General features: G+C 63.1%; 48 protein-coding genes, 6 tRNA genes and 1 pseudogene. 16 read left to right on the top strand and 39 right to left on the bottom strand.

Annotation, left to right across the window (positions count from 1 at the left end; translation table 11 throughout):
• Positions 1–370: 370 nt before the first annotated feature.
• The 4 genes and pseudogenes from QP305_RS08735 to QP305_RS07170 form a co-directional block, all read right to left on the bottom strand.
• A pseudogene (locus tag QP305_RS08735) lies at positions 371–901 on the bottom strand (dynamin family protein); the annotation flags it as partial.
• Positions 880–2,811 (bottom strand): dynamin family protein, encoded by a 1,932-nt coding sequence (locus QP305_RS07180; RefSeq protein WP_284904716.1) that lies wholly within the window; start codon positions 2,809–2,811, stop codon positions 880–882. The pseudogene QP305_RS08735 and the gene QP305_RS07180, both read right to left, overlap by 22 nt.
• On the bottom strand, positions 2,808–4,124 hold the full coding sequence (gene hisS, locus QP305_RS07175) for a histidine--tRNA ligase (RefSeq protein ID WP_284904715.1): 1,317 nt from the start codon (positions 4,122–4,124) through the stop codon (positions 2,808–2,810). The genes QP305_RS07180 and hisS overlap by 4 nt, the downstream gene beginning before the upstream one ends.
• Before the next feature lie 13 nt (positions 4,125–4,137).
• Positions 4,138–4,866: an MBL fold metallo-hydrolase gene (locus QP305_RS07170; protein ID WP_284904714.1), complete on the bottom strand. Its 729-nt coding sequence runs from the start codon at positions 4,864–4,866 to the stop codon at positions 4,138–4,140.
• Between the two features lie 141 nt (positions 4,867–5,007).
• On the opposite strand from QP305_RS07170, the gene QP305_RS07165 reads away from it, so the two are divergent.
• Together QP305_RS07165 and QP305_RS07160 are read left to right on the top strand one after the other, a co-directional pair.
• A complete protein-coding gene (locus QP305_RS07165; RefSeq protein WP_087070712.1) occupies positions 5,008–6,300 on the top strand; it encodes a DUF349 domain-containing protein in 1,293 nt (430 codons plus the stop codon).
• Positions 6,301–6,389: 89 nt separating this feature from the next.
• On the top strand, positions 6,390–6,869 hold the full coding sequence (locus QP305_RS07160) for a hypothetical protein (RefSeq protein WP_284904713.1): 480 nt from the start codon (positions 6,390–6,392) through the stop codon (positions 6,867–6,869).
• Here the strand turns inward: QP305_RS07160 and QP305_RS07155 are convergent.
• From QP305_RS07155 to QP305_RS07055, 21 genes are all read right to left on the bottom strand, one after another.
• On the bottom strand, positions 6,866–9,169 hold the full coding sequence (locus QP305_RS07155) for a RelA/SpoT family protein (RefSeq protein WP_284904712.1): 2,304 nt from the start codon (positions 9,167–9,169) through the stop codon (positions 6,866–6,868). The genes QP305_RS07160 and QP305_RS07155 overlap by 4 nt on opposite strands.
• 19 nt (positions 9,170–9,188) lie before the next feature.
• On the bottom strand, positions 9,189–9,731 hold the full coding sequence (locus QP305_RS07150; RefSeq protein WP_026428855.1) for an adenine phosphoribosyltransferase: 543 nt from the start codon (positions 9,729–9,731) through the stop codon (positions 9,189–9,191).
• Entirely contained in the window at positions 9,728–10,825 is a 1,098-nt protein-coding gene (gene secF / locus QP305_RS07145) for a protein translocase subunit SecF (protein WP_284904711.1), read from the bottom strand. Before secF ends, QP305_RS07150 begins: the two co-directional genes overlap by 4 nt.
• Complete coding sequence (secD, locus tag QP305_RS07140) at positions 10,825–12,564, bottom strand: protein translocase subunit SecD (protein ID WP_087070708.1); 1,740 nt, start codon at positions 12,562–12,564, stop codon at positions 10,825–10,827. The genes secF and secD overlap by 1 nt, the downstream gene beginning before the upstream one ends.
• Before the next feature lie 5 nt (positions 12,565–12,569).
• Positions 12,570–13,046: a preprotein translocase subunit YajC gene (locus QP305_RS07135; protein ID WP_284904710.1), complete on the bottom strand. Its 477-nt coding sequence runs from the start codon at positions 13,044–13,046 to the stop codon at positions 12,570–12,572.
• Between the two features lie 80 nt (positions 13,047–13,126).
• On the bottom strand, positions 13,127–14,146 hold the full coding sequence (ruvB, locus tag QP305_RS07130; protein WP_087070706.1) for a Holliday junction branch migration DNA helicase RuvB: 1,020 nt from the start codon (positions 14,144–14,146) through the stop codon (positions 13,127–13,129).
• A complete protein-coding gene (gene ruvA / locus QP305_RS07125; RefSeq protein ID WP_087070705.1) occupies positions 14,143–14,736 on the bottom strand; it encodes a Holliday junction branch migration protein RuvA in 594 nt (197 codons plus the stop codon). Before ruvA ends, ruvB begins: the two co-directional genes overlap by 4 nt.
• A 23-nt stretch (positions 14,737–14,759) precedes the next feature.
• Entirely contained in the window at positions 14,760–15,398 is a 639-nt protein-coding gene (gene ruvC / locus QP305_RS07120) for a crossover junction endodeoxyribonuclease RuvC (protein ID WP_026428850.1), read from the bottom strand.
• The gene (locus tag QP305_RS07115; protein WP_274733608.1) at positions 15,398–16,153 is read right to left on the bottom strand and encodes a YebC/PmpR family DNA-binding transcriptional regulator; all 756 of its coding nucleotides are present in this window, start codon (positions 16,151–16,153) and stop codon (positions 15,398–15,400) included. Before QP305_RS07115 ends, ruvC begins: the two co-directional genes overlap by 1 nt.
• Positions 16,154–16,259: 106 nt before the next feature.
• The gene (locus QP305_RS07110; RefSeq protein WP_274733610.1) at positions 16,260–16,766 is read right to left on the bottom strand and encodes an NUDIX hydrolase; all 507 of its coding nucleotides are present in this window, start codon (positions 16,764–16,766) and stop codon (positions 16,260–16,262) included.
• A gap of 9 nt (positions 16,767–16,775) precedes the next feature.
• A complete protein-coding gene (locus QP305_RS07105) occupies positions 16,776–17,369 on the bottom strand; it encodes a hypothetical protein (protein ID WP_274733612.1) in 594 nt (197 codons plus the stop codon).
• Positions 17,366–18,490 (bottom strand): glycosyltransferase family 4 protein, encoded by a 1,125-nt coding sequence (locus QP305_RS07100; protein ID WP_126134821.1) that lies wholly within the window; start codon positions 18,488–18,490, stop codon positions 17,366–17,368. Before QP305_RS07100 ends, QP305_RS07105 begins: the two co-directional genes overlap by 4 nt.
• On the bottom strand, positions 18,487–19,494 hold the full coding sequence (locus tag QP305_RS07095) for a phosphatidylinositol mannoside acyltransferase (RefSeq protein ID WP_274778336.1): 1,008 nt from the start codon (positions 19,492–19,494) through the stop codon (positions 18,487–18,489). Before QP305_RS07095 ends, QP305_RS07100 begins: the two co-directional genes overlap by 4 nt.
• Positions 19,491–20,171 (bottom strand): phosphatidylinositol phosphate synthase, encoded by a 681-nt coding sequence (pgsA, locus tag QP305_RS07090; RefSeq protein ID WP_274778337.1) that lies wholly within the window; start codon positions 20,169–20,171, stop codon positions 19,491–19,493. The genes QP305_RS07095 and pgsA overlap by 4 nt, the downstream gene beginning before the upstream one ends.
• The gene (gene thrS / locus QP305_RS07085; protein WP_206435366.1) at positions 20,171–22,150 is read right to left on the bottom strand and encodes a threonine--tRNA ligase; all 1,980 of its coding nucleotides are present in this window, start codon (positions 22,148–22,150) and stop codon (positions 20,171–20,173) included. Before thrS ends, pgsA begins: the two co-directional genes overlap by 1 nt.
• A gap of 336 nt (positions 22,151–22,486) precedes the next feature.
• Positions 22,487–22,933, bottom strand: coding sequence for a Dps family protein (locus QP305_RS07080; RefSeq protein WP_087070697.1), 447 nt, complete (start codon positions 22,931–22,933; stop codon positions 22,487–22,489).
• A gap of 426 nt (positions 22,934–23,359) precedes the next feature.
• Positions 23,360–23,434, bottom strand: a tRNA-Val gene (locus QP305_RS07075).
• A 1-nt stretch (position 23,435) separates the two neighbouring features.
• Positions 23,436–23,508 (bottom strand) — tRNA-Gly (locus QP305_RS07070).
• Positions 23,509–23,579: 71 nt separating this feature from the next.
• A tRNA-Val gene (locus QP305_RS07065) sits at positions 23,580–23,654 on the bottom strand.
• A gap of 4 nt (positions 23,655–23,658) precedes the next feature.
• Positions 23,659–23,729, bottom strand: a tRNA-Cys gene (locus QP305_RS07060).
• A gap of 58 nt (positions 23,730–23,787) precedes the next feature.
• A tRNA-Gly gene (locus QP305_RS07055) sits at positions 23,788–23,860 on the bottom strand.
• Positions 23,861–24,073: 213 nt separating this feature from the next.
• Between QP305_RS07055 and QP305_RS07050 the strand changes: the two genes are divergently transcribed.
• The 4 genes from QP305_RS07050 (at position 24,074) to treZ (ending at position 30,836) form a co-directional block, all read left to right on the top strand.
• Positions 24,074–24,145: transfer RNA gene (locus QP305_RS07050), tRNA-Val, on the top strand.
• Between the two features lie 52 nt (positions 24,146–24,197).
• A complete protein-coding gene (gene glgX, locus QP305_RS07045) occupies positions 24,198–26,360 on the top strand; it encodes a glycogen debranching protein GlgX (RefSeq protein WP_284904709.1) in 2,163 nt (720 codons plus the stop codon).
• A gap of 10 nt (positions 26,361–26,370) precedes the next feature.
• A complete protein-coding gene (gene treY / locus QP305_RS07040; RefSeq protein ID WP_284904708.1) occupies positions 26,371–28,941 on the top strand; it encodes a malto-oligosyltrehalose synthase in 2,571 nt (856 codons plus the stop codon).
• Complete coding sequence (treZ, locus tag QP305_RS07035; protein ID WP_284904707.1) at positions 28,941–30,836, top strand: malto-oligosyltrehalose trehalohydrolase; 1,896 nt, start codon at positions 28,941–28,943, stop codon at positions 30,834–30,836. Before treY ends, treZ begins: the two co-directional genes overlap by 1 nt.
• Positions 30,837–30,880: 44 nt before the next feature.
• Here the strand turns inward: treZ and QP305_RS07030 are convergent, their stop codons facing one another.
• Positions 30,881–31,957, bottom strand: coding sequence for a lipid II:glycine glycyltransferase FemX (locus QP305_RS07030; protein WP_284904706.1), 1,077 nt, complete (start codon positions 31,955–31,957; stop codon positions 30,881–30,883).
• Between the two features lie 60 nt (positions 31,958–32,017).
• Between QP305_RS07030 and QP305_RS07025 the strand changes: the two genes are divergently transcribed.
• Together QP305_RS07025 and QP305_RS07020 are read left to right on the top strand one after the other, a co-directional pair.
• Complete coding sequence (locus QP305_RS07025) at positions 32,018–32,590, top strand: DUF3000 domain-containing protein (RefSeq protein WP_284904705.1); 573 nt, start codon at positions 32,018–32,020, stop codon at positions 32,588–32,590.
• Positions 32,591–32,693: 103 nt separating this feature from the next.
• Positions 32,694–33,908, top strand: coding sequence for an HRDC domain-containing protein (locus QP305_RS07020; RefSeq protein ID WP_284904704.1), 1,215 nt, complete (start codon positions 32,694–32,696; stop codon positions 33,906–33,908).
• A gap of 6 nt (positions 33,909–33,914) precedes the next feature.
• Here QP305_RS07020 and QP305_RS07015 read toward each other — a convergent pair whose 3' ends face one another.
• Both QP305_RS07015 and QP305_RS07010 read right to left on the bottom strand, forming a co-directional pair.
• Positions 33,915–35,183 (bottom strand): class I SAM-dependent RNA methyltransferase, encoded by a 1,269-nt coding sequence (locus tag QP305_RS07015; RefSeq protein WP_284904703.1) that lies wholly within the window; start codon positions 35,181–35,183, stop codon positions 33,915–33,917.
• A complete protein-coding gene (locus QP305_RS07010; protein ID WP_284904702.1) occupies positions 35,180–36,967 on the bottom strand; it encodes a hypothetical protein in 1,788 nt (595 codons plus the stop codon). Before QP305_RS07010 ends, QP305_RS07015 begins: the two co-directional genes overlap by 4 nt.
• 51 nt (positions 36,968–37,018) lie before the next feature.
• On the opposite strand from QP305_RS07010, the gene QP305_RS07005 reads away from it, so the two are divergent.
• Entirely contained in the window at positions 37,019–37,666 is a 648-nt protein-coding gene (locus QP305_RS07005) for a potassium channel family protein (protein WP_035276902.1), read from the top strand.
• On the top strand, positions 37,663–38,385 hold the full coding sequence (locus tag QP305_RS07000) for a potassium channel family protein (protein WP_284904701.1): 723 nt from the start codon (positions 37,663–37,665) through the stop codon (positions 38,383–38,385). Before QP305_RS07005 ends, QP305_RS07000 begins: the two co-directional genes overlap by 4 nt.
• On the opposite strand, the gene QP305_RS06995 is transcribed toward QP305_RS07000, so the two are convergent.
• The 4 genes from QP305_RS06995 to QP305_RS06980 form a co-directional block, all read right to left on the bottom strand.
• A complete protein-coding gene (locus QP305_RS06995; protein ID WP_284904700.1) occupies positions 38,337–39,035 on the bottom strand; it encodes a DUF3159 domain-containing protein in 699 nt (232 codons plus the stop codon). The two genes, QP305_RS07000 and QP305_RS06995, sit on opposite strands and share 49 nt — an antisense overlap.
• Before the next feature lie 54 nt (positions 39,036–39,089).
• Complete coding sequence (locus QP305_RS06990; RefSeq protein WP_026428833.1) at positions 39,090–39,341, bottom strand: hypothetical protein; 252 nt, start codon at positions 39,339–39,341, stop codon at positions 39,090–39,092.
• Between the two features lie 22 nt (positions 39,342–39,363).
• Positions 39,364–40,131, bottom strand: coding sequence for a DUF3710 domain-containing protein (locus QP305_RS06985; protein WP_284904699.1), 768 nt, complete (start codon positions 40,129–40,131; stop codon positions 39,364–39,366).
• 185 nt (positions 40,132–40,316) lie between these two features.
• Positions 40,317–40,616, bottom strand: coding sequence for a DUF4193 domain-containing protein (locus tag QP305_RS06980; protein WP_016442648.1), 300 nt, complete (start codon positions 40,614–40,616; stop codon positions 40,317–40,319).
• Positions 40,617–40,841: 225 nt separating this feature from the next.
• Here QP305_RS06980 and sepH point away from each other — a divergent pair, with 225 nt between their 5' ends.
• On the top strand, positions 40,842–42,080 hold the full coding sequence (sepH, locus tag QP305_RS06975) for a septation protein SepH (RefSeq protein ID WP_284904698.1): 1,239 nt from the start codon (positions 40,842–40,844) through the stop codon (positions 42,078–42,080).
• Positions 42,081–42,090: 10 nt separating this feature from the next.
• Here sepH and QP305_RS06970 read toward each other — a convergent pair whose 3' ends face one another.
• Positions 42,091–43,239, bottom strand: a complete 1,149-nt coding sequence (locus tag QP305_RS06970; RefSeq protein WP_284904697.1) for an alkaline phosphatase family protein — start codon at positions 43,237–43,239, stop codon at positions 42,091–42,093.
• Positions 43,240–43,316: 77 nt separating this feature from the next.
• Here QP305_RS06970 and QP305_RS06965 point away from each other — a divergent pair, with 77 nt between their 5' ends.
• Positions 43,317–45,749, top strand: a complete 2,433-nt coding sequence (locus QP305_RS06965) for a DNA gyrase/topoisomerase IV subunit A (protein ID WP_284904696.1) — start codon at positions 43,317–43,319, stop codon at positions 45,747–45,749.
• Here QP305_RS06965 and QP305_RS06960 read toward each other — a convergent pair.
• The 3 genes from QP305_RS06960 to QP305_RS06950 all read right to left on the bottom strand — a co-directional run bounded on the left by QP305_RS06960 (position 45,746) and on the right by QP305_RS06950 (position 49,339).
• A complete protein-coding gene (locus QP305_RS06960; protein WP_284904695.1) occupies positions 45,746–46,780 on the bottom strand; it encodes a hypothetical protein in 1,035 nt (344 codons plus the stop codon). The two genes, QP305_RS06965 and QP305_RS06960, sit on opposite strands and share 4 nt — an antisense overlap.
• Before the next feature lie 55 nt (positions 46,781–46,835).
• The gene (locus tag QP305_RS06955) at positions 46,836–48,959 is read right to left on the bottom strand and encodes a DNA gyrase/topoisomerase IV subunit B (protein WP_087070684.1); all 2,124 of its coding nucleotides are present in this window, start codon (positions 48,957–48,959) and stop codon (positions 46,836–46,838) included.
• Between the two features lie 185 nt (positions 48,960–49,144).
• On the bottom strand, positions 49,145–49,339 hold the full coding sequence (locus QP305_RS06950; RefSeq protein ID WP_026428827.1) for a DUF7455 domain-containing protein: 195 nt from the start codon (positions 49,337–49,339) through the stop codon (positions 49,145–49,147).
• A gap of 81 nt (positions 49,340–49,420) precedes the next feature.
• On the opposite strand from QP305_RS06950, the gene QP305_RS06945 reads away from it, so the two are divergent.
• The gene (locus tag QP305_RS06945; protein WP_284904694.1) at positions 49,421–50,176 is read left to right on the top strand and encodes a 3'-5' exonuclease; all 756 of its coding nucleotides are present in this window, start codon (positions 49,421–49,423) and stop codon (positions 50,174–50,176) included.
• On the opposite strand, the gene QP305_RS06940 is transcribed toward QP305_RS06945, so the two are convergent.
• Together QP305_RS06940 and QP305_RS06935 are read right to left on the bottom strand one after the other, a co-directional pair.
• Positions 50,124–51,944, bottom strand: coding sequence for an RNA polymerase sigma factor (locus QP305_RS06940; RefSeq protein ID WP_284904693.1), 1,821 nt, complete (start codon positions 51,942–51,944; stop codon positions 50,124–50,126). The two genes, QP305_RS06945 and QP305_RS06940, sit on opposite strands and share 53 nt — an antisense overlap.
• Before the next feature lie 275 nt (positions 51,945–52,219).
• On the bottom strand, positions 52,220–53,599 hold the full coding sequence (locus QP305_RS06935; protein ID WP_284904692.1) for a DUF4192 family protein: 1,380 nt from the start codon (positions 53,597–53,599) through the stop codon (positions 52,220–52,222).
• Positions 53,600–53,706: 107 nt separating this feature from the next.
• Here QP305_RS06935 and QP305_RS06930 point away from each other — a divergent pair, with 107 nt between their 5' ends.
• On the top strand, positions 53,707–54,747 hold the full coding sequence (locus QP305_RS06930; protein WP_284904691.1) for a polyprenyl synthetase family protein: 1,041 nt from the start codon (positions 53,707–53,709) through the stop codon (positions 54,745–54,747).
• Here QP305_RS06930 and QP305_RS06925 read toward each other — a convergent pair.
• Complete coding sequence (locus tag QP305_RS06925) at positions 54,744–55,115, bottom strand: Rv2175c family DNA-binding protein (protein ID WP_284904724.1); 372 nt, start codon at positions 55,113–55,115, stop codon at positions 54,744–54,746. The two genes, QP305_RS06930 and QP305_RS06925, sit on opposite strands and share 4 nt — an antisense overlap.
• A 172-nt stretch (positions 55,116–55,287) precedes the next feature.
• Here QP305_RS06925 and QP305_RS06920 point away from each other — a divergent pair, with 172 nt between their 5' ends.
• Positions 55,288–55,782: a lytic transglycosylase domain-containing protein gene (locus QP305_RS06920; RefSeq protein ID WP_284904690.1), complete on the top strand. Its 495-nt coding sequence runs from the start codon at positions 55,288–55,290 to the stop codon at positions 55,780–55,782.
• Positions 55,783–55,818: 36 nt separating this feature from the next.
• Entirely contained in the window at positions 55,819–57,492 is a 1,674-nt protein-coding gene (locus QP305_RS06915) for a protein kinase domain-containing protein (protein WP_284904689.1), read from the top strand.
• The last annotated feature ends 179 nt before the right edge of the window (positions 57,493–57,671 follow it).

Here is a 57,671-nt window from a genome sequence, read left to right as displayed (position 1 = left end):
CACTCCGGTAGCGGCCTGCAGCTTCGCGTGCTGCGGAACTGAGCCCGCCGGCCCGCGCCAGGCCGGTCACGAGCTCATCCACCCCGGCAATATCGGTGAGGTCACGCGGATAGCCACCCTGGTCAATGAGATCCTCCGTGAGCGCGGATCCTGCGGTCCGCACATCCGCGGCGAGCTTTTCCGCCGCGGCACTCTTCCCCGCCGCGATTTCTACCAGCGCCCCGCGAATCTCTTCGATACCACGCCCGGTGAGCGCGGAAGCCGCCACAATATCCGCGTTTACCCCTTCCGCGGCGAGGATACGCCCCAGATCCGCCACAATCGCTTGTTCATCGGCCGTGCCCAGGCGATCCACCTGGTTGATAACGATGAGAAGAGAGGAATGATATTCCCCCATCGCGGCCAGGAAATCTTCGTGCACCACGGCATCGGCGTATTTTTGCGGGTCGAGCACCCAGATCACCACATCGGCCCGGGCGATAATACGCTCGGCCTGAGCTCGGTGGGTATCCGCCGTGGAGTCAATATCGGGCAGGTCCACGAGCACTAGGTTCGCGGTGGTATCGGGAGCTAGCTGGAGCAGAACTTTGCGTTCGCGTACCCCGAGCCAATCGAGCACGTCGGAAGCGTGGCGTCCCGAGACCCCCAGGGGTGCGCGGGTAGCTGGCCGGGTGGCGGCCACCCCGGCCACGTCCTGCCCCACGATGGCGTTGAGCAGGGAAGATTTCCCCGAGCCGGTGGCGCCGGCCAGGGCCACCACGGTGCGGTCGGTTCCTAGCAGCCCGCGCTGGCGCGCCCGGTCCAGCACATCGCGTGCCTGGCTGCGCACCGATTCGTCGAGGTAGTCACCGCCCAGGTCCAGGGCCTGCTCCAGGTTCTTTAATCCAGTGGGGAGATCCATCCGCGCCTCCCTTCCGCGCTGCGCATCGCCTCATCTAGCTCGTTTAGAGCTTCCGTGCTGATTCCCAAGCGTGCGATTTCCTCTCGGTAGGGTGCGGCGGTGGCCGCGAAGAACTCGTCGGCGCGCCCGAGGAGATCCTCGGTGGCGGTGGTGGCCATGCGGCGAACGGCGTCGTCGCCGAAAATAGCTTCCAAAACGCGTTGCGCTACCACGGCCGTTCCCCCGGCGATCGCGACTTCCCCGCCGGTGAGGCCGGCGGTGTGGGCGAAGACGACGAGCATAAGCGCCACGCCCACCGCATTGATGCCGAGGGAGACGATGCGTGCGGTGAGCTGTTTGCCGCGTCCGCGCTCGGCGAGCATATCCATGAGGGAGCGGCGCCAATCACGCACCAGAGCCCCGGCGGCCTCCCGGCGCGTCGCGGCATGAAGATGAGCCGCGTTATCCGTACTCCGGACCGCGGTATCATGCCCGGCATCTGCCGCCGACGCATTATTCCCGGCCGCGGTATCATGCCCGGCATCTGCCGCGCGGGCTTCGACCGCGAGGACGATTCCGGCTCCGGCCGCGCTGCGTTCTAATTCGGTGGCAAGGCGGGTGGTGAGACTGGCATCCGCGGTGAGGAGCATCTCCGTGAGGGAATCTTCGATGGCCTCCCCCACGGCCTCGTCGCTCGCGTTCTGGCCAGCGGTGCGCCGCAGACTCAGCCGGTCGCGCCAGCGCGTCACACCCGATTGTAGGGCGCGGGCCCACTGCCCGCTGCCGAGCAGCTCATGCCAGCGGCGCAGCACCTCGCCGCGCAGCACGGTCCCATCCGCGATAGCGGATTCAATACTGGCGCGGGCTTCTTTCAGCGCGGTGGTGACATCCGCGTCTAAATGCTCGGCTTCCTCGACCTGTTCGCGGTACGAGGCGCGCGCCTGCGCGCAGGTATCAGCCAAGCTGCCGAGCGCTCCGGCCAGAGTTTGGCGTGCCACCGAGGCGCGCGAACGTTCGTCGCGGGCGAGCCCGGCGAGCCATTCGCGCAGCGGAGCCACATCGGCTTCCGGAATGCCCGCCGCCCCTGGGTACTCAGTGATCACAAAAAGCGGGGCGCTGCCCAGCCCGCGTTCCTCGAGCCGGCGGATGAGATCGGGGCGAATCGCGGCGGCATCCCCCACCGGCACCCGATTGAGCACCACGGCGATAACGATATTGCGCGCGGCTGCCTCATCCAGGAGGGCCCAGGGAATCGCATCCGAGTAGCGCGCGGCGGTGGTAACAAAAATCCACAGATCGGCGGCCTGAAGCAGCTGCCCGGCCAGCCTGCGATTATCCCCCTCGACCGAGTCAATATCGGGAGAGTCCACCAGCGCCAGCCCGCGCGGGACCTGAGGCGATTCCACCAGGCGGATGTTGCCGCTCGCCTGCGCTGCCTGAGCGCTGCTAGCCGCAGCTGCGCCGTCGTTCACAATCTCACGCGAAAGTGCCGTGCCGTTCGTAGCCTCCGCGGCGCCGTCGTTCACAACAGTAGCTGCGCCGGTCCCGGAACGTCCGTGCGCAAGCGCGGCGCCGTCGCCGCTCAAACGCGCGAGCCCGGGGAAAATACGGTCGTCGGAAAACCACGCTTCCTCCCCGGGAGCGTGGGCGAGAACCGGGATCCGGGTGGTGGGCCGCAGCGCCGAGGACGGCGTGACCGGGGTACCCACCAGGGCGTTCACCAGGGCGGATTTACCCGAACCGGTCGAGCCGCCCACCACCGCCACCAGCGGCGCATCCAGGCAGCGCAGGCGCGGGAGCACGTAATCATCGAGTTGGTGGAGTGCGTCGGTGCGGGCATCGCGCCCGTCCGCCGCTTCCGGGGTGGGCAGCGGGAAGCTCAGGTTTTCCAGCGCCTGGCGGACCCGCTCGAGGGAAGGCAGGCGACTCACGGCATAATCACCCGCGGGAAGCGATCTTCTTCCGGCGGAGTCCAGGTATCCGGGTCAGCGGGGACCTGGGTGCCCGAGCGCACGTCACGGACCTGTTCACCTTCCGACGTCGTAAACCACACAAAAGGAATGCCGCGCTTATCGGCCGCCTTAATCTGCTTCCCGAATTTCGTGGCGTTATGCGAAACGTCCGCGGGAATACCGCGAGCACGCAGACGCGCCGCGATGGTGGAAGCATGGTGCCGTTCGGATTCATCATTGACCGCCACGTACACGGCCGTGGGAACCTTGCGGCTCGCTTGCAGCAGATCCTGGTGTAGGAAGCGCGCGAGCAGGCGCGAGACCCCGATGGACAGGCCCACACCCGGGTAGCTGCGGTTCCCGGCCGTCGCCAGGTTATCGTAGCGCCCACCCGAACACACCGAGCCGAGATCTTCGTGCCCTTCCACCGTCGATTCGAAAACGGAACCGGTGTAATAGTCCAGGCCGCGCGCGATGGACAGATCCGCGCTCACCGACCCGGGGATAAGAGAATTCGCTTCGGTCACGAGCGTTGCGAGTTCTTCCAAACCTTCTTCCAAAAGCGACGACGACGCACCGAGCGCGCGGACTTTGTCAACGAACGAGGCATCTTCGGTGGTGATGCCCGCCAAACTCAACGCGAGTTTCGCCTGCTCCTCGCTTGCTCCCACGTGTTCGGAAAGCAGCTCGGTCACCACCTGCGGGCCGACCTTATCCAGCTTATCGAGGATGCGCAGGGTTTCCTCGGTGTTGTCCAGGCCGATGGCTTCGTAGAAGCCCTGGGCGAGTTTGCGGTTCGAGGCGCGCACCCGCACCCGCGGGATGGGGAGCTTGCTCAGCGCATCCACCATGACGAGGGGCAGCTCAATATCGTGGTGGAAGGCGAGGGTATCCTGGCCGACCACATCAACATCGGCCTGGTAAAACTCCCGGAAACGCCCGTCCTGGGGGCGTTCACCGCGCCAGACCTTTTGGATCTGGTAGCGCTTGAAGGGGAAATCGAGTTTCCCGGCGTTCTCCAGCACGTAGCGGGCCAGCGGCACGGTGAGATCGAAGTGGAGGCCAAGGCCGGAATCCTGGCCCTCCTCCCCCTGGAGGCGGCGCAGCACATACACTTCTTTGGAGGTTTCGCCCTTGCGCAGCAGCTGATCCATAGGTTCGACGGCGCGAGTTTCCACCCCCGAAAAACCGTGCAGTTCAAAGGTGGAGCGCAGGGTATCAAGAACTTTCTGTTCCACAATGCGGGCTTGCGGGAGCCATTCGGGGAAACCGGAGATCGGCGCAATTTTCATAGGTACTATTCTTTCACTTCATCGCGATATAGGCGCGCAGGTACGGCGAGGCTTTGAGTTCACGCGCCAGGGTGGAGGGTTTGCCGTGGCCGGGGAAGAAAATCGTGGAGCCGTCCACCTCGGCAACAATGGTGCGCAAGGAGGCGCGCATTTGCGCATCGTTCCCGCCCGCGAGGTCGGTGCGGCCCACTCCGTCGCGGAAAAGCACATCTCCGGTAATCATGAAATTCTCCCCGAAGCCCCAGTCGGGAAGCTGCGGAGTTTCCGGATCCGCTTCGAAACGCCCCGAGAAGAGGAAAACGGTTGAGCCTTCGGTATGCCCGGGGGTGGCGATGGCGCGCAGGTGCACGCCGGGAACCAGCTCCGTTCCTTCCCCGTAGATCTCCTCGGGAAGGGGCACGATCTTCTCCGGTTTCACCCAGGCGCGCCCCCCGGTAGCCGCCAGGACGAGCGGCGCGTAAAAAGCGTTGGCGATGGGATTATCCAGCCGGTAGGCATCACCTTCGGCGATGTAGCACGGTACGCTCGAGCCGGCCACTACCCCGGCATCCCATACGTGGTCCCCGTGCCCGTGGGTTGCCAGCACCGCGCCCAGGCGCAGGTTACGGCCGGCCAGGGCGCGCTCCACCCACGGCGCGCTTCCCGCTCCCGCATCAATAACCAGGGCGACCCGGTGAGTAGGGTCGGCCATAATATAGCAATTCGCCTCCAGGGCAGTATCGGAATACCGCAAGAAAATCATGCATTAACCGTATCCTTTCTCCAGATTTTTTCCTACTGACACCCGGAATCCCTTTTACCGTGGCACAATTGTGGTATACCGTAAGAATTAAAATTGTCCCGCGGCGTGTACCGCACGCCTCTTTCTCCACAAGGAGTAACAATGTCCACAGCTCATCCCGCTCAGCCCGCTCCCGCGCCGCTGGATCCGGCCGCCGTCGCCAAAGCCCGTCCGTTCGGGCGTGTGGACGACGAAGGGAAGGTGTGGCTCAAGGATGGGGATACCGAACGGGTCGTTGGCCATTACGCGGCTTCCGGCACCGAAGATGATGCCCTGGAATTCTATATCCGCCGCTATATTGACCTGGATACCCAGGTGAGCCTGGCAGAAACGCGTGCCCACCACGTATCTCCCGAAGAAAGCCGCAAGTCAATCGCATCCTTGCGTAAGGAACTGGCTGAACCAGCCGCCGTGGGTGATATCGCGGCGCTGCGCACCCGCCTCGATAAGCTCGAAGAAGTCGTGGCGGTGCGGGCCAAGGAATACGCTGCCCAGCGCGCCGCCGCCAAGGAAGCTGCCCTCCAGGAGCGTACCCAGATTGTTGAACGCGCTGAGGAAATCGCCAACGCGAATCCGCATACAATCCACTGGCAGAATACCCGCGCTGAGCTCAATGATCTTTTTGAGAACTGGAAGCGGGCCCAGCGCCAGGGTGCCCGTATTGATCGCCCCACCGAAGAAGCATTGTGGCGGCGTTTCGCTACTGCCCGCTCCACCTTTGATCGGGCCCGGCGCAACCACTACAAGGAATTGGATGTACGCCGCAGCCAGGTGAAGGCCACTAAGGAAAAACTCATCGCGGAAGCTGCCGCGCTTTCCTCCTCCACCGATTGGCGGGAAACCGGGGATCGCTACCGCGAACTCATGGATGAGTGGAAGCGGGCCGGGCGGGCCGGGCGCCGCGATGACGATAAGCTCTGGGAGCGTTTCATGGCTGCCCGCCAGCCCTTCTACGATGCCCGGGACGCGCATTTCAGCCAGGTGGATAGCCAGTACGCGGAAAACCTGGCCGCCAAGCTCGAATTGGTGGCGGAAGCTGAGGCTCTCCTTCCCATTACCAATGTGGATGAAGCCCGCGAAAAGCTCCGTGAGATCGGGGAACGCTGGGATGAGATCGGCTTCGTGGCCCGCGGTGATATTGCCCGGACCGAGGGCCGCATGCGGGAAATTGAGGAGAAGGTCCGCGCGGCGGAAAACGACCGCTGGAACCGTACCGATCCGGAAAAGCAGCAGCGTTCTTCCGGAATGGCCGCCCAGCTCGAAGCGCTTATTGCCGAACTCGATGAGGAAATCGCCCAGGCCCAGCAGGCCGGCGATGAAAAGAAGCTCACCGAGCTGAACGAAGCACGGGCCGCCCGCGTGGCCTGGCTTGAGCAGGTCAATAAGGATCTGTAACTTTTCCTACCTGTGGATAAACGCAAGCCGCTCTCCCCGCCTGGGGAAAGCGGCTTGCGCTATTTTCTTCGCTATCGCACACTCTCGGTATGTATGTGGATGCGGTGCAGCGCCTGGATATCAATGCTGGTTTGCTGGTGGAATATGCGCCCGGGCTGCTGTGCGCGGCTGATTGCGCCGCCTATCGGGCGCTGCGAGCCTCTCTTCTTGCCCCGCTGGTGGGGAGCGGCGCGATTGCCATCACTCTGAGCGCATTATGGGTTCATACCGGGTATTGGCCGGCGGACCGGCTGGTGCGGCTCTGTAGCGTGCGGGTGAAGTCCCGGGCTCGCCGCAAGCCGCCACCCGAGGAACGCCAATCGATAGCCGGCTTGTGCTTGACTACCCTGCCGCGCACAATCGCGGATATTTTCCACCAGGAAGAACTTCACCTCGCGATTACCTGCGCGCTGGACGTGGCGCGGCGTCGCCTTCTCAAAGCTGATGAGTGGGAGGCGGTAGCACGGAGCCTCGCCGGGCGGCAGCATGCCGCAGCCCGCAGTGCCCTGCGTGCCATTGCCCAGCGCTAGGTGCGCGGGGGCTCCACCCGGCGCTGGTTGGCGGGCTTCGAGTTGGTCACCCGGTAGGCGTCGTACACGCCTTCAATTTTGCGTAGATCCGCGAGTACCCGGGCCAGGTGGTGGGGATCGGCCATCTCGAAAGTGAAGGTATTACGCACCATGCGTTCCTTCGTGGTCATCATATTGCCGGCTAGGAGATTCACCCCGTTATCCAGCAGGGCCCGGGAAATATCGGAAAGCAGGCCTTGGCGATCCAGGGCATCCACCTGGACCTGGATCACGTAGACGGCTTCGGAATCATCGGCCCAATGTACCTCAAGGAACCGTTCGGGTTGCTTTTGCAGCTGTTCCACATTGGGGCAATCCGCCCGGTGAATGGATACCCCCGAGCCGCGGGTCACGAAACCGACGATGGCATCGGGAGGAACCGGAGTGCAGCAGCGGGCCAGCTTGACCATAACATCGCCGGCTTCCATGCCCTGGACCACCACGGCGTTATCGGTACTCGCGGTGCTCCGCCGCCGCGAAATACGGTTCGGAGTCACCGCCTCCGCCAGGGTTTCCTCTACCCCGGCCTGCCCGCCCTGGGAGGTAATGAGGTTACGCACCACGGTTTCGGGAGAAATATCCCCTTCCCCGATACCGGCGTACAGATCATCCACGGAACTGCGCCCAGCTTCCCGTGCTACTTCCGCGAGGGTGTCATGGCTCATGAGGCGCTGGACGGGCTGGTTGCGCTTGCGGATCGCACGGGCCAGCTTATCCTTGCCTTCTTCCACCGCTTCATCCCGGCGGCTCTTCTTGAACCACACCCGAATCTTGGCGCGGGCGCGCGGGCTGGCCACGAAATCAAGCCAGCCGAGGGAAGGCCCGGCATCCGGGCTTTTCGCGGTAATGATCTCAACCGTATCGCCCGATTCCAGCTTGTGATCTAGGGTGACAAGGCGATCATTCACCCGCGCACCTACGGTACGGTGCCCCACTTCGGTGTGGACGGCATAAGCGAAATCAACCGGGGTGGCACCCGTGGGAAGTTCCATGACTTCCCCTGCCGGGGTGAATACATAGACCTTATTGCCGGAGATCTCATAGGAGAGGGATTCGAGGAATTCCGCCGGGTCCGCGGTTTCCCGCTGCCAATCGACCAGCTGGCGCAACCAGTTAAGCTGCGTGGTTTCTTCATCGACTTTCGCGGCCCCGCCCCCGCGCTTGGTGGCATTCGGGTTTTCCTTGTAGCGCCAGTGCGCCGCCACGCCGTATTCGGCACGCCGATGCATATCGTAGGTGCGGATCTGGATTTCCAGAGAGCGGTTATCCGGGCCGATGACCGTGGTGTGAATTGACTGGTAGAGGTTGAATTTCGGGGTGGTGATATAGTCCTTGATCCGCCCCTGAATCGGCGTGAAAATCGTATTGGCAACGCCCAGAACCGCGTAGCAATCCGGGATGGTTTCTACCAGCACCCGCACTCCCACGAGGTCGTAAATATCCTCGAAGTCCTTACCCCGCAAAATCATTTTCTGATAGATGGAGTAATAGTGCTTGGGGCGGCCGGTGATCGTGCATTTAATATGGGAAGTTTTGAGCTCCCGCTCCAAGATCGCCTTGATTTTCGCGATATACGCCTCGCGTTCCGGGGTGCGTTCCTGCACCAGGGATTCAATTTCGGCGTAGACCTCCGGGTACATGGTTTTGAAGGAAAGATCCTCAAGCTCCCATTTAATGGAATTCATGCCGAGGCGATGCGCGAGAGGCGCGTAAATTTCCAGAGTTTCATGCGCCTTGGAACGCGCCTTTTCCTGCGGCATGAAACGCCAGGTGCGGGCATTATGGAGCCGGTCGGCAAGTTTAATGAGGAGCACGCGGATGTCTTTAGACATCGCGATCACCATTTTGCGCACGGTTTCGGCCTGCGCTGCTTCCCCGTATTCGACCTTATCGAGCTTCGTGACCCCGTCCACGAGGAGTTCCACGGTGGAACCGAAATTCTCCCGGACCTGCTCGAGGGTGTACCCGGTATCTTCCACCGTGTCATGGAGGAGGGCTCCCACGAGGGTATCCTCATCCATACCGAGTTCGGCGAGGATGGTTGCCACCGCGACCGGATGCGTAATATACGGCTCTCCCGAGCGCCGCTTCTGGCCGCGGTGGCATTCCTCCGCCACGTTATACGCCCGGATAATGCGTTCCTTATCCACATTGCCCAGGGCGCGCATGAGGGGTTCCAGGGCATCAGGAACCTGGCTGGCCGTGCGTCCGGTCAACCACGATAGCCGCGATAGTACCCGCGGACCTTGCGATTCCGACATGCCCTACTCCCCTCTTGACTTAATCGAAGGTTAGCACCGCTTCGACCTGTCTACCGGCCAGACGCTCCCGGCCGCCCATGCCTGCCAGCTCAATGAGCATGCACAGGCCGGCCACAATCCCGCCTGAGCTTTCTACCAGCTCACAAGCGGCATGTGCGGTTCCACCGGTGGCGAGAACGTCATCGATGATGAGAACGCGCTGTCCATCTTCAATATTAAAGGGCTGAACTTCCATCCGGGCCGAACCGTATTCCAGTTCATAATCAACCCCGATCACCGGCCCCGGCAGGCGCCCGGCTTTGCGGATGGTGACCATCCCCAAACCCATGGCGTAGGCCAGCGGAGCGGACAAAATAAATCCGCGTGATTCCAGTCCGGCGACGGCGTCGATCTTACCTTCGTAGTGGCGGGCCAGCTCATCAATAAAGAGGTGGAAAGCTTCACCGTCAGCTATGAGCGGGGTGATATCGCGAAAGATCACCCCGGGTGCCGGGAAGTTTTCACGTTCTCGCACCCGGCTGGCCGCGAGTTCCACGAGTTGCGAAGAAAAGGCACTACTCACTTCTTGCTCCTCTTCTTGCGGCGCGGCTGCGCTGCATTACCGAGATGGTGGCCCGGTTCGAGAACCGCGGATACCACGTCTTCTTCGGCAACGCCGGCCTCAACGCGTTCGGCGCGCGCGGCGGCCACTTCCGCGTTATGAGCCTTGATGCGCGGATCGGCGTTCGTCAGGGTGACGGCGAGCGGCGCGGCCAGGAAGATGGAGGAGTACGCCGAGAGCAGCAGACCCACGAAGAGCACCAGCGCCAGATCGCGCAGCGTCCCCGCACCCATGAGGTACACCCCGATGAAGAGGATGGACGCCACCGGCATAATCGAGGTGACGGACGTGTTGATGGAGCGGATGAGGGTCTGATTGACGGCGTGGTTCGTGGATTCCCCGAAGGTCACGCGATGCTGGCGCAGCACGTGCTCGGTATTTTCACGGACCTTATCGAAGACCACCACGGTGTCATACAGGGAGTACCCAAGGATGGTCAGCAGGCCGATAACGGTGGACGGCGTGAATTCGAAACCGAAGAGGCAGTAAATCCCCACCGTCACCACAAGGTCATGGAAGAGCGCAACAATGGCACCCAGGGCGTTACGCCAGGACCGCATATAGGCCCACAGGGCCAGCAGCACCAGCACGATAAAGACCACGAAACCTTGGAGGGCCTTCGTGGAAATATCCTGGCCCCATACCGGGCCGATATAGGTGGAGGTGACATTCTGAACGGAGGTGCCGTAGGCTTCGGCCAATTCCGTGCGGATTGCTTCTGTTTCCGCGTTCCCCACCCCGGTACCGTCGGCATTCGCCGAGGTCTGGATACGCAGGGCGTTCTCCCCCACCTGGGCCACGCGGGCGGCTTCATCCCCGCCGTGGCGGGCCATGATATCCGAGGCGAGGCGCTGATCGGTGGTTTGCGCTTCCGAGACCGTGAATTGGGATCCCCCGGTGAACTCAATACCCATATTGAGTCCGCGGGTGAACAGCGCGATAAACGAGGCGATCACGCAGATAATCGCGATGGTGTACCAGGTCTTGCGCCGCTGCACAATTTTGAAGCTGCGCCGCCCCGAGTAGAGATCATTACCTAAGCTGTACATCGACATTAGGCGTTCTCCTTTCCCTCGCTGCTCGCGGGGAGAGCGGCCCGGCGTTCCCGGGTGCGACGCTCGGCGAGCGAGCCTTCCCCGGGAACCTTACGGCCGCGGTACGCCGGGGTATGCGCCAAATGCTTGGCGGACATACCCGATGCCGGGTGCCCCCCGCCGAAGAACTTGGTGCGCACCAGCAGCGTCATAAGCGGATAGGTAAACATAAAGACGACGACGAGGTCGAGGATCGTGGTGAGCCCCAAAGTGAAGGCGAAACCGCGCACCGAACCCACCGCGATGAAGTAGAGCACCCCGGCCGCGATGAGGTTAACGGAGTCGGAGGCGATAATCGTGCGGGTCGCGCGCTTCCAACCGCGCTGCACCGCGGTGCGAACCGCGTGCCCGTCACGAATCTCATCGCGGATACGTTCGAAGAACACGATGAAGGAGTCGACCGTAATACCGATGGAAATAACCAGGCCGACGACGCCGGCCATCGACAATCGGTAACCCATCACCCAGGAAAGCAAACAAATAACCCCGTAGGACAGACCCGTGGCAAGCACCACCGAACCCACCGCCACGATGGCGAGGGCGTGGTACTGCCAGACGAGGTAAAGAACAATAAGCACAAGACCGATCAGCCCGGCCACGAGGCCCGCGCGCAACGATTCAGAACCGAGGGTGGCCGAAATTTGCTGTTCGGATTGCACCTCGAATTCCAGGGGTAGCGAACCGAATTGCAACTGGTTGGCCAGCACACGCGACGTCGTCGCATTAATACCGGAACCGTTGATAACGGCCTGCCCACCCGAAATCTGAGTTTGCGGGACCGCGGAGGAAATAACGCGACCGTCCAACACGATAGCGAATTGGTTTTGGGGACTTTGCAAGCCCACCAGCCGCCCGGTCACTTCGGAGAACTTCTGGGCGCCCTCGTTATCGAATTCCAGCTGCACGATCCACTGGCCCTGCTGCTGGTCGAAACCGGAGGTGGCGCGGGTCAGGTTCGTTCCGGCAATTTCGGCCGGGCCGAGCACGTACTTATAAGGCGTCACTTCACCGGTCTTAGAATCTTCGCTTTGCCCGCAGGCCACCAGTGCGGTATCCGGGTTTTCTTCCGGAGCAGTGGCGGGGTTTTCCGCGGTGCAATCCAAAGTCAGCGCATCGTAGGTGACCCGCTCGGTTTTAGCCCAAGCCGGATCCGAGGCGCTGGTAGGCTCGCTAGGCGGAGTGGTGGAGAGCTTGCCGTCCCCGTCCGCATCGGCGGCCTTCATGGCGGCTTCTTCCAGCGCGGTACCGGTGAGAGGAGCGGCATTCTCGCCCTCGCCCTTCATGGTTCCCGGGTTCGCCATGGCGAGCACCGGGCGCATCCGCAACACCGCGGAATTACGCACGAGGTCGAGGGTTTCCTGGCTGGGGTGCCCGGGCAGACCCACCACAATATTGGATCCACCCTGGGAGGTGATCTCCGCTTCTGCCACACCCGAGGCGTCCACGCGCTGGCGAATAATTTCAATCGCCTGATTGACATCTTCCGAGGTGATCTCGGAATTGTCCGTGGTCTTCGGGGTGAGAATAAGCTCCGTGCCGCCTTCCAGGTCGAGGGCGAAATTCGGGGTCCACCGGGATTCCGATCCGGATCCCGTTACCGAGCCCACGCCGAGGGAGACGAAGAGCGCGATAGCCAAGATCGCAAGGGTAATGATCCGGCGCCAGGATAACCGGACGCCGGAATTTTTAGATTGAGACATAGTGTTTACTTCCAGGCCGAGCCCGACTCATCTTTCTTTTCACCAAAAGCCGAGTCCGTGCTCCGAGGAGTCACGTGACCGGTCACTTCCGGGGTGGCCGCACCAGTAGGAGCACCGGTTCCCGCGGCATTATCCGCAACCGCCCCGGCCCCGGATTCTTCCGAAGCGCTCAGGCGGGCGGCTTCCGCGGCATCTTCCGCCGCTGCTTCTTCTTCACTGACCGGCGCGAAGGGAATAGAGGCTTGCTCCCGAATGGCCAGGCGCGACCACACAGTTTCATCCCCGGAGGGACTTTCGAGCGTCACCGCATCCCCGTCAATCGCAACAATGCGCCCGTAAAAACCAGCGGTGGTCATGACATCCGTGCCGACCACCAGAATGCTATTGCGGTGTTCTTCAGCACGTGCCCGGGCCTTCTTATTGGACTGGGACATGAACAGCACCATCCCTACCAGGATGATGCCCATGATGGCGAATTCCACGCGAAAGCTCCTTGGAAAAGACAATAATTACCGTGCCAGTTTACCGTGCATAGCTGAAAACACCGGCGGCCGTGACGAAACTAATCTGTAGGCGGAGTTAAACCGAGGTGGCTCCAGGCCCGCGGGGCCGCCATCCGCCCGCGCGGGGTACGCACCAGATAGCCTTCGCGCACCAAATAGGGCTCCACCACTGTCTCTACCGTTTCGGGTTCTTCGCCGACCGACACCGCGAGGGTGGTCAGGCCCACCGGCCCGCCCCCGAAACGGGTGCAAATCGCTTCGAGCACCGCCCGGTCAAGCCGGTCCAGCCCGGCCGGATCCACCTGGAAAAGATCGAGGGCAGCCCGCGCGGCCCGCAGGTCCAAATCCCCGGTACCGCGCACCTGCGCCCAGTCCTGCACGCGGCGCAACAGCCGGTTGGCGATACGCGGGGTCCCGCGCGAACGCCCGGCAATTTCCTGGGCCGCATCCTCGGTAATGGTATGGCCGAGCTTGACGGCATTTCGCCGCACAATACGGGCCAGATCGCGCTGTTCGTAATATTCCAGGTGCGCCGTAAAGCCGAAGCGATCACGTAAGGGAGCGGGCAGTAAGCCGGCGCGCGTCGTCGCCCCTACTACCGTGAAGAACGGCAGCGGCAGCGGAATCGAGGTGGCGCCCGGGCCCTTCCCCACCATCACGTCTACCCGAAAATCTTCCATGGCCAGGTAGAGCATTTCTTCGGCATTGCGGGCCAGGCGGTGGATTTCGTCGATGAAGAGGACGTCGTTTTCCTGCACGGAGGAAAGAATCGCGGCCAGGTCGCCCGAATGTTGGATCGCCGGGCCGGAGGTCAGGCGCAGCGCCCCGCCCACCTCGGCGGCAATAATCATGGCGAGGGTGGTTTTCCCCAGGCCCGGCGGCCCGGAGAGCAGCACGTGGTCCGGGGTGCGCCCGCGTTGCACCGCGGCCTGAAGCACGAGGGAGAGCTGGTCGCGCACGGTATCCTGGCCCACGAATTCGGAGAGCTGGCGCGGGCGCAGGGCCGCTTCCGCGGCGCGTTCCGTTTCGCTGGCTTCCGGGGATACCAGGCCGGCATCGAAGGACATTTCTTCGCTCATCGGCGGGCCCCTAGTACTTGCAGACTGGCGCGCAGGAGCTGGGCCACGGTGCCCTGCGGTATTTGCGTGCGCGCTTCTTCATAAGCGGCGACGGCGTCACTTTCCTTCCACCCCAGCCCCACCAGACCGGCAACCACGGCACTCGGATCCGCCTCGGGGCTGGCTGCTTCACCGGCGGCCACCGGAGCCGGGCCGAGCTTATTACCCAGCTCTAAAATAATGCGCTGGGCGCTTTTCTTGCCGATACCGGGGACCCGGGTGAGGGCCGCCTCGTCCTTGGATTGCACGGCGGCACGCAGGGCGTTCGGGGTGTGGACGGAGAGGAGCGTGAGCGCAACTTTGGCGCCGATTCCGGAAACCGTCTGCATGATTTCGTAAACGTCACGCTCGTCGGCTTCGCTAAAACCGTAGAGAGAGGGCAGGTCATCGCGGCTGGCGACCAGCGAGGTGTAGAGAAAAGCTTCCGCGCCTTCCCGCAGGCGCGAGAGGGTATCCGGCGTCGCAAAAACTTTGACGCCCCACCCGCCGACCTCCACCACCGCGAATGTGGTGGTAATACGGCTTACAGTTCCGCGAATACTTGCAATCACTCCGGGCTCCCTTCCTCATGACTCTAACCGCTAGCGGAGCGGTGCGGGGAAACCGCACCGGCGCGCCGGCTCATGCGTTCGGCTCCCGCCCACATGCGCTGCGCCGGCGTTAAATCAGCTCCTTCGGCGCGCGGGAGGGTACCGGCCCCGCCGTGCTGGCCGTTATCCACCGTGGCGTCCAGGGCGTGGGCGCCCCCGCGCCAGGCGTGGGTAATCGCGATGGCCAGGGCGTCCGCGGCATCCTTAGGGCGTGGCAATTCCGCCAGACCCAAAATCCGCTGCACCATATTTTGCACCTGGAGTTTCCCGGCGCGCCCCGAACCGGTCACCGCCGCCTTCACTTCGGAGGGCGAATGCAGGCCGAGGGGCAGCTGGGCGCGGGCGGCGGCCAGCATCGCGATACCGGCTACCTGCGCGGTGGAGGTTACCGAACGCACATTTTCCTGCGCGAACACGCGTTCCACCGCCACGACTTCGGGGGAAAACTCCGCGATCACCGCGTCAATTTCATCCGCGATGAGGAGGAGACGCCGATGCGGGGCCAGGTCCACCGGGGAACGCGCCACCCGCATATCCACCAGGCGCACCCGCCGCGTCACATCGGCGTCAATGGTTCCCAACCCGCAGCGCGTGAGTCCCGGGTCAATCCCCAGAATGCGCACTACTCACCCTCGAGCTCGGCGAGGATCTCGTCGGCGATATCCGCGTTGGTGTAGACCTCTTGAATATCGTCCACATCGTCGAGGGCGTCGGTGAGCTTGAGGAGCTTTTCCGCGCCGGCACGATCCAGAGGAACATTGGTGGAGGGCACAAAACGCGATTCGGCGGAATTGTAGTCAATTCCAGCTTCCTGGAGCGCGGTGCGCACGGCTACCACATCGCTGGCCGCGCAGTAGATGGTGAAGGTTTCGCCGTCGTCCTCAATTTCTTCGGCACCGGCATCCAGCACCGCCATGAGAACATCATCTTCGGAGTTATCCCCCTTAACCGCTTCCACCACACCGCGACGGTTAAAGAGATAGGAAACCGAACCGGGATCCGCCAGTGTTCCCCCATTGCGCGTGAGTGCGGTACGCACATCCGAGGCAGCGCGATTGCGATTATCGGTCAGGCACTCGATGAGGATAGCCACGCCACCCGGACCGTAGCCTTCATACGTAATGGCTTCGTACTGGATGGAATCATCAGTTTCACCCGAGCCACGCTTGACGGCGCGATCAATATTATCGGCCGGCACCGAGTTCTGCTTGGCTTTGCGGATCGCGTCAAAGAGTGTGGGGTTACCCGCGGGATCGCCACCACCGGTTGCCGCTGCCACTTCAATATTCTTGACCAGACGCGCGAAAAGCTTGCCGCGCTTGGCGTCATTAGCGGCTTTCTTATGCTTGGTGGTTGCCCACTTGGAGTGTCCTGACACGTGTCCTCCCGAGTAGATAAAAACTTCCGGAGCCATTGTACGCGGTTCAAGGGCTAGGAACTATTACCTGGGCCGCAGCGCGCCTTCGCTGTACTGTGCCGGGAGCTTAGTTCTCCCAAAGTTCGTGGCAGGTTCCATCCCAGCCTGCATGGACGTGAGCCGCCAGCTGCGCGAGGCCCGCCGGGTAGACCCGCTCGCGCGGGGAGCCGTTGAGTTGCGCGGCGCAACGCCAGTCGATAGCGTCTAGCAGCTCTTTTTCCGCAGCGGTCCAGGCCCGCCCGCTTCCGGTCACCGCCGCGCGGGCGCGCACCGCGTCCAGGCGCACCGCGAAAAATACTTCGTCTTGGCTGAGGGTGGCACGCGCGAAACGAAAAGTTGCGTGCCGGCGCAACACCGGCCCGATGAGTTCTGTTTCTGTTACGACGACGCCGGTTTCTTCCAGAAATTCCCGCACCGCGGCCTGCCGGGGACTTTCCGTATCTTCCAGTCCCCCACCGGGCGTGAACCACCACCGGTGCGTGGGGTCGTCTCGGTCGTGCCCGCGGATGAGGAGGACTCGACCGGCTTCATCCAGGGCGATAATGCGCGCAGCGCGCCGGGGAGTGCGGGTCATCGGGAACTCTTACTCATCGTCAATATCGATGGTTTGCGGGACCGGGGCGTGCCCGGCGATGGGGAAAATGGAGAGGACTCGGGAGTTGCGCACCCGGCGGGCCTGGTCCACATGCGAATTATGGAAGGAGCGCGTCATACGCACATCGAGGCGGGCCCGCGCGAGCCGCCGGTAAAACTCGCGGGCGGCCGGGTCGGTGATATCGCCGGCATCTAGTTCATCCACGGTGAGGCGCAGGGCGCGGGAAAGTTCGGATTCCACCGCGCGCCGCTCCCGGGCTGCCGCGGCCGGATCGGGAAGATCGCCGCGCATATCACCGGGCAAGGCTTCCAATCCGTCCGCCACCACCGGAAGCATGGAGGCCGATAGGACCCGCTGGGCGCTATCGGTGAGGATAAGCGCTCCGGCCATATCCAACTCCCCGGACATAGCCATATCGTAGGCGGTGCGGGCGCGAGCGGCGAGCGCCTGTTCCACCGCGCGGCGGGATTTGAGGAGGGTGGTGTGGAGGCGGTCGAGGCGGCGGGCCGCCCCGGCCGCACTCAGGCCGAGAAGGAGAAGTACCACACCGGCGACGAGCGCAAGCCACCACCATAGATTCACTGCTCTACCTCCATCTGGGCGGTGCGAACCGCTGTTTCGTACACGGCAAAGACTTGAGAGGCAACCGTGGACCAGTCGTAGCGTTGCGCTTCGGCCTGACCGGCCTGCGCTACCCGGGTCCGGCGTTGCGGATCGCGCAGGGCCGCCACGGCCACCCGGGCCAGATCCTCCGGGTCTTCATTGGCGAAGTGGTCCCCGAAGGTTCCTCCGCCCAATACCGCGCGGAAGGCGGGAATATCTGAGGCGAGCACGAAACCGCCCGCGCTCATCGCTTCGATAAGAATAATTCCGAAAGATTCGCCCCCGGTATTGGGTGCCACGTAGAGATCCACGCTCGCGAGCATCGCTGCTTTATCGGCATCGCTGACCGGCCCGAGGAAAGTCACCCGGGCGCCCGCAGCCCCGAAGAGCTCCCGCGCTGCTTCCTCATCGCCTTTACCGGCAACGAAGAACCGTGCTCCCGGGAATTCGCGCAGGATCAGCGGGGCGGCAGCGGCCAAAACCGGCAGGCCTTTACGCGGTTCGTCCAGGCGGCCGAGGAATCCGAACGTGGGTGAGTCGGGCGTGCCGGTGAAGCGGGCGTCTCGCGGTACTTCGAAATCGGCGGTATAGACGCCATTGGGAATAATAAAAGCGTCCCCGCCTAAATACTGCACCGTGGTGCGGCGTGCTTCTTGGGAGACCGCGATGCGCGCCTGGATCTTTTCCAGGATCGGACGCAGGACCGGAGAAAAGAGGTCAAAGGCCCGGGAGCGATCCATGGCGGTGTGGTGGGTGGACACCACCGGGCATTCCGCGCTCATCAGGGCGAGCATAGAAACGGAAGGAACGAAAGGTTCGTGCACGTGGAGCACATCGAAATTCCCTTCCCGCAGCCAGCGCCGCACCGCGCGATTGACGCGTGGCCCGAAAGAAAGGCGAGCCACCGAACCGTTGTAAGGAATCGCCACGGAGGCTCCCACCGGTACCACGTAATCGGGTAGTGCCTCGTTTTCTTCACTCGGGGCGATCACTGAGACGCTGTGCCCGCGGGCGATGAGCTCCTCGGCCAGATCCCGGATATGGAATCCCACTCCCCCGGGCACGTCCCATGAATAGGGGCAGGCAATCCCGATGTTCACGGCGTTCCTTCCTTCGCGTCGTACTCCGCTTGGCGGCGCGCGAGTTCTCGAGCGGCTTTCTCGCGGTTGGTGCGGTAGCGCTCACCGTCCAAATCAGCAACGAAAACAGGCTGGAGCATATGCCAGTCCTCCGGGTGCTCGGCCAGCACGTTTTCAAAAGCCGCGATCCACTCCTGGGTGATTCGCGCTATTTCCACGTGGCGCTCGCGCGGGGAGGCCGAGGCGTCCACCCGGGCGCGGATAGGTGCGCCGCTGCGCAGAACCATGCGCCACCGGGTAGGTACGTGCCGGGTACGTTCCTTTTTCACGTAGTAGGAAAAGATAGGAACGACGGCGCAGCCGGTATCTATGGCGAGGATGGCAGGCCCGGCAGCGGCGAGCATCTTCTCCCCGAAGAATTCCACTTCCACACCGGAAGCGGTGAGATCGCGATCAGCTAGAACCGGGGCGAGAATGGGGGCCCGGCGGGCATCCTCCGCGAGGCGGTGGATCGCCCCGCCACCTTTAACCACGGGATAGATAACCATGCCAATATTTTCACGAAGCTGAACGAATCGTTCGAATACCTCGGCCGGTTCGAGCTTTTCGACCAGGGTGTGCACAGGGGCGAGGAAATAGCGCGACCACGCGCCGGCCACATCCCAATTGCCCATGTGCATGAGCGCTCCGATGAGGGCGTTGCCGCGGGCGAATTCCGCTCGGGCGGAATCGAGGCCGTCCTCGATAACCCGCGCTGCTAAATCATCGGCTTCCCACGTTGCCAGGCGCAGGGCTTCATAGTAGTAGCGCATATAGGAACGCAGCGCGGCGCGGGTGAGACGGCGGGCGGCCCCGCCGCGCATATCTGGGCGTACCCGCGCGAGGTTGCGGCGCAGCTGCTGGGTTCCGCGCAGTGGCAGGGTTCCGGCAAGCGTCCCGACCGCGGCGAAAAGACCGCGGCCCACCGGTTCGGGGAGTCGAGCCAGCGCCCCGGTAGCGCGAAAAAGAAGATTGCCGAGATTCACTGGCCGCTCCCCTGGCCGGCCCGTTCACCGGCGGCCCGCTCGCCGGCACCGTACTCCGCGCGGGACTGCCGGTACACGGTGACCATGCGCTGGGCCACCGTGATCCACCCGGCTACCGCAAGATAACCGAGTGCCACCAGCAACACCCAGGCGCTGGCTCCGTAGCCGGTTATCAGTGCCCCGAGCAGCACGATCACCAGCCGGTCAGCGCGTTCGCTGATCCCCACATTCGCGGTGAACCCCACCGCTTCGGCGCGGGCCCGCGCGTAGGAGGTGCATAGCGCGGCCGGGAGAGCCGCCAGGCAGGCCAGTGCCAGCCAGTCGGTGAGCCCGGCCCCCGCCCCGATGTTCCAGCGCGTGATCCACAGCAGAATCCCGCAAAATATCGCGGAATCTGCCAGGCGGTCCAGGGTGGAATCCAGGAAGGCACCCCAGCGGGAGGCAGTTCCGGTCAACCTCGCAATTTGGCCGTCAAGACTGTCGAAAATCACGGTGATGCCGATAAGCCAGGAGGCCCAAACCGGGTGCCCGAGGGGATAGAGGACGAGCGCGCACGCCACCACCGCCACGGTTCCGGTGATCGTCACCGCATCGGCGCTGATCCCCGCACGCACGCACAGGCGCGCGATGGGACCGAAAATTGCCTGGGCCAGGGGCCGCCCGCTCCGGGAGAGCATTAGAACTTCTCCGCTTCCGGTTCGTTAGCGCGCCGTCGTACCACATCCACGATATGCGCGATCGCCTCGTCAATAGCGACCCCGTTATGCTGTTCCCCGTCACGGAAACGGAAGGACACGGCGCCGGCGTCGACGTCGTCCCCACCGGCAATGAGGGTGAAGGGGATTTTCTCTTTCGCGGCGTTACGAATCTTCTTGCCGAAACGGTCATCGGAGGTATCAACTTCCACGCGAATATGCTGCTCGCGCAGGCGCCGAGCAATATTTTCGCAGTAGTCGTTGAAGGTATCAGCCACCGGAACCAGCCGTACCTGCACGGGGGCGAGCCAGGCGGGGAAAGCCCCCGCGTAGTGCTCGACCAGCACGCCCAGGAAACGTTCGATAGAACCGAAGAGGGCTCGGTGAATCATGACCGGGCGCTGGCGCGAACCGTCCGGCGCGGTGTATTCCAGGCCGAAGCGTTCGGGGAGGTTGAAGTCAAGCTGGATGGTGGACATCTGCCAGGTCCGGCCGATGGCATCGCGTGCCTGCACCGAGATCTTGGGACCGTAGAAAGCTGCGCCTTCCGGATCGGGCACCAATTCGAGGCCGGAAGATAACGCCACTTCTTCCAGGGTGCGGGTGGCTTCTTCCCACAGGGCGTCGTCGCCAATGAACTTCTTGGGGTCCTTCGTGGACAGTTCCAGGTAGAAATCGTTGAGACCGTAGTCCTTGAGGAGGGAGAGCACGAAGGTGAGCAGGGAGGAAAGTTCCTCGCGCATCTGCTCGCGGGTGGTGTAAATATGGGCATCGTCCTGGGTGAAGCCCCGGGCGCGGGTGAGACCGTGGATGACGCCGGACTTTTCGTAGCGGTACACCGTCCCGAATTCGAAGAGCCGCAGCGGTAGATCGCGGTAGGAGCGCCCCCGCGCTTTATAGATAAGGGAGTGCATGGGGCAGTTCATCGGCTTGAGGTAGTAATCCTGATCCTCATCCACCCGCATGGCCGGGAACATACCGTCCTTGTACCAGGACAGATGCCCGGAGGTCTGGAAGAGCTGGCCCTTGGTGATATGCGGGGTATTGACGAAGTCGTAGCCGGCTTCGATATGGCGCTGGCGGGAGTAGTTCTCCATTTCCATGCGGATAATGCCGCCCTTGGGGTGGAAGACCGGGAGCCCGGAGCCGATTTCATCGGGGAAGGAGAACAGGTCAAGTTCGGTACCTAGCCGGCGATGGTCACGCCGCTGCGCTTCGGCAATGCGAGTCTGGTAGGCATCCAGTTCTTCCTTACTCGGCCAGGCGGTGCCGTAAATGCGCTGGAGGTGATCGTTATTCTGGTCGCCCTTCCAGTAGGCGGCCGAGGCGCGGGTGAGCGCAAAACCATTGCCGATGAACTTCGTGGAAGGCAGGTGCGGCCCGCGGCACAGATCGGTCCACACCACGTCACCGTGGCGATTGACATTGTCGTACATGGTGAGGCCACCGTGGCCCACCTCCACGCTGGCACCGTCCGCATCGTGGCCCTTCGTGGTGATGAGCTCAAGTTTGTAGGGCTGGGAGGCTTCTTCGTGGCGCGCTTCTTCTTCGGTGACCTCGCGGCGCACGAATCGCTGATTTTCCTTGACGATGCGCTTCATGCGCTTTTCGAGTTCTTTCAGCATATCCGGGGTGACCGGGTCGATATTGCCGAAATCGTAGTAGAAGCCGTCCTCAATAAAAGGACCGATGCCCAGATTCGCATCCGGGTAGATCTGCTGGACGGCCTGGGCCAGCACGTGGGTGGCGGAATGGCGGAGAATATTGAGCCCGTCCGGGGAGTCAATGCGCACGGTTTCCACCTCGGCGCCGTCCAGCGTGGTCAAATCCGTGGCCAAATCCTTGAGTTCCCCGTTGACTTTCAGGGCGACAATCGCGCGATCCGCGGCGAAATAGGCGGTTCCCGGGCACGCTTCGTCAAGGGTGACGAGGGTGCCGTCCACGGATAGACGTGCGGGCATAGTTTTCTCCTTAGTTCTATTTTTCACGGCATCCAGACCGGGGATGCCCGCCCACCAGGATACCTGTTTCACCCCGGGCCCGCCCGCGGCGCAGCACCGCCAGTCCGCGGAAGGGGATACAGCTCACGCATACCCGTCCCGCATAGCGCGGGTAGATTGACGGGAGGCTCACGCATAGCACGGGTAGATTGACGGGAGGCTCACGCATAGCGCGGGTAGCCGCACCGGCGGAACTTGCGCGCCCGTGCGAACATAGCGAAGGGGACGCACCCCACCAGGCGGGATGGTCCCCTTCGCGTTAAGTCACGAGGTGAGCGCCACGAAGGCGCGCGTGACTTAGTTTTCGACCGCAGCTGCCTTCATGAACCAGCCCTGCAGCTCCAGATTGCGCGCAACCCCGATGAGAAGGTCGCCGCTTAGCGGATCGGCTTCATCCACCTTGGACAGGTCATTCTGGATGCGCCGGGAGGCTCCGTAGAGCTTTTCCGCCATCACGGTGTAGACATCATCCACGTTGAAGGGACCGGTGCCCGCATCATCGAGGCCGCTTTCCTTGGCCACGGTAACGGCCCGGCCATCCGGGAAACCACCGATGGTGGCGATGCGCTCGGCAACCTCATCGAGGTCAGTGCGGGTGACGGATACAACTTCATCGAGAGCGAGGTGCAGAGCGCGAAAACGCGCGCCCTGAATATTCCAGTGGTACTGCTTAGCCTGCAGGGAGAGGTCAATAAGATCGGTCAGCGTGCGCTGAAGAGCATCGATAACAACTTTTTCGGCCATTGATCCATCCTTTCGTTACGTATATAGGTCTACCCGTTCCGATGCGGAAAATATAGTCAGGAAGACCTAACGCCGCGGGATAAAACCTGCTATTGACGACTGTTTTTTCCGCACGACGACGCCGCTTTGCCGCGTGGTTGCGCGCTTTTACGCTCATGGCATGATTGCTTCCAGCTTGAGGCGGCCACCCGGGACTTTGGTCATTTACTTCCCCATCTATTCTGTTAGCTGGCTCTGGTGCGATCATCCGCTCGACACGGACAAGTATGGACGATGTGAGCGGTGGTGCCCACAAAAAGCAAACTGACGGCATCGGACCCCACAGGATGCAACCACACGACATCAAAACAATTTCTTAACGTAGCTGCCATTGCACCTTGATTCCGGGCGAGCGTGGTACGGGGTGCAATAGGTGGTGAATATATATGGTGGGCGATACTGGGATCGAACCAGTGACCTCTTCCGTGTCAGGGAAGCGCGCTCCCGCTGCGCCAATCGCCCGAGCGGATGACGGGGCTCGAACCCGCGACCTCAACCTTGGCAAGGTTGCGCTCTACCAACTGAGCTACATCCGCACTGTTTCACAGCGAGCCACTAGTTTACCCAACCGTGAGAGCCGGGTCAAAATGGCGCTGCAAGGAAATAGTGGTGGGCGATACTGGGATCGAACCAGTGACCTCTTCCGTGTCAGGGAAGCGCGCTCCCGCTGCGCCAATCGCCCCGCGAGGTGGGTACGGGATTCGAACCCGTGTACACGGCTTTGCAGGCCGTTGCCTCGCCTCTCGGCCAACCCACCGTCCGGATACGTGAGAGGAGTATGGACACATGTGCCACTTTGCCTTTCTTCACATCCGAGCGGATGACGGGGCTCGAACCCGCGACCTCAACCTTGGCAAGGTTGCGCTCTACCAACTGAGCTACATCCGCGTGGCCGATCAACAATCACTAACCAAGCCACGCTGGCCAGGTTAACCGTGGCGGGAACCGCCGCGGCGACGTCGATGACATCGAAAAACTATAGCGACATTCCGCGCACCCGGTCAAACCGGGGCAGTGAGGTGCACACCACGTTAGTTAAATTTGAGTTTCTCCGCCCACCCCCTATAAGCTTGCGTGATGCACGGGCCGTTACGGTCGCCCGGGCGATTAGCTCAGTGGTAGAGCGCTTCGTTCACACCGAAGAGGTCACTGGTTCGAACCCAGTATCGCCCACCGTCTCGCTAGATTTTCAGTAGATTCCCACTTTCGTATGAGATACTCAGGTATGAGAATTTGGCCTGGACACCCGTATCCGCTGGGCGCTACTTTCGACGGCACCGGCACGAATTTCGCGATTTACTCCTCCGTGGCTGAGAAAATCGAACTCTGCCTACTTGACGATAACAACAAAGAAACCCGCGTGGAACTGCGGGAAGTTGATGCCAATGTTTGGCATTGTTACCTCACCTCAATTCGGCCCGGGCAGCGTTACGGATACCGTGTCTACGGTCCCTACGATCCAGCCCAGGGGCTGCGCTGCGATCCTTCCAAGTTCCTCCTGGACCCCTACGCCAAAGCCATCGAAGGCAATATCACCAATGCTCAGGAAGTCTTTTCCTATGACTTCAACGATCCTTCGCAACCGTGCACTTTGGATTCGCTCGGCCACGTGCCGGTTTCCGTGGTTATCAGCCCCTACTTCGATTGGGGCTATGACCGCCCGCCCAAGCACGAATATAACGAGACCATTATTTATGAGACGCACGTGAAGGGCTTCACCCAGCGCCACCCGGATGTTCCCGAAGAATTACGCGGTACCTACCAGGGCCTCACCCACCCGCCCGTTCTCGATTACTTCACCTCCCTGGGGGTGACGGCTATTGAGCTCATGCCGGTGCACCAGTTCATCAATGACACTTCGCTCCAGGACCGGGGTCTGAGCAATTACTGGGGTTATAACACCATCGGATTCTTCGCGCCCCATGATGGCTACGCCACCCGCTCGCGCGGGGAGCAGGTCGATGAGTTTAAGGCCATGGTCAAGGCCTTCCACGAAGCCGATATTGAGGTCATCCTTGACGTGGTCTACAACCACACGGCGGAGGGTAACCACATGGGCCCCACCCTGTCCTTCAAGGGTATTGATAACCGCTCCTACTACCGCCTGGTCCCCGATGACCCGCGGCACTATTTCGATACCACCGGGACCGGGAACTCCCTGAATATGACCTCCCCGCATACCCTCCAACTCATTATGGATTCGCTGCGGTACTGGGTGACGGAAATGCACGTGGATGGTTTCCGTTTCGATTTGGCTTCCACCCTGGCTCGCGAACTCCACGCGGTGGATAAGCTTTCTTCCTTCTTTGACATCATCCAGCAGGATCCCATCATTTCCCAGGTCAAACTCATTGCCGAACCCTGGGATGTGGGCGAAGGCGGCTACCAGGTGGGCGGTTTCCCACCGCTGTGGACGGAATGGAACGGCAAGTACCGTGATACCGTGCGTGATTTCTGGCGCGGGGAACCGGCCGCCCTACCGGAATTCGCCTCCCGCCTAACGGGCAGCGCGGACCTGTATGAATCCTCCGGGCGCCGCCCTTTCGCCTCCATTAATTTCGTGACCGCCCACGATGGTTTCACCATGCGCGATCTGGTTTCCTATAACGAGAAACACAATGAAGCCAATGGTGAAAACAACGCGGATGGCGAATCGAATAACCGCTCCTGGAATTGCGGGGAAGAAGGCCCCACGGATAATCCCGAGATCCTCGATCTGCGCGAACGCCAAATCCGCAATTTCATCTCCACCCTGCTGCTCTCCCAAGGCGTTCCTATGATTTCCCACGGTGATGAAATTGGGCGCACCCAGGGCGGTAATAACAACACCTACTGCCAGGACAATGAGATCGCGTGGATGGATTGGGATCTCGATGACCGCCAGATGGATATTCTGCAATTCACGCGGGCGGCTATCGCTTTCCGCAAGAATCACCCGGTGTTCCGGCGCCGGCGCTTCGTGGCCGGTTTCGATCCTGTATGCGAAGGTTGCCTCCCGGAAATCGAATGGTTCCGCCCCGATTCCAGCCAGATGGAAGATTCCGATTGGGATTCCGGGTTTGCGCGGGCCCTCATGGTGTTCCTCAACGGTGCGGGTATCCGCGAACCCGATGAGCGCGGCAACCCGATTATTGATGATGATGTTCTCCTCATGTTCAATGCCGGCGACGACGAAGTTGAGTTCGCCATCCCGGGCGGCGTCTATGACCGCGAATGGACGGAAGTGGTCAATACCGCGGCGGAGGTCAATCCCCAGATCGTTTTCGCTTCCGGGGATACCACCAGCGTGATCGGGCGCTCCCTGCGCGTTTTCGTGCACGAACCGTCCGAGGAAGATATCGATGACGCCCTGGCCGGCGCCCAGAAAACTCCGCAGGCCGTGCGCTAAGCTCGAAAGTATGACCGCAATCACTGACACCTCCAGTATTCCAGCTCTACGTTCCCACGTGCCCAGCGCCGGGCGGCGCCAGCCCGTGTCCACGTACCGGCTGCAACTCGGTCCCCACTTCACCTTCGCGGATGCCACCGCCCTGCTCCCCTACCTGGTGCAGCTCGGGATTACCGATGTGTACTGCTCCCCTATCCTCCAGGCCGCCCCGGGCTCCACGCACGGCTATGACGTGGTGGATCACACCCGGATTTCCGAGCCGATGGGCGGGCGGGCCGGTTTTGAGTCTTTTGCGAATGCCGCGCACGCGGCCGGCCTCGGCGTCGTCGTTGATGTGGTGCCTAACCATATGGCCATGCCCACCCCGCTCTACCTCAACCGGGCCATGTGGTCCCTGCTGCGCGACGGCCCCGAGTCCCCCTATGCCTCCTGGTTCGATATCGACGTGGAGTCCAGCGACGATGGGATCCTCATCCCGGTGCTCGGCGAACGGGTGGGTACCGCGCTTGCCCGGGAGGCGATTAGCCTCGATCACGTCGTCGTACCGGGTTATGAGGGCGACGGCGCAGTGCCCGTCTTGCGCTACTATGACCACGTTTACCCGGTTCGGAAAGGCACTGAATTTCTGCCGCTGGCAGAACTGCTGCAACGCCAGTACTACCGGCTTGCCTATTGGCGGGTCGCCGAGGAAGAACTCAATTACCGGCGGTTTTTCGATGTGGATACCCTGGCCGGGATCCGGGTGGAGGATCCGGAGGTATTTCAGGCTTCCCACGCGCTGCTGCTTGAGCTGTTCCACGCCGGCTTCATTGATGCTTTCCGGATTGATCATCCCGATGGGCTGGCCGATCCGCGCCAATATATGGAGCGTTTGCACGAAGCTACCGGCGGGGCGTGGATTGTGGCGGAAAAAATCCTGGAGGGCAGCGAAAAGTTGCCTTCGGATTGGAAGTGCGCGGGGTGTACCGGGTACGAGGCTTCGTGGCGTATCGGGGCGCTGCTGACCGACTCGGAGGGAGTGCGTGCCCTCACCGCGAATTTCGTGCATCTATCCCATACCACCCAGCCGTATCCGGTTCTGGAGCGCGAGGCGAAAAGCCAGATTATGCATTCCTCCCTCCAGGCGGAAGTGGAGCGGATGGCGCGGCTCATGGCGGAAGTGTGCCGTGATGATCTGCGCCTGCGGGATCATTCCCAGCGCTCCTTGTACGATGCGGTCTCCGCGCTCGTCATCTGCATGGATCGGTATCGGGCCTACGTAGTTCCCGGGGAGAAAGCGCATGCCAGCGCTGAAACTGCGCTGCTTGAAGCAGCCGAACGCGCCCGGGGCCTGCTCTCCGAAGACCGGTGCGAAACTCTGGACGTTGTTGTTGATATTTTGCTCGGGCGGGAAATCGGTTCGGCAACGAAACGCCATGATGCTTCCCGAAACGAGGCGATTATCCGCTTCCAGCAGGTGTGCGGAGCGGTTATGGCCAAGGGTGTGGAGGATACCGCTTTTTATCGGTATACCGCGCTTACCTCGGCAACGGAGGTGGGATCTGATCCGCTGCGCGCATCGCTCACCCCTGATGAGCTGCATACCTGGACCCGGCAGATGATGGCGGATTGGCCCGTGATGATGACCACGCTCACCACTCATGATACGAAACGCGGGGAAGATACCCGCGCCGCTATTGCCACCCTGGCGGATTACCCCACCGAATGGTTGGAGCTCCTGGAACGGCTGCGCGAACGGCACGCTGCTTCCCGCCCGGCGGAACTCGATGGCCAGATCGAGAACCTCATGTGGCAAACAATTATGGGAACCTGGACGGATAACGGGCCCATCGAAGCGGATCGCCTCATTGACTACCTGCGCAAGGCCGCCCGGGAACAAAAATCTTGGACCACGTGGACCGAGCCGGATGAAGCACTGGAGACCGGGCTTTTTGCCTATGCACGCTCGGTTATTTCCACCCCGGAATCGGTGGCTGAGCTCACGGACTGGTGGGAACATACCCGCCCGGCGCGCCGCGCGCGTATCCTCGCGGCGAAGGTTCTGGCCCTCACGCTGATCGGGGTGCCCGATACCTATCAAGGGGAGGAAATCACCCGGAATCTGCTGGTGGATCCGGATAACCGCCGCCCGGTAAATTATCCGCGGCTCGCCAGCATGCTCGAGCAGCTCGATAGCGCCGGGGCGCTCCCCGCGCAGGCGAGCGTCGATGAAGAAAAAATGTGGGTGACCTCGCGCCTCCTGCGCCTGCGCCGCGACCGCCCGGATACTTTTGTTTCGCTGCGTTCGGGCTACGAGCCGCTGGCTGCCACCACCGGAAATATTTTTGCTTTTACCCGCACCCTGGATGGGGAGCCGGATGTGATCGTGGTGGTCTCGCGCCTCGCGCACCGCCAGGAGGTAGCCGGGGGCTGGGGCGATGCGCATATCGTGCTCCCGCCCGGGCGGTGGCGCAGCGTTCTGGAGGAAGGCGAGATTGAGGGGCCCCAGCTCTTTGTTCGTGATGCCTGCGCGAATCTGCCGGTGGCGGTGTACGTTCGCGCTGATACCTACGGGTCCGACGCAGGAGGGAGCACCGATTAATGGAACCGCTGAGCGTATGGGCGCCGGGGCGCACGAGCGTTGAGGCCCTGGTAGACGGGGAGCGCCTCCCCTTCCGGCCGGTCGCCGCCGCGGATATTGCGGCAGCGCGCGCGGGGCGCGACGGCGCGGCCCTGGCCAGCGGGCCGGGATGGTGGATCCTCGATACTCCCCTGCCGGCCGGCACCCGCTACCGCATCAGTCTGGATGGTGGCATGGGCCTACCCGATCCGCGCACCCGGCGCCAGCCCGAAGGAGTCATGGGCCCTTCCGAAATTGTTGATCTTGACGCTTTCGAGTTGTCGCCCTTCCCCGGGGTGGATCCGCTCGGCAAGGTGTTTTACGAAATGCATATCGGCACCTTCACACCGGAGGGCACCTTCGATGCGGCGGCGCAGAAATTCGGGTACCTGCGCGAGCTCGGGGTGGATATCGTGGAGGTTATGCCGATCTGCCCCGTGCCTGGCACCCGCAATTGGGGCTACGACGGCGTGGATATCTATGCGGTCACCGAAAATTACGGCGGACCGGCGGGCTTCGCGCGCTTCGTGGAGGCCGCACACCGCGCTGGCCTGGCGGTATGCCTGGACGTGGTCTATAACCATTTCGGACCCGACGGGAATTTCTTAGCCGAGTTCGGCCCCTACACCACGGATCGCTATTCTTCGGTGTGGGGCCCGGGTGTGAACGTGGACGGCCCGGATTCCGGCCCGGTGCGGCGTTATTTTATTGACAATATGCTCCAGTGGGCCCGCGATTACCACGTGGATATTTTTCGGCTTGACGCCGTCCACGCGATCCGGGACCGCTCCCGTACACATATTCTCGCCGATTTATCCGACGCCGCCGCGGCTTTCGCCGCGCAGACCGGCCGGCATATCGCCCTCGTAGCAGAATCCGATCTCAATGATGTGAGGATGCTGCGCCCCACAAGAGCGGGAGGCTACGGTATGGATATGCAGTGGGCTGATGATATTCACCATGCCCTGCATGTCTATGTGACCGGGGAAGATTTCGCCTATTACGGGGATTTTGCGCTTCCCGGAGCCCTGGAAAAGGCCATGCGCCGTGTCTTCGTGCACGACGGTAATTTCTCTAGTTTCCGGAAGCGAAACTGGGGTGCCCCGGTGCCCGCTGCCCTCGATTCGCGCCGTTTCCTCGCTTATACCGAAAACCACGACCAGGTGGGTAACCGAGCCCTGGGTGACCGCCGCTCCTCTACTGTGAGTGCAGAACACACCCTTGTTGCTGATGCGCTCATGCTGCTCTCCCCCTTCACGCCTCTTCTCTTTATGGGTCAGGAGTGGAGTGCTTCCGCGCCCTTCCAATTCTTCACCGATCACACTCCGGAGCTAGGGGAACGTGTGGATGCGGGGCGGATTGCGGAATTTCGTGACTGGGATTGGGGTGAGCACGCCGGCCAGATTCCCCCGCCCCAGGCGCTTTCTACGTTCACGCGCTCGCACCTGGACTGGGCGGAACTCGAGGAGCCCTCCCATGCTCGCTATCTCGAGGCGACCCGGGAGCTCCTGCGGCTGCGGCGCGAGCACCCAGATTTTTCTTCCCCTGACCGGGAGGATTCGGAGATCGTGCGCCTGGGTGAGGCGGGATATTACCGACGCGGAGCTAGCTTCGTGGTTTTCCATATAGGCGCGGCCGACCCCCTCCCCGGCGAAACAACTGCCAATAAACCAGGTGAAACGCAAGTGGAAGAAACGGCCGCGGCGGCCGCTCACCCCACTCGGGTGCAGTTACCGCCCGAAGCGGGCCGTCTACATACGCTCCTCACCTGGGGTAGCGTGACCGTGGCCGAATCCTATGTTGATTTTTCCGGGCCCGGTTTCGCGGTGCTCAGCCCCTACCGCCTCAACATCCCCTGCACCCCCGGCAGCGCCTAGCTCCGGGGCGCGGCCCGCGCTGAGGAGACTAGGAGGCTCGGAGGCTAGGAAGCTTTGCCTAAGCGGCGGCCCAGGCGCTCGCGCACGCCGCACACCGCCCCCGCAGAGGCACGCACCGCACCCACCGCGGAGCGTTTAGCGCGCAGCGCCAGCTTGAGACCGCGGTAGTAGCGCGGGCGCAGCGGCACATCCCAGGCGCCGGCCACCTCGGTGAACTCGGCAGCGAATTTTTGTTTGTAGCCGGTCACGCCTTCTAATTGCGGGGCGCGCTCCGAATGCACCCCCATCAGGTCATAAGCTTTCCGCCCGGTTTCCCGCAGCCACGTTATGGTGTGCAGATCCATGAACATGGAGGCGTGGCGCTGGCGAGCTTCCGCACTGGTTGCCGCGTAATAGGCTTCCCCGAGGTCATCGGTAGCGAGCACAATTTGCCAGGCCAGCGCCCGCCCCTCCGCGCGCGCCACGAAAAGCCGGGCGTGTTCCGGGCCCAGGGATTCCAGCATGGTCACGTATTGGCTCATGGGTGCTGCCCCGAAATCATCCCGGGTGGCCGTTTCGGTGAGAATGGCGTACAGCTCCGGGAAAACCTCCCGAGCCCGCTCCGTTTCATCGCAAAATTCCAGGCCTTCCGCCTCGGCTTTGCGTGCTTGGCGACGCCCCGACTTGGAGAAACTCGCCCGGATCTCCGCATCCGGGCGTGCGACGTCGACCATAACGGTGCGATCATAGGTGACCGTTTGCAGTAATTCGTGCAGGTCCGGGGCCGGGTGCCAGGCGTGAATCCGCATGAAGGCGAGGCTGCGATCCGCGCCCCGCACCAGCTGCCCCAGCGCGGTCCGGAACTCCAGTTCTTCCGCCGCCGCGGGCCGTTCCCCGAGCCACACCGGGCCTTTTTTCGCCCACAGGTAGGTGAAACCGCGCCCTTCCATCCGGGTCAGAGAAATAAGGGCACGCGGCGCACCTGCGCTATCGCGCCACAGGAAACGCCCGAATGGTGCGTGGCCGGGCAGGGCATCCTCGTAGCGGTCCCAGGCGGGCAGCTGCTCGAGGGGCAGGCCGTGGCCGGCAGCCAGGTCCAGGTAGGTGGTGTCATCGATCCGCGACAGCGAGAGTGTAGACATGCCGCCATCCTACCTGCGCGGCGCGCCTGGCTAAAACCCGCGCGCGGGCGCATTACGGTAATGAGCGTGTCTCAGATTCATGCACCCGAGGACTTCCTCACCGCGCTCGATAGCCTGCGCGGGCACGAGTTTCGTCCCGAGCTGCACATCGTGCAGATACCGCCCCCGAAACGCATTGCTCCGTGGGCTGTTGCGCTGCAGGCTGAGATTAATGATTCTACGACGATGGAGCCGGAAAGCTACCGCGGCGGAGCCCGCTTCGTGGTGCTGCACGACCCGGCCGGTCAGGAGGCCTGGCACGGAACCTTCCGGATTGTGTGCCATATGGGGGCGCCGATGGACGCGGCGATGGCCGGCGATCCCTTGCTCGGCGAAGTTGCCTGGGCGTGGCTGGCCGATACCCTGGATGCGCACGGTGCTGATTACCACCACCTGGTCGGCACCGTCACCCGCATGTATAACGAAACTTTCGGCGGGCTGGAGCTTTCCTCCTCCCTCACCGAACTGGAATTGCGGGCTTCCTGGACCCCGAGCAGCCCCGATCTTTATCACCACGTGCGGGCGTGGGCGGATTTTATCGCGCTCGCTTGCGGTTTAGCTCCGGAAGGAACGACGGCGCTGCCAGCCCGCTAGGGGCACTCTCGCTAGGAGGTGGCGCCCCTGCGCGTGGCAGCCCCGCGCCTGCGCATGCCCGCTAGTATTAACCGCGGCCCCTAGTCTGAGCAGTTGTGAGGTTATGACGTCTTCTTCTATTCGCTGGAGCGAGGATCCCACCCTCATTCATGTGGATACCCCGCGCGAAGGTATCCCGCCGCTCACCACCGGCTCCGCCTATCGCCCCGCGCTAACGAGGCTACGGCGCGGCAGCGGCCCCGTGGCGGTGGATGTGGAACGCGCCATGGGAATCCGCTATTCAGCCCGGGCCTACCTGATACAACTGCGTCGCGAAGGTTCGGGAACCCTGCTGTGTGATCCAGTGGGAAATGAGGAATATTACCCGGAACTGGCCGCGATTCTTGAAGATACCGTGTGGATTTTGCACGCCGCCGATCAGGATTTGCCCTCCCTGGGTGATCTCGGTTTGCGCCCGGGGCCCGGCAAGCTTTTCGATACCGAAGTGGCCGCGCTGCTGTTGGGCGATGAACATATTTCCTTGCAGGCTCAGCTGGCGGAAAATTTGGGGCTGCTCCTGGCGAAAGAACATTCGCAGGCGGATTGGTCCGAACGCCCGCTCGCCGATGACCTGCGTTCCTATGCCGCCCTCGATGTGGAATTGCTCGCGCCTCTGCGCGAGGTGCAGCTTGAGCGCCTGGAGCGGGCCGGGCGCCTGGAGTGGGCGGCCCAAGAATTTGAAGAGATCCGCACTCGGCCACCCAAAGCCGCCCCCGCGGAGCCGTGGCGGCGCGCCACCCACCGCCAAGATTTTTCTTCCCGGCGTGACCTCGCCCTGGTACGCGCCCTGTGGCAGGAGCGGGATCGTATCGCGCAAACCACCGATACCGCCCCCGACCTAGTTCTCACCCGCGCTGATATCGCGGCCCTCGCGCGGCGCCGCCCGCGCTCCCTGGCCGATGTGCGTACCGCCCGGCCGCTGCGTAGCGGGGGCAAACAGTATTTGGCGCCGGCCCTGTGGCAGGCGGTAGCGAAGGCCTGGGCGCTGCCGAGTTCCGAGCTTCCCGAACTGGCCCCGGCCCGGCCCGCCCGGCGTGCCGAACGCGGCATTCCACACCTGCTCGATCACGTGCGCGGTGCCGTTCAGGAACGCGCGGCGGAGCTGGGAATCCGCCACGATGTGCTTCTCAAACCGGCCGTGCAGCGCGAACTGGCGCGCCTCTTGCGCCACCGGGTGGCGCGCACCGCTCCCGCCATTGGCGATGCGCTAGCTGAGCTAGGAGCCCGCCCCTGGCAGGTGGAGAATACCGCCACCTGGATTGCCGCAGCGGTGCGCTAAAACTGCTTAGCGCAGCGCTGTCACCACTTCGAAGTGGTGGGTATTGGGGAAAAGGTCGACGGCGCGCATGGACTCCACGCTCCGCCCGGATTCCACCATGGCGGCCACATCGCGGGCCAGCGCGGCCGGATCGCAGGACACCAGGACGATCCGGCGGGCGCGGCTGGCTGCGGCGGCCCGGGCCGCCGCGATTCCCAATCCGCTCCGGGGAGGATCGGCGAGGAGAATATCGGCGTCGCTAATATCCCGTACCGAAATAGCGGCGGTGCGGGCACGTGCCCACGGGTAGCCCCGCAGGTTCGCGCGGGCGTCTTCCACCGCGGTACGCGCACCCTCAAGGCTTTCCACCCGGCCGGTTGGCCCGGTGGCGCGGGCTAGCGGCACGGTGAGCAGCCCGGCTCCCGCGTAGAGTTCGAGGATATGGTCGCCGGGTTCAACCTCGGCCGCGCGGGTCACCAGGTCGATGAGGGTGGCCGGTGCTTCGCGGTGGACCTGCCAAAAACCGGAGGCCCGTACCCGGTAGCGGTAGCTGTCCTCCCCCACCACTACTTCTTCGCGCGCGAAGGGGGAGCATTCCGCGCCGGTCGCGTCGAAGGTGCGCCCGCCGATGCTCACTGCCACCGGGCTGGCTGAGGGGGCGAGGATACGCACCCGCTGGCCCTCGCGCAGCGGGCCGATACTGCGCGCCAACCGGGTGAGGTAGCTGCCATCCCATAGGCCCAGCTCCTCAATCTCCTGCACCGCGAGGGGCATGGAGGTAATGGGGAGAACTTCGCGGCTACCTTCCCGGAACATTCCGAAGCGCCCCGCGCTCACGGTTACGTCAATGCGGGTGCGGCTCGCCCAGCCGCCGCTGGCGCGGTCGGATTCCAAGGCTGCAACTTCCGGAACAATGCCCTGCTCCGCCAGGTGATCGCTGAGCGCCTGCCCGCCGATGCGGCGCAGCGTGGCGGCGAGCACCTGGGTTTTCCACTCGTGCTGGTAGTCGAAGATCACGTGGCCCAGGTCCGCGCCGCCCACGCCCCCGGGCCCAGCTTCTGGCCAGGGATGGGCTTGGCGGTAGGGCGAGGGCTCGCCGAGCACCTCAATCACATCCCCGCGGGCGAAACGGGCGCGTTCCTCGGTGAGCGCTACCCGCACGTGTTCTCCGGGCAACCCGAAGCGAGCCAGGATTGCTTTGCCTTCGGCGCGCCCGATGGTAATACCGCCGTGGCCGATATCCTCCAGGGTGATATCGACGGTCGAATGATGAGATTGAGCAGCAGGGGTGGTCACAGATCTTCTCCCGAATGGATTTGGTAGGGAACTTGCACCAGCATGAGGCGCGAGTCATAGGACAGGTCAGCGAAAAGCGCGGGCACGGAACGGCGCAGGTACACCCGGTGCCACAGGGTGGTGGAGACCACCTTCGGGGCGATAACCAGCACAATATCCTGCGGGTGGGTATCGAGGAGGAAACGAATATAATCCACCAACGGCCCGCGCGCCCCGCTGGTGGGATTGCCCAGCACCGTCAATCCCACCGGTAATTGAGATTGACTCCAGGCGGCGCGTAGCGCAGCGGTACGGCTTTCACTCAGGTCTACGGTGAGGGCAGTGAGGGTGGAGGGGCGCAGCGCCCGCGCGTAGGTGACCGCCCGCAGGGTCGGCAAATTGAGTTCTTGAACCAGCACCACCGCGTGGGTGCGGACCGGTAGGCGCCGCCCGGCCCCCAGGTCCAGCGGTTTGAGGTGGGCGCTCATTTTTCCGCGCCCGCGCTGAGCGATGAGCATCCCCGCCGTGGGCACCGCCACCGCCGCCAGCGAGGTCAGCGTCCAGGCCGGCTGCATGGCCACCGTGACGAGCAAAACAAGGAATCCCGCCAGCGCGAAGAAAGCAAAGCCCCAGCGGGAGGCATGCGCGGCCCGGCGTTCTTCCCGCCGCTCCGAAGTTTTGAGAATCTGCCCGCCGCGCAGGGAGAGGGCCGCGCAATGGAGCGTGAAGATAAGGAAACATACAAAGACAAGGGCGACGACGCCGGCGTGCGTCGTCGATAGAAATACCCCGAGGGCGCCGGCAAGTACCGCCACCAGCAAGACCACGCCGCTGCGGGCCCGGGAGGCTTCCGGGGCGGCGAGGCGAGCGGGAAGTGCGCCGTCGAAAGCAAGTTCCCGCAACAGGCGCGGGAGGCGTTCGTACACCACGAAAACGCAGATCAAACCCAGGAAACCGAAAGCAATCGCGGTGATAATACGCCCGGCACTTCCCCAGAACGCGGTGCCCATAACGATGCTCGGCAGACCCACCGGGACCGTGAGAATATCCAGGCGCATTTCCAGGTAGAAGGTGCCCGAAAGCACCACCGCGGCGATGCCCGCAATGGTGCTCAGGGCGCGCGGCCCTAAGAAACGTTCCCGCCCGGTGCCGATACGCCCACCCACCAGCAGCACCACCGCGGCCAGGAAGCACATAATGACGAAGGTATTTCCGAGCGGGTGGATAGCTTGGGAACCGGGGAGTTCTTCGGCGCGGTTCGTGATGAGATCGGCAAGGGAGACGGTGCCGCGGGCCTCGCGCACCAGCCCGGTCACCAGGGTTGCGATAATCACTCCGCTCGCCGCCAGCACGGCGAGCAGCGCCCCCGCCAGGGGCAGGCGCCAGTGCACCAGCGCGGGCAGGGCGCACACCACCACCAGCGGGATTTGGATGAGCCGCCCGTCCACCGCCAGCGGGGTGAGGGCATTGACCGCCATGCCCACCAGCCCCGCGGCCAGCACCAGGAGCAGCGCGAAAGCTGCGAAGCGCGCGGCGGCGGCAACGGTGCCGAAAGCCGGGGAAATATAGCGGGAAACCACCTGGTGGGCGGCTTTCCCGGGCACCACGCGGGAGGCGGCGATGGTGGCCGCCACCACGAGCGCGAGCACCGCGGCCCCCGCCAGCGCCATCGCCCCCACGAGGGTGGGGTTCGCGAAGGGCGCCCCGCGTTGAATACTGCGCGGGAGGAGTACCACCGCCAGGCAGACGCAGGTGGCCGCGCCCACGTACTGGGACATCCCCAGGAAGGATAATTTTCTCATCACTAGGATACGGTACCCGCTTTGCGGTAGCGTAATGTAGTGAACTTCGTAATTATGGGATGCGGGCGCGTGGGTGCCGCGCTGGCGCTCTCGCTTTCCGCCATCGGCCATTCGGTGGCCATTATCGACCAGGACGCCGAAGCTTTCCGCAAGCTCCCCGAAGATTTCCCGGGGCAGCAGATCACTGGCGTGGGTTTCGACCGTGATGTGTTAGCGCGCGCGAATATCGACGACGCCGCCGGCTTCGCCGCCGTTTCCTCAGGCGATAACTCGAATATCATCGCCGCCCGGGTGGCGCGCGAAACTTTCGGGCTCACCAATGTGGTGGCGCGGGTCTATGACCCGACCCGTGCGATTATCTACGAACGGCTCGGGATCGCCACGGTGGCCCCGGTGCGCTGGACGGCGGACCGGGTGCTGCGCGAGCTCATCCCGCTGGGCCCCCACCACGAATTCCGCGATCCCCTCGCCCGGATTTCCCTCATTGAAGTGGCGGTAGATCGGCGCTGGTTCGGGCGCACCGTGGCGGATGTGGAAGAGGAAACCGGGGCGCGGGTCGCCTATATTATTCGCAGTCTGGCCGGGCTCCTCCCCCATAGCGACACCGTGATCCAGGACGGGGACACCCTCAAAGTGCTCGTCGCTTCCGAGAATGCCTCCGGCGTGCAACATGTGCTGCTCAAATCGGAAGGTGCGCAGTGAATATTCTCATTATTGGGGCCGGCGCGGTCGGGGTGTCGGTGGCCCGCGAACTCCTCAAATCCGAGCATTCCATTTCGATTGTGGATAAGAAGCCTTCCGCTATGCGCATTTCGAGCGCTTCGGATGCGGATTGGCACCTGGCCGATGCCTGCGAAGTTCCCGCGCTGCGCGAGGCGGGCGCCGCGGAGGCAGATATTATCGTCTGCGCCACCGGGGATGACAAAGTGAATTTGGTGGTGTCCTTGCTGGCGAAAACCGAGTTCGGGATCGCCCGCACCATCGCGCGCGTGAATAACCCACGTAATGAATGGCTTTTCACCGACGCCTGGGGCGTGGACGTGACCGTATCTACCCCGCGCATTATGGCTTCCCTGGTGGAGGATGCGGTCTCGGATGGCTCCCTCACCCAGGTTATGCGTTTCCACCGCAGCGGGGCGAGCCTATGGCAGGTTTCGGTATCCGCCGAGGCCCCGGTGGTAGGCAGCGCCATTAGTGATATTGAACTTCCCGCCGGCGTCGCCATTAACGCTATTATTCGCGACGGCGTGCCCCTCACGGCTGATGCCGATCTCATCGTGGACGTGGATGACCAGGTGCTCCTCATTGACGGCGGGGACGATGTGGATATGTCCGCCCTCAAGAACTATTTCCGGCCCCGCCCGGCTCTCGCTCAGGATGCGGAGGGGGAATCCGCCGCGGATTCGGAAGGCTCCAGGTAGGTACTGGCGGGCGGCAGGCCGCGCACCAGCAGCCAGGTGGCCCACAGGATCAGGCAGAACAGCACCGGCCCGGCAATAATTTTGATGACTCCCAGCGCCGCGGTATTACCGCTGATAAAGAAGGGTAGTTGTACGACGACGCGGCCAGCGAACATGGCGAGCCACAGCCACGTAATGCGGGTGTAGCGCCGGTAGGTGAGCCGGGCGGCCGGGTGGGTGGCGCTGCGCCAGCTGGCAATATCCCCGCGCAGCATCCCGATGATATATCCCATGATGGGCCGCCGGATGAGGAGGGAAATCGTTACTCCTACCGCGTAGGCGGCGTTGGTGAGGAAGCCGGGTAGGAAATAGGTTTCCGCGCGCCCGGATCGCCAGGCGAAGAAGGCGGAAATTCCCACCACGAAGAGCCCGCCGAGGGCCGGCATCACATCAATACGCTGGATAAGCCGCACCAGGATAGCCAGGATCGCCATGCCCAGGGGCACGAGCACCGCCAGGGGAATATTGCGGGTGGCCAAATAAATAATGACAAAAACCAGGGCGGGAACATTGGCTTCGATAACGCCGCGCACCCCGCCAATAGCTTTCCAGGCGTCGAATTCTTCCCCGAGCACCGCGCGCAGGCCGCCGCCGGGTGTGGTGGTATCCATGGGGCCTCCCGGCTTGTTACGTGGGCGTTATGTGTGCGGGTGCGGGGCGCTCGGCTAGAGCACCGTATATTCCGGGTTATATGCTACCAGCACGCCCCGGCGCCGCAATGGCACCACCCGAGCGCGAATGCGATCCCCGACCCGCACGCAATCAATGGTGCGCCGCCCTTGGAAAATAAGGGTGAGGAGCCCCGCGGTGGTTTCCACGGCGATGCGCACCTCCGGGGTATGTGCCCCATTTCCTCCCGGGGCGCCCGGGTACGTGATGGCGATAATATCCCCCGTCACCCACACCGGCGTAGCCATAGGTACCTAACTATCGAGCTAACTAGCGAATCTCTTGGATTTCCGGGCCGCGCTTGGGCAGCTCAATGCCGGTATCCGCCGTTTCGGGTTCCGGTTCACCCTGCTGGGGAAGGGCGAGGGGAAGCAATTCACGCGGCGGGATGGCCTGAGTGCCGCGCACCACCACCAGATCATCAAGAACCCGGTGGAGTACTTCGGTGCCGCGGGCGGGGTCTACCGCCCCGCGCCCGGTCACTGCTACCCGCAGCAGCCAGCGCGGGCCGTCAATACCGATAAAGCGCACCGGCACCCGGCCGTTCTCCGCGGGCATCTGGGCTTGAATTTCCGGGCCGTACTCCCCTTCGGCTTCCTGGAAGCGCCCGCCCTGGTTGGCGATGGAAGAGATAACTTCCACGCGGATGCCCTCCCACAGGCCGGTGGATTTCGGGGCGGCGAAAACCTGTAATTGCACCGCGGAATCGCCCATCATGTAGACCACGCCAAGCACGACCTGGCGTTCGCGATCCACCGAGAATTGCATGGTGGCATCGGGCAGGATCGGCAGGCGCAGGGCCCCGCCGTCAATAAGCGCGGGATTCTCCGGAGCTTCCGATTCATCATAGGGGCCGCGTGCCTTCGGGCCGGCCGCGGCAGCGGCATTGCCGGCATCTGCGCTACCGGCATCAGCATTGCCGGCAGCGCCATCCGCCACGCCGGAGTTATCCGCGGCGAGGTCCTGGCCGGCTTCGTCACGTTCGTCCGGCTGCGATGCCAGGGCCTCGTTTTTCTTCCGCCGTGAGAACCATGCCATGCTTATACTCCTCGTCCCGATTCCTTCATTCCCTCTAGTCTACTGAGGGAGCTCACCCTCGTGGAATGCACCACCCACCGTAGGGATGCACTGTAGTGAGATACCGCGGCCCGTGGGCCGCGGCGTCGTCGTACTTCTTCTTCGCGTGCCGCAAACGTAACCGCCGCACGCAAGCTCGTTTCTCGCTAGCCCGCGCAATCCACGCAGACGGGCAGGCCATCTTCCACGTGATCCAATTGGGAGCGGTGGTGAACCAGGAAGCACTGCGAGCAGGTGAATTCATCATCCTGGGCCGGAATCACATTGACGGATAGCTCAACATTGGACAGGTCCGCGCCGGGCAGCTCAAAGCCCTCGGCCGCTTCGACCTCGTCCTCATCGACCGCACCGGATTGCTGGTCCGAGCGCCGCCCGGCGAGCTGCTCGAAAGAATCCTCGCGGAGCTCCTCGTCTTGCTTGCGCGGAGCATCGTAATCTGTTGCCATAAAGTCACTCTCCAAAAGTGCCGGGGTCCACGCGGTGGATTCCGCACGAACCGGCGTCCACCCGCGAGAAACGGATCTTTCCGCCCTCGCGTATGGTCCTGACGGGTGGTACTGCGCGCTTAGTGTAACAGCACCCGCGCCACATGGAAACACACCCGCGCCCAATGCCTGCTTTTCGGGCCCGGAGGTGGCACCCTAAGAGTGGTACCAAGAGTAAGGGAAGAGATGAAAAAGCTGGAGCTGCTCGGCTTGCAACCCGACGGTCACAACCTCACGCTTAATGATGAGGAGGGCAATCGCTACCTGCTGCCCGTCACTGATGATCTGCGGGCGGCCCTGCGTAAGGATCCCCATCCCAGCGCTCCGGATGAGGAAATCACTCCGATGGGGCCGCGTGAAATCCAAGCTTTGGTGCGGGCCGGCCGCAGCGTTGACGATATTTCAGAGATGGCCGCGCTGCCTCCTTCGCGTATCTCCGCCCTGGCTCACCCCATTATTGCCGAGCGTAACTACACCGCCGCGCAGGCCCGGAACTACACCCTCGGGCGCGATGTGGGAGGTTTCACAGTTGAAGAACTCGTCACATCGCGGCTGGTTGCCCGCGATGTGGATACCGCGTCGATTACCTGGGATGCGGTGCGTGAGGCCGGGCAACCCTGGGCGCTGATTGTGCGGTTTATCTCCGCCGGCCGCGAGCACGAGGCCCGCTGGTTTATCGATACGGATCGCCACACTCTCCAGGCCCGCAATGATGAGGCGTCCTGGCTGTCGGAGACCTCCCTCACGGCCGATGCCGGCCCGTGGCGCCCGGATCACACCCCCGCGGTGGTGCCGGGAGCTGCGGATCCTGTTTTTTCCGGTACGACGACGCCCGCGGCGGTTCCCGCCGCGGTGGCCTCCCCGGCAGCGCCTCTCCCGAACGCGGTGGATACTCCCCCGGCGCGTGCCTCTATTGATGAGGTGCTGGCCTCGCTGGATTCTCAGCGCGGTAAGTCACGGCCCATGCCGGATGCCGATCATGATGTTGATCCGGATGAATGGGATGGGGCGCATCGGGCTCCCGAAGATGAGGAGGAGCTACGGGCTCCGGCCACCATTGTTTCCCTGCCCTCGCGCGAGGGGCAGCTGCCCGGCCAGCGGGCGCTACTGGAGCCGGAGGAGCTGGCGCAGGCCCCGGTGCTCCGCCCGGCTTCCGGTTCAAATGCGGGCGCTGGTTCTGCCGCAAATGCTGTGGCGGGCGCGGAGCCGAGCGGTACAGATGCGGCTAGTGATACAGCCACAGAGAGCCCGGCTCCCGCGCCGGCCCCTACCGCGGCCTCTGCACCGGTTCCCGATAAAACGGCCCCGGCTAGCGCGCCGGAGAAAGCCGCTCCGGCAGCTACCGAGGCGCGGCGCGGGCGCAAGCGTACGGATCGGCCCACCATGCCGTCCTGGGATGAGATCGTCTTCGGTAAAAAGGACTAGTTCAGGCGCACTACGTGAGCTCCAGGAGCAGGGGAATGAGCATTTCCGTGGGGGTAAGCGAACCGTGGACCCCGCGCATAAAGGTGGCGCCCGGCTGCATCTGCCCGGTGTGGACCACGCTCAGGCGGCCGCGCTGGAAAGCGAGCACATCCCCCATGGCTTCGCGTGCCTGCGCGGTGACGGGCCCGAACATGCCGGTGGCGATGGCTTCCTCTTTCGTGTAGATCCAGGAGCGCTCCCCCAGGTAGTCCCGCCAGCGTGCCGCGACCGCTTCCGGTTCCCGGGTGTAGAGATGCACCGCGCGTTCTTCCCCGGAATATAGATCCACGCCCTCGCTCAGGACCGGCGTGGTGGCTACATCTATGCGTTCGCTCGGATCGACCATGCCGTGATCAGCAGTGAGGACCAGCAGGGTATCCGGGGGAAGCAGCCGGGTGAGCAGGCGGATACCGGCGTCCAGATCTTCGAGCGCCATAGTCCATTCCTCACTGGTGGCTCCCCAGCGGTGCCCGCGGTGATCAACTTCCCCCCAGTACAGGTAGGCGAAACGCCCGCCCTCGCGCAGGAACCGCGCGGCCAGGTGCACCCGGTCATCGAGGGCCGGGCCCCCGACCGCGGTAAAGCCGCGCCAGGCGGCCCGGGTTAGCCCCGAACCGATATGGTCCGGATCCTGGATGGCTCCTAGCTGCTTGGCTATACCGGGCCGGGCGGCCTCCAGGCGCTGCGCCCAGGTGGGGACCGGCTGCCATTCCTCAGGATTGAGCCCGCTATCCTCCCAGCTAATCAGGGAGAAATTACGGCCGGTGCGCGGGGAGCGCAGGGAGTAGGACAGCATCGAGGTGCGCCCGGGGAGCGCCCCGGTACCCAGGGTGGTGAGGGCGGCGGCGGTGGTGGACGGCGCCGTGGAAGTGAGTGGTTCGCGCGCGGTCAAGGCACGCAGGGTGGGCGCGTGACCAATGCGCGCCGCCAGGTTTTCCGCCCCCAGGCCATCCACGAGGACGAGGCAGACCCGGCTGGCACGCGGCAAATCCAGCACGCCCGCCCGCTCCGTTTCCGCCGCCGCGGATTCCGTTTCGGGCAGCACCCCGCAGGCGGCTAAACATTCACCCAGGACGGCGCGTAGCGAGCGCGCGGCAGGCAGCACAGGAAGCTCAATCATGCCTCTCAGTCTACTTTCCGCCTCGACACTCCTGCGCCGCCGCCCCGCGCGCGGCCAAAAAGCGGGATAATTGAGCAATGCCCAAGAATACGAGCCCCGCGGAACATATCGTCGATATTAACGTGTCGGAGGAGATGCGCACCTCCTTCCTCGAGTACTCCTACTCGGTGATTTACGCCCGTGCCCTCCCCGATGCTCGCGATGGTCTCAAGCCGGTGCAGCGCCGTATTCTCTTCCAGATGGGGCAGATGGGCCTGCGCCCCGACCGCGCTCACGTGAAGTCTTCGCGCGTGGTAGGTGATGTGATGGGGCGCCTCCACCCGCATGGTGATACTGCTATTTATGACGCGATGGTGCGCCTCGCCCAGCCTTTTACCATGCGCTTGCCGCTGGTGGACGGGCACGGTAATTTCGGTTCGCTCGACGACGGGCCAGCTGCCTCGCGCTATACCGAGGCACGCCTGGCGGCCCCGGCCATGGCCATGATTTCCTCGCTGGACGAGGACGTCGTCGATATGGTCCCCAATTATGACAACACCCTCCAGCAGCCCGAGGTGCTCCCGGCCGCCATCCCGAATCTGCTGGTCAATGGTTCCTCCGGCATCGCGGTGGGAATGGCGACGAATATTCCACCGCATAATCTTATTGAGGTTATTAACGGGGCGAAGCACCTGCTGCGCCACCCGGATGCGAGCCTCGAGGATATTATGCGTTTTATCCCCGGCCCGGACCTGCCCGAAGGCGGCAAAATTATTGGTTTGGACGGCATCCGGGAGGCGTACGAAACCGGGCGCGGTATTTTCCGTACCAGGGCGACGGCGCGCATCGAAAGAATCAGCGCCCGTAAGCGCGGCATTGTTATTACGGAATTGCCCTATCTTGTGGGTCCGGAAAAGATCATTGACAAGCTCAAGGACGCCGTTAACGCCAAGAAAATTCAGGGGGTCTCCGGGGTCCAAAACCTGACGGACCGGCACCATGGCATGCGGCTCGTCGTCGAAGTAAAAAATGGGTTCCACCCCGAGGCGGTGCTCGCCCAGCTCTACCAGCACACCCCGCTCGAGGATTCTTTCGGGATTAATAATGTGGCTTTGGTTGATGGCCAGCCGCAAACCCTGGGACTGCTGGAACTACTGCGGGTGTGGATTAAGCACCGCATCACGGTGACGCGCCGGCGCAGTGAGCACCGTTTACGGGCCGCGCAATCTGATTTGCACCTGGTGGAGGGCTTACTCATCGCCGTCCTCAATATTGATGAGGTAATCGCGGTTATTCGTTCTTCGGAGGATACCGCGGCGGCCCGCGAGCGGCTCATCGCTGTTTTTGATCTTTCCGAGGCGCAGGCCGATTATATTTTGGAGCTGCGGCTACGCCGCCTCACCAAGTACTCCCAGATTGAGCTGGAAGGGCGCCGCGAAGAGCTCGAGCGCACCATCGCGGAGCTGGAAGAAATCTTGGGGTCGCCCGAGCGGCTGCGGGAGGTTGTGGCTTCCGAGATGACGAAGGTGGCCCAGCAGTTCGGGACCCCGCGGCGCACCGTGCTGCTGGAATCGGACGGGGCGGCCAGCGCGGCGGCACCGGCTGCTCTCCCCCTGGAAGTTTCCGATGATCCGACCTGGGTGCTGCTCTCGGGAACGGGGCTGGTGGCGCGCACCGCGGGCGGCGATGCTCCCGAGCGCGGCGGCCCGCGCCGGGCCCACGATGCGATTATTTCGCGGGTTGCCGCCACGGCCCGCGGGCATATCGGGGTGGTGACCAGCCACGGGCGCATGATAGACCTGGATGTGCTCACCGTCCCGGCACTTCCCGATACCGCGGGGGCTCCCTCGCTGGCCGGGGGCACCCCGATAGCGGATCTTATTTCTCTGGATTCCGGGGAGCGCGTGATCGGGCTGGCCCCGCTTACCGCTGCCGATGGCGATCCGGTTCTCACCCTGGCCACCGCGCACGGGCGGATTAAACGGGTGAACGGCGCGTACCCGAATAAGGAGAGCTGGGAGGTTATTACCCTGGCCGAGGGCGATAGCGTGGTGGGCTGCGCCCTTGCCGGCGATACCGATCAAGTGGTTCTTATTACGAGCGATGCGCAATTATTGCGCTTTGAGGCATCACTGGTGCGCCCGCAGGGCCGTGCCGGTCAGGGCATTGCCGGGATTCGCTGCGCGGAGGGCGCCCAGGTGATTACCCTCGGGGTGGTGCCCGGTGATGATCTTGCCGGTTCCCTGGTGGCCACGATTGCCTCGAACGCGCAGGCGCTCCCGGGTACCGAACCGGGCAGCGCGAAGGTAACGCCGCTGGATCGTTTCCCGGCGAAAGGCCGGGGTACGGGCGGAGTGCGCGCCCAGCGTTTCCTGCGCGGGGAAAATATATTGGCGGTGGCCGCTATCGGCCCGGAGCCGCTGCGCGCCATCACGGCCTCCGGCCAGCCGGTTGAGCTGCCCGAGATTGAAGAAAAACGGGATGCTTCGGGCAGCGCCCTGACGGTCCCGGTGGCGGCTATCGGGAGCTAGCCGCGCGCCGGCAGATCCGGGAGCGGGTGGTGCACCACCCGGGTGCGTTCGGTGACCTCGAAGCCGAAGCTTTCATACAGGCTCAGGCGCGCCGCGCTTTCGGGGGTCAGGCGGCTGCCGTCCGGCTCGTAGTGGACGGTGAGATCCAGGGTGGTGGCATCCATGCCACTATGCGCCTGCGCCGCGATACTGGCGGCCAGCAGGCGGGCATTGACCCCGTCCGGGCTCTCGGCCCGCACCGCGAGCTCGTCAACATAGCCCTCGCGGAATCCCAGGCCGGGCCAGTCCTGTTCATAGGCGGCGGTCATAATGCACCCGAGTACCCGGGGCCGATCCCCGCGGGTATCCACCGCCAGGAAACTCCATTCCCGGCGCATAAAAGCACATTCGATACGCCACTGCTCCCGGGTGTAAATCGGGTAATTCAATTTATCTGCGTAAAAGGAATTGTGGGCGAGAAGCGCGGCGTCGTCCCGATCCGGGGTGAGGGGAACCAGCTCCACACCGCTATTGTCCGTATGCGCGGAAGCGGGCAGGAGCAGCGGCCCGCGCGTGAGCGGGCGGCGCATTTGCAGGTAGGAGAGCCGGTCGGTGAAACCGGCGGCTGCCAGGGCCCGGCCCCGTTCCGGATCCCAACTTTCCACATTCGCCACGGCCACCGGGTGGAGGGTGCCGGCTGCCAAGGCCGGGGCGCGGCGTAATTGTTCGGCGAGTACCTCGCGGGCGGCCTGTTCACGCACGTCCTGGCTGAGCTCGGGGTGCACGCTGGCCGAGAGCGTGACCGTGGGATGCGCGGTGCGCGCATCGTAAAGACGCACGATACCGAAGGCGAGGAGGCGCCGGCCCGGTGCTGCGTCGTCGTACCACCCGAAAACGCTATGCGGAACCGAGGGCTCAAACATGAGGTCGATTTCTTCGCGCGAGGTGCGGAAACTGGAGTTCACGGCGCTTTGGTGGGTGTCCAGCAGCGTGAAAATCGCGCGGGCATCCGCCGCCGTGAGATCGCTCCACCGTATCGCGCCGTTACCCATGAGCCCTCCTTTACGGGTATGACTCTCAAGTGTAGCGAAGCGCGGGCCGGGAAACTTAGGCATCGATCTTGTCGTAGGAAATATGCTCGGCGCCTTCGACAATAAATTCGCGGCGCGGAGCCACCTCGTTACCCATGAGCACCTCAAAAACGGACTCGGCTTCCCGCAGTGCGGCTTCGTCCTCGATCCGGATGCGCCGCAGGGTGCGGTGGGCCGGATCCATGGTGGTTTCCGCGAGCTGGTGCGCGTCCATCTCCCCCAGGCCCTTGTAGCGCTGGATGGGTTCCTTATAGGTTTTCCCGGCGCGTTCGAGCTTCTTGAGTTCCCGATGCAATTCCTCTTCGGAATAGGTATAAATATACGATCCCTTTTTCCCGCCGCGGCCGGCCACTTCGATGCGGTGCAGCGGCGGCACCGCGGCGAAAACCCGCCCGGCTTCCACGAGGGGACGCATATAGCGGAAGAACAGCGTGAGCAGGAGGGTGCGGATATGGGCGCCGTCCACGTCCGCGTCCGTCATCATAATAATTTTCCCGTAGCGCGCTGCCGCGAGGTCAAAAGTGCGCCCGGAACCGGCCCCCACCACCTGAATAATGGAAGAAACTTCCTGATTGCGCAGAATATCCGCGGGCGAGGCGCGCTGCACATTGAGGATTTTTCCGCGGATGGGTAGCAGCGCCTGGAATTCCGAAGAACGCGCCAGTTTCGCGGTGCCCAGCGCCGAATCCCCCTCGACGATAAAAAGTTCGGTGTGCTCAATATCATCGCTGCGGCAATCGGCAAGCTTGGCGGGCAGGGTCGAATTTTCGAGCGCGTTTTTGCGCCGCGAGATTTCCTTATGAACGCGCGCGGCCACCCGAGCCCGCATTTCCGCCACGATTTTTTCGAGGAGCCGCGACGTTTCGGTTTTTTGGTCGCGTTTCGTGGACGCCAGGATACTGTGGAGCTGTGCGGCGACGACGCGCGCCACGATGGGGCGCACTGCCGCCGTCCCCAGGATCTCCTTCGTTTGCCCCTCGAATTGGGGTTCGGCTAGCCGGACCGTGACAACCGCGGTCATCCCGGCCAATATATCGTCTTTTTCGATTTTGGCATCTTTGGCGGTGAGCTTGAGGCGCCGCGAATTGGTGTCGATCAGGGCGCGCAGGGTTTTCACCACGCCCTGTTCGAAACCGCTCTGGTGTGCTCCTCCCCCGGGCGTGCGAATAATATTAACGAAGGATTCGGTGGTGGTGTCATATCCGGTTCCCCAGCGCAGGGCCACATCCACTTCGCAGGTACGTTCGACTTCCTGGGCGCGCAAATGCCCGCTTTCCGGATCGAGAACCTGCACGTTTTCAGTGAAAGTTTCGCTGCCCGTGAGGTGCATGGTGGCGGTGAGGGCCGGATCGGTGGCCAGGTAATCCGCGAAATCGACAACGCCGCCCTCGTAGTGGAACACTTCCTCATGGGGGCCGTTCTCCCCCGGGGTGCCCGCCAAGCCGCGCTCATCACGGATGGTGATGGTCAGGCCGGGCACCAGGAACGCGGATTGGCGTACCCGTTCGGTGAGGAGGTCATAGGAGAATTCTGCTTCGGCCAGGAAAATCTGGGGGTCAGCCCAGTAGCGCACGGAGGTTCCGGTGTTTTTCTTCGCTACTTTCCCGACTATATCGAGTTCGCTGCCGTGGGTAAAAGCTTCGAAAGGTGCTTCCGGGGAGGGCTGGGCGCCGTCCTGGAAACGCCCGGGTTCCCCGCGCTTGAATTGCATCTGGTAGATTTTGCCGCCGCGCCGGACTTTCACATCCATGCGCGCGGAGAGGGCATTGACCACCGAGGCGCCTACGCCGTGGAGGCCGCCGGAAGCGGAATAGGATCCCCCGCCGAATTTTCCGCCGGCGTGCAGGCGGGTGTACACAACTTCCACGCCGGAAAGTCCCACCCCGGGTACGGTATCCACGGGGACGCCGCGGCCGTCGTCGGTTACCTCAACCGAGCCGTCAGCGTAGAGGGTGACGGTGATATGGGTGGCGAATCCTTCCAGGGCTTCGTCGATGCCGTTGTCGATGATTTCCCAGAGGCAGTGCATGAGTCCGCGTGAATCCGTGGAGCCGATGTACATGCCGGGGCGTTTGCGCACGGCTTCCAGGCCTTCGAGGACTTGGAGGTGACGAGCTGAGTATTCTTCGGAAGTTGACACACCGGTAGTTTACGCGAACGGCTGTTCGCGAGCCGCCCCGGCGCGCGTGAATGTATGTGAAAGTGCGGGAAAGTACGTGAAAGTGTGTGAAAGTCTGTGAATCCCACGGTTCACACCAGTCCCAGCGGGGCACATTAACTCAAAAGCGGCCCGGGTGGGCCGCTGGTGGTGAGATCGCAGAGAAGCTAGGCGATATTTTCGCGTTCGTCTTGAATCTCAAGGGCATCTTCACGCAGCTTATCGAGGTGCTGGGAAGCATGATGGCCGCAGAAGAAAAGTTCTCCATAAGGCAGGCGTACCCGAACGTAAGCCTGGGCTCCGCAGGCATCGCAACGATCCTGCGCGGTCAAGGGAGCTAATTCAGTCAATGTAGTACTCACATACCTATCAAAGCATAAAAGGGCGCGCTTATTCCTGAGGAGAAGATCACCCCGGGCCCGTGCTCTCGGTAAGCTGAACACATGGGTGTTTCTCAGGCGCACGGTATTTCTTCTGGCTACGCTGCCCTCGATCTGGAAACCACCGGTTTAGATGCTCGCACTGACCGGATTGTGGAGATCGGGGTGGTGCTTCTGGATGAGCAGGGCAACCCGGAGCGCGAATGGGACAGCCTGGTGAACCCGCTGCGGCCCATGGGAGCTACGGAGATTCACGGAGTACACGCTGCGGAAGTGGCACAGGCGCCGTCGTTCTCACAACTGCTCCCCCACGTGGAACGGTTGCTGCACGGGCGTATCCTCGTGGCGCATAATGCCCGCTTTGATCTGGGTTTTCTCAACGAGGCTTTTCGGCGGGCCGGGAGTCCGCTACGTATTCCGCTCAGCGCTGCCGTGTGCACGATGGATCTCTCGCGCATTTATGTTCCGGAGGGGCGCCATTCCCTCATGGCCGTGGCGCGCCGAGCCGGCATTGAGATAGAAGAACACCACCGCGCCATCACGGATGCGCGTATGAGCGGGCGGCTCCTGGCGGAATATCTACGCCGGGAGGCGCGCGGGGAACGCTATGCCACCCGCGCGCACAGCAGAGACGGGCGGGAAATAACAGCAGCGGCGTGGGACGATGCTCGCCGCCACGCCGCTGAGATTATTTGGCCCACCCCGCTATTCGAGGTGGAGTTTCCCGGTGTGCGCCGCGCGCGCCGGGAACCTACCACGCCTGGTTTTACTCCAGGTAGTCACGCAGCACCTGCGAACGGCTCGGGTGGCGCAGCTTAGACATGGTCTTGGATTCGATCTGGCGAATGCGTTCGCGGGTGACCCCGTAAACCTTGCCGATTTCATCCAGGGTTTTCGGTTGGCCGTCGGTGAGGCCAAAGCGCATGGAAACCACCCCGGCTTCGCGTTCGGACAGGGTATCGAGAACGCGATGGAGCTGTTCTTGGAGCAGGGTAAAGCCGACGGCGTCTGCCGGGACCACCGCTTCGGAATCCTCAATGAGGTCACCGAATTCGGAATCGCCATCTTCACCGAGCGGGGTGTGCAGGGAAATGGGTTCCCGGCCGTACTTTTGAACTTCGACGACCTTTTCTTCGGTCATATCCAGTTCTTTCGCCAGTTCCTCGGTGGTTGGTTCCCGCCCGAGTTCCTGGAGCATCTGGCGCTGGACCCGCGCGAGCTTGTTGATGACTTCGACCATATGCACCGGGATGCGGATGGTACGAGCCTGGTCCGCCATCGCCCGGGTAATGGCCTGGCGAATCCACCAGGTGGCGTAGGTGGAGAACTTGTAGCCCTTGGCGTAGTCAAACTTTTCGACGGCGCGCACCAGCCCCAAATTCCCTTCCTGAATAAGATCAAGGAAGAGCATGCCGCGGCCCGTGTAGCGCTTAGCCAAGGAAACTACCAGGCGAAGATTCGCCTCGAGCAGGTGGTTCTTGGCGTGCTTGCCATCGCGGGAAATAATCCGAAGTTCACGGATATAGGCGTGGTCTTTCTCCTTATCGAGATTGCCCTGGTCCAGCAGGTGCTGAGCGTAGAGCCCGGCCTCGATTCGCTTGGCGAGTTCCACTTCTTCCGCGGCGTTGAGCAGGGGAACTTTACCGATCTGCTTGAGGTAGTCCTTGACCGGATCCGCGGTGGCACCGGCAACGTGAACACGCACCGCCGGTTCATCCGAATCATCGGAATCCTTGACGGTGAAACCACCCCGGGAATTACGCCCGGTTGTTTCCGTTTTGGCGGCGCTATCCGTTTCCTTATCGGCTTCGTCCTCTTCTTCCTCGGGCTCCTCTTCGGAGTCCTCAGAATCGTCTTCGTCGTCCTCGAGATCGTCGTCTAGATCCTCGGCATCAACATCCTCAGCATCGACGTCGAAATCTTCATCCTCGAGATCCTCATGTTCTTCAGGATCTTCCGGTTCTTCCTGCTTAGCGGTAGCACGCTTCGAGGTGGCCTTCTTCGAGGTAGAAGCCACCTTGGATTCGGCTGCCTTGGAGGTGGTCTTCTTCGCGGCAGTCTTGCGGGTAGCCGGCTTTTTAGCGGCCGGCTTCTCCTCCTTGGCTTCCGCTGCGGCCGCGGTCGCATCCTTAGCGGCCGCTGCAGTTTCCGGAGCTTCGCTTTCAGCAGCTGCCTTCTTGGCGGAAGTCTTCTTCGCCGCGGTGGACTTCGAGGCGGTGGACTTCGTAGCAGTTGACTTTGTAGCAGCTGATTTCGCGGTGGTGGCCTTCTTCGCGGAAGAAGCCGAAGAAGCCGCCTTGGATTCGGCCGCTTTAGATTCAGCTGCCTTGGATTCGCTTGCCTTGGAGGTGGTCTTCTTGGTGGCAGTCTTCTTGGTAGTGGTGGCCTTGGCTGCACTGGCCTTCTTAGCGGCCGGCTTCTTCGCAGCCGTTGTGCTTTCGGAAGCAGTAGCTGCCGAGGTGGCCGATGCCGTGCGACTGGAGGAGCGAGAGGCCGCCTTCTTCTTCGTACCCGAAGCGGATGCGGAGACCGCGGTGTCCTTTTCCACGGCAGCGGTTTCTTGTGCACTGGCAGACTTTGTGGCCACGTGAGACCTTTCCCTAGTGTTATCAACGAATGCCGAGAACCGGCACGGGGTATCCACCCCAAAGAGCTACTTAGCGGAACGCGCCCGACCCGCTTTTTGTTCCCCGGCCTCCCCAACGTGCCGATCCTCACATAGCATTCTTATTCCCGGCGACTATAGTTCTCCCACTTCCACGAGCGCGAACTGTCCTGCCGGCGCGAACCCCCGTCGCCGCGAATTTCCGCGAGCGCGAACTTCCCCGCCAGCGCGCATACCACCTTCACGCACGCAGCTACTTAGGCTGCTTGCCTGCCGGGTCCGTAGCGGTCCATAGTTTCCGGCTCTTGGTCCATAATTTCCGGCTCAATATCCACCGAACCGCACGGTGTGGCCGCGTCACCAGCGCCGTCGCTATCCGCGTTGGCAGCGCCGTCGCTATCCGCCTCACCAAGGCCGTCACCATCCGCGTTGCCAGGGCCGCCGCTATCCGCGGCCCCTTCACCGCCACTACGAGCTTTGGTGCGCGAGCACCTCCTGCCTCCGTTCGGGCCCAGCAGCCAGGGCGGCAGTGCGTTCCATTCGGCAGCGTCTTTGAGCATGCGTGCCAGGCGCGAGCCGGGATTGATTTCCAGCGCTTCTTGAGCGCGCAGCGCGGTCATGGAGTTTTGCCCCACCCACCAGGCCAAATACGCCGAGCAGGCATAGGGAACCTCCACTCCTTCCGGAGCCAGCCGAGCTAATTCATCCAGCAGCGCCATCATCCCCAAGGCCCGCACAATATTGGGGCGCTCCCCCACCCCGGTGGCGAAGCCCACCGCGGGATCAACGGATGACATCGGTAGCAGTGGATCGTGTTCGAGGGAAACCTGCAAGATTTTGTCTCGAATAGGAATATGCGTGAGCCCGGCCAGGGCTCGCCCCGCTTCGCGGGTGGTGATGCGCGGCGGGCCGGCTTGGCGGCGGCGCACCACCCGGGCGAGGAGCATATCCCAATGCTCTTCCAGCGCGGTGACCTCCTCCCCGCGTGCTTCTTCCAGTGCCACGGCGGTATTACGCATCCGGGTGGGACTGGCTTTGACGATATTCCGGCTTGGTTCTTGTTCCAGCGGAGCCGAACCCTTATACACAAGAGCAGCCGCTGCCTCGGTAGATTCCAGTTCTTCCCAAGGGCAAAATGTTTCTTCTCCCATATCCATAAACCCTTCATTATCAGCAATGAAAAAATCACAACTCCACGCATCGCGAGTGCCCGGGTCGCCATCCCAGAGCCGGGAAAGAGCAGCGCAGAGCAGCTCCAGGAGGGCCAGCACCGAGGCGAATTCGCGGGTGTGCGCGAAGCGAACAAAACTTGGGCAGTACACCACCGCCACGCAGCTGAACATGCGGCAGGCAGCTACCGCGTCAGTGATCTGCCGGGCAACATAGGGTGAGATAGGCCCGGCACGTAGATCTACCCGAATGAGCGGCGTTTCACCCCCGGCCACGGCAACGTCCGGCCGCTGCGAAGATTCCAGGGAACCGAACCATTGCGGTAGTTCCTCCCCATCCGGGCCCACGGCTCGGTGTATTTCCGGGCTTCCCCCGAAGAGTACGAAGTGGTGGCGCGGGTAATAGCCCAGCAGATGGGGAATAACAGCGAGGGCATCGCGCGGATGATGAAGTGTGATTGTGTCCATAGCGCTAGATAACCAGCTTCGGCAAGCGCGTGCTCGCGAGTGCCGGTACCCTGTGGATGGGGCGCGCACCTCACGAATCTGTGGATAAAAGAAGCGGAGTACGAGCAATGGAGTGGAGCACTCGCGATTTCACCAACGGGGTTGATAGCCGTATTGAGGCGCGTTTGGATTCGTTGCGCCGCTGGAATCAGCCCGAGGTGGAGGATTTCATCGATACTGTTACCGCGCTGGCGTCCGGCGGTAAGCGGACGCGAGCGCGGTTGGTGCGGGCCGGGATGCTCGCTACTCTCCCGGATCCTACCTGCGCCGATATGGTGGCGGCGGTGCGTTTGGGCGCGGCCGTGGAACTTTTCCAGCTCGCGGCTCTTATTCACGACGATATTATCGACGCTTCTGCCACGCGCCGCGGGGTCCCCACGGTGCATGCCGAGCTGGCTCATTATCACCGCGCATCGGGCTGGGATGGTTCCCCGGAACGCTACGGTTTCCGTTCCGGTTTGATTGTGGGTGATGCCGTGCTGGCACTGGCGTCCCAAGAAGCGGTGAGCGCCGGGCGCACTGCACCCCTCGAGCCGTTCTTCACCATGTGTGAGGACGTTGGTATCGGCCAGTTCCTCGATATTCGCTGCGAATACACCCGCGCGGCTACCCGGGAAGATATCAGCGCGATTATCACCCATAAAACGGTTTCGTATTCCGCGCTCTTCCCCCTGCTTATCGGGGCGGCACTCGCCGAACAACCCGCCCCGGAAACAATCGCAGATTTGCGGGCTTTCGCCACGCCTTTCGGTGAGGCCTTCCAATTGCGCGACGATATCCTCGGGATTTTTGGCGATCCGGCCGTCACCGGCAAACCCGCCGGTGATGACCTCACGGAAGGGAAAAACACCTTCCTCTTCCTTGAAACCTTGGAGCGAGTCAGCGAGGTGGATGCCCGGTGGCTGCGGTCCTTGCGTGGGAAGCGTCTGGAGGGCGACGACGTCGTTCGCGCTCGGGCCCTCATGGAGGACTCTGGAGCGCGGGCTCACGTGGAAAAGATGATTCGCCAACGTGAAGATAGTGCGCGGGATATCTTGCCGCGCCTGAATGAGGCCGCCCGCGAGAGCTTAGGGGAACTCCTCCAGCGCCTGCGCTCACGCACCCACTAGAAAGCCAGGCCGGCGATAACGCGCCGGACCGCATGAGTATGCCCGCCAATGAGGGCACCCAATGGGGTGTCGCGTAGTTCCGGTTCGAAGCGGCGCAGCCATTCCTGGGCTTCGTCGTCGTTATATCCGGCATCGCGCAGGGAAATAATGGTGCCGCGCAGCGAAGGCAGGGGCACGCGCCGCCCCTCTTTCACCACGAATTGCCCGGCATCGGCGTAAAGCGCGTTATTTTCCCCGCGCCGTACCGCCAGGAAACGAGCATCGCGCAGCTGGGAGCGTACCGTACGCAGATCGGTTTCGAGGTAATCGGCCAGCTCCGGAAGGCTCAACCACGTCACAGTTGTATTCTCTTTTTCCACGCTTCCCATCTTAATGCCGCGGCCGCTCAGGCGCGCAGGTGGGCAAGGGCGCGGCGTCGTCGCCATTACAAAATCGTCACAATCTGGTGACATTTTCACAACAGTGCACTATTGTCACAAGTGGAACAGCGGCCGGGGCGCAATCGAGATGTCCCCCGCACCGGCCAGGAAGTGAGAAACGGTGGGATCGAAGACGAATCTAGCGCGTTTGCGGGCGCAGGCACCGGCCCCGCGCTACGAGCTTTCGCACGCGGAAATCGCGGCGCGTTTGAATGCGATTATCGCCCCGAGCCGGGCGGAAACGCAGAAGATGGTGCGTGATACGGCGGCGCTTATGGGCGTCAACCCTCGGCTTGCAATGGCGCATGCCTATATCGAATCCGGTTTTAATTCCCGGGCGCTCTCCCCCAGCGGTGCGGCGGGTGTGATGCAGCTGATTCCCGCGGCTTCGCGGTGGGCGGGGCGGATGGTCGGCCGGGATCTGGACTGGCTCATTCCCGCGGATAATATCACCGCCGGTATTGCGATTATTCGCTATTTGCAGCGCCATACCGCCAGTACTCACGAGGCAATTGCCGCCTACTATCAGGGCCTGGCGCGGCTGCGGGAGGCGGGGCCGTATCCCTCTACCCAAAAGTATGTGCTGCGGGTCTTGCGCGCGGCCAAGAGTTTCTAAACGCGGCCTTGCGAAGCAGCGCGCTACCCTAGGTGTGTGACTATTCCTTCCCTGCCGGCCGGGTGGCTTGAGGGCCGCTACCGTCTCGACGCCCCGGTGGCGCGCGGCGGGATGGCCACGGTGTACCGCGGCTACGATACGAAGCTGGATCGCGCGGTAGCGATCAAAATTATGCACCCCGATTTGGCCGCCCTCGATGATTTCACGCGGCTTTTTCAGCGGGAGGCACGGGCGGTTGCCGCGCTGAGCAGCCCGCATATCGTCACGATTTATGACCGTGGGGTATGGAACGACGGCGCAGCTGAGCGCGCGTACCTCGTTATGGAATACGTGCCCGGCCCCACGCTCCGCCACGAGCTGGAGCGCCTGGGTTCCTTCCAGCTCGGCACCGCACTCGACATCTGCGACCAGGTACTCCAGGGCCTGGCCGCTGCCCACCGGGCCGGCATTATCCACCGGGATATCAAGCCGGAAAATATTTTATTCGACGACGCCTGCCCGCCGCCCTCCCCCGTCCGCCTTCCACAGCTCGCGGTGACAGTAACCGATTTCGGCTTGGCACATGCGGTAAGTGCTTCCTCGGGGGCGCTGCCGCGTTGGGGAACTCTTGCCTATACCGCCCCGGAAATCTTGGAGCAGCGGGCGGCCAGCCCGGCCTGCGATATTTATGCCACCGGCCTGGTGCTTTTTGAGCTACTTGCCGGGCGCCTGCCCTGGGCCGGGTATTCAGCCGCGCAGCTCGCGGCGGCCCAGGCCCGGGAAGATCTGCCGCGCCTGGGCAGGGAAAATCCGTGGCTGCCGGCGCAAGTGGATTCTTTTATCGGGGTGCTCACCGCGAAGAATCCGGCGGATCGCCCGGCGAGCGCCGTGGAGGCCCGCGAGTTGCTGCGGGGGCTGCGGGCTGGCGTCGCTGATGATGCCGCGCTGCGGCGTATTCCCGTCACGCCGCGCCGCCCGCAGCCGGTGCACCGTGAGGATGTGGCGGGCGGTCGTGGTGGCGCGGAGCTGGAGACCGCGGCCGCAAGCACAGGGCGCGCCGCCACGCTCAATGCTGGTGCAGATGCAACCGTTCCGGTGCGCGCCCCGGTGCACCGTGCTCCGTCCGTTCTCCGCACCACCCGGAAACTTACGGCGCGGCCGGCAAGCTCGCAGCAAGATACGGCACGCCCGCAACGCGGTGCGGGAACACCGCGGCACCACACCGCGGGGCGGCGGCGCGCCCGCGCGTGGCGGATTGCTGCCTGGATATGCGCAATTGCGCTGCTAGCGGGTGCGGGAGGAGCAACATGGGCCCTGAAAGCCGGCCCGTGGGCGCGGGTAACGGTGCCTGAGCTCGCTACGAGTCTCACCCAGGCACGCAGCCAGATGGAGGCGCTCGGGCTCACGGTGGAAACGGAAGTGCGCAGCGGGAACGGTGCAGCACCGGGCACCGTGCTGGGCAGTAATCCGCAGGCGGGGAGCCGGGTGCACCCGGGAAGCACCGTTGAACTCCTCATTGCCGGCGCGGCCGCCGATTCGACCGTTCCCGACGTGGCGGATATGGCGGAGGCAGAAGCGCGCACCGTACTCGAAAAAGCGGGCTTCCAGGTGCAGGTACGCTACCGGGAAACCCGGGCTGCCACGCCCGGCACCGTGCTGCGCCAGGATCCTGGCCCCGGGGTGAGCGCCGCACCCGGGCAGAAGGTTACCCTCATGATCGCGGCGCGGTAGCCAGGCCGCACTCGCCCCGGGTCACGCGTGCGCCCGGGCACCCAGCCGCGAACGCACCCAAGCAGAGCCGTGGCAGCGCCAGGTCGCGCTCGCCCCGCCCTCGTTTTACAGGTGCACGTCACGCAGCATTTCGGCCAGCTGGTAAGCCAGCTCGAGGGACTGCTGGTGGTTCAGGCGCG

The sequence above is a fragment of the Actinotignum timonense genome, from assembly GCF_030216305.1.
Taxonomy (GTDB): Bacteria; Actinomycetota; Actinomycetes; order Actinomycetales; family Actinomycetaceae; genus Actinotignum; species Actinotignum timonense_A.
The sequence above is the reverse complement of the archived record's forward strand: the minus strand, read 5'-3'. Positions and strand labels throughout refer to the sequence as shown.

What these genes read in the sequence shown, in the direction of transcription:
- hisS (WP_284904715.1), bottom strand. Translation starts at nt 4,124, where the DNA reads ATGAAAATTGCGCCGATCTCCGGTTTCCCCGAATGGCTCCCGCAAGCC.
- QP305_RS07170 (WP_284904714.1), bottom strand. Translation starts at nt 4,866, where the DNA reads ATGATTTTCTTGCGGTATTCCGATACTGCCCTGGAGGCGAATTGCTAT.
- QP305_RS07165 (WP_087070712.1), top strand. Translation starts at nt 5,008, where the DNA reads ATGTCCACAGCTCATCCCGCTCAGCCCGCTCCCGCGCCGCTGGATCCG.
- QP305_RS07160 (WP_284904713.1), top strand. Translation starts at nt 6,390, where the DNA reads ATGTATGTGGATGCGGTGCAGCGCCTGGATATCAATGCTGGTTTGCTG.
- QP305_RS07155 (WP_284904712.1), bottom strand. Translation starts at nt 9,169, where the DNA reads ATGTCGGAATCGCAAGGTCCGCGGGTACTATCGCGGCTATCGTGGTTG.
- secF (WP_284904711.1), bottom strand. Translation starts at nt 10,825, where the DNA reads ATGTCGATGTACAGCTTAGGTAATGATCTCTACTCGGGGCGGCGCAGC.
- secD (WP_087070708.1), bottom strand. Translation starts at nt 12,564, where the DNA reads ATGTCTCAATCTAAAAATTCCGGCGTCCGGTTATCCTGGCGCCGGATC.
- ruvB (WP_087070706.1), bottom strand. Translation starts at nt 14,146, where the DNA reads ATGAGCGAAGAAATGTCCTTCGATGCCGGCCTGGTATCCCCGGAAGCC.
- QP305_RS07110 (WP_274733610.1), bottom strand. Translation starts at nt 16,766, where the DNA reads ATGACCCGCACTCCCCGGCGCGCTGCGCGCATTATCGCCCTGGATGAA.
- pgsA (WP_274778337.1), bottom strand. Translation starts at nt 20,171, where the DNA reads ATGCTCTCCCGGAGCGGGCGGCCCCTGGCCCAGGCAATTTTCGGTCCC.
- thrS (WP_206435366.1), bottom strand. Translation starts at nt 22,150, where the DNA reads ATGCCCGCACGTCTATCCGTGGACGGCACCCTCGTCACCCTTGACGAA.
- QP305_RS07080 (WP_087070697.1), bottom strand. Translation starts at nt 22,933, where the DNA reads ATGGCCGAAAAAGTTGTTATCGATGCTCTTCAGCGCACGCTGACCGAT.
- glgX (WP_284904709.1), top strand. Translation starts at nt 24,198, where the DNA reads ATGAGAATTTGGCCTGGACACCCGTATCCGCTGGGCGCTACTTTCGAC.
- treY (WP_284904708.1), top strand. Translation starts at nt 26,371, where the DNA reads ATGACCGCAATCACTGACACCTCCAGTATTCCAGCTCTACGTTCCCAC.
- treZ (WP_284904707.1), top strand. Translation starts at nt 28,941, where the DNA reads ATGGAACCGCTGAGCGTATGGGCGCCGGGGCGCACGAGCGTTGAGGCC.
- QP305_RS07030 (WP_284904706.1), bottom strand. Translation starts at nt 31,957, where the DNA reads ATGTCTACACTCTCGCTGTCGCGGATCGATGACACCACCTACCTGGAC.
- QP305_RS07025 (WP_284904705.1), top strand. Translation starts at nt 32,018, where the DNA reads ATGAGCGTGTCTCAGATTCATGCACCCGAGGACTTCCTCACCGCGCTC.
- QP305_RS07020 (WP_284904704.1), top strand. Translation starts at nt 32,694, where the DNA reads ATGACGTCTTCTTCTATTCGCTGGAGCGAGGATCCCACCCTCATTCAT.
- QP305_RS07005 (WP_035276902.1), top strand. Translation starts at nt 37,019, where the DNA reads ATGGGATGCGGGCGCGTGGGTGCCGCGCTGGCGCTCTCGCTTTCCGCC.
- QP305_RS06995 (WP_284904700.1), bottom strand. Translation starts at nt 39,035, where the DNA reads ATGGATACCACCACACCCGGCGGCGGCCTGCGCGCGGTGCTCGGGGAA.
- QP305_RS06990 (WP_026428833.1), bottom strand. Translation starts at nt 39,341, where the DNA reads ATGGCTACGCCGGTGTGGGTGACGGGGGATATTATCGCCATCACGTAC.
- QP305_RS06985 (WP_284904699.1), bottom strand. Translation starts at nt 40,131, where the DNA reads ATGGCATGGTTCTCACGGCGGAAGAAAAACGAGGCCCTGGCATCGCAG.
- QP305_RS06980 (WP_016442648.1), bottom strand. Translation starts at nt 40,616, where the DNA reads ATGGCAACAGATTACGATGCTCCGCGCAAGCAAGACGAGGAGCTCCGC.
- sepH (WP_284904698.1), top strand. Translation starts at nt 40,842, where the DNA reads ATGAAAAAGCTGGAGCTGCTCGGCTTGCAACCCGACGGTCACAACCTC.
- QP305_RS06970 (WP_284904697.1), bottom strand. Translation starts at nt 43,239, where the DNA reads ATGATTGAGCTTCCTGTGCTGCCTGCCGCGCGCTCGCTACGCGCCGTC.
- QP305_RS06965 (WP_284904696.1), top strand. Translation starts at nt 43,317, where the DNA reads ATGCCCAAGAATACGAGCCCCGCGGAACATATCGTCGATATTAACGTG.
- QP305_RS06960 (WP_284904695.1), bottom strand. Translation starts at nt 46,780, where the DNA reads ATGGGTAACGGCGCGATACGGTGGAGCGATCTCACGGCGGCGGATGCC.
- QP305_RS06945 (WP_284904694.1), top strand. Translation starts at nt 49,421, where the DNA reads ATGGGTGTTTCTCAGGCGCACGGTATTTCTTCTGGCTACGCTGCCCTC.
- QP305_RS06935 (WP_284904692.1), bottom strand. Translation starts at nt 53,599, where the DNA reads ATGGACACAATCACACTTCATCATCCGCGCGATGCCCTCGCTGTTATT.
- QP305_RS06930 (WP_284904691.1), top strand. Translation starts at nt 53,707, where the DNA reads ATGGAGTGGAGCACTCGCGATTTCACCAACGGGGTTGATAGCCGTATT.
- QP305_RS06925 (WP_284904724.1), bottom strand. Translation starts at nt 55,115, where the DNA reads ATGGGAAGCGTGGAAAAAGAGAATACAACTGTGACGTGGTTGAGCCTT.